Raw genomic sequence first — 48,538 nt, 5'->3', positions numbered from 1 at the left:
CCGCTTTTGTCTATATTTATTAACGTTGGCCGGCAATTATTATTTATTGCTTTAATTAGGAATGACTGCGCACTCATTCTTTGTCTTCTTTTGGTCAGAAGAAAATCCACCGTATTACCCAACTTATCAACAGCTCGATATAAGTAACACCAGATACCTTTTACCTTTCTATAAGTTTCATCCATTCGCCAGCTGGCTCCTACTCTATTCTTTCGCTTTTTGATTTGTGATTCAATCAAAGGTGCAAATTTAAACACCCAACGCTGAATCGTAGCATTATCAACTGCTATTCCAAGCATTTTCATTATGTACTCAACTTCCCTATAACTTAATGTAGATCTCAATTTGAATTAAACGGCCTGAAGAATAACAGCTTTGGGATAACAATGACCTTTGGTTTTCATTTAATATATTTTGAACCTCTAAAGATAATAGTTATTAAACAGACGCGACAGAACCGAAGTGTTTTACTGTAGCATATTTTGCTACAATGTAATATTATTTATTACTTTTGTTCACAAATAATACTCGTTCACGTTTTCGTGAACGTAAAAAAAAAGTGAACAATGAATAAGCAAGAGATAATTCATAACGCATTAAATAATATCCTGACTACAGCAAATATTAAAGGTACATGGAAGGACATGGATGACAAAAATCAGATTGATGGTCAACTACAATTAAAAATAGAGAACCAGACAATTGATCTTTTTGCGGAAATAAGAACCGAAATAAGAACGATCCATCTTCAAAAAATACAAGATCAAGCCAAAGAATATAATCCATTCATTATAATGGCACAAAGAATATTTCCTAAAATAAAAGAGGAACTCCGTAACAGAAACATTGCGTATTTAGAAGCTAACGGAAATATATTCTTGAAAGAAAAGGGCGTTTTTGTATGGATCGATACCAACAAACTTGTTGAAATTAAAAATAGAACAACAAATCGAGCATTTACAAAAACGGGATTAAAAGTATTATATCAATTTCTAATAAATGAGCAGTGGATAAACTATACCTACAGACAAATTGCAGAACAAACCAATACTGGAATTGGAAATTTAAATAACATCTTTACAGGTTTAAAACAAGAAGGATACCTATTACAGATAAACAAGCAGCAATATAAAATTGAGAATAAAAAAAAGTTACTGGAAACATGGATAATGGAATATGAAAAACGCCTAAAGCCAACATTAACAATCGGAACATTTCGCTTTTTAAAAGAAGATGATTTCTATAATTGGAAAAATCTAAAGCTACAAAAGGGTAAAACATGTTGGGGTGGCGAACCAGCAGGAGATATATTTACAAATTATTTACGTCCTGAAGAATTGACCATATACACAACGGAAACAAGAGGAGACTTAATGAAAAATTATCGCTTGGTTCCTGATATAAATGGAAATATATTAATTTTAAAAAAATTCTGGGAGTATGATGAGATAAATGATAATGTGGTTCACCCATTATTAGCTTATGCCGATTTGATAAATAAAGGAGACAGAAGATGTACAGAAACAACACAAAAAATATACGATGAGTACTTACAAGATAAATTTTAAACAGTTACGCCAAGAACCTCATATTTCATAAATATTATATGCATTAGAACGAGGATTAAACAAATACAATATCGATTTCTATTTGGTTGGGGCTGTAGCTCGTGATGTGTGGATGAGTGCTATAAATGGTATTCCTCCTACTAGAATTACAGGAGATATCGATTTTGCTATTTTTATTGACGACAAAGGCACCTATGAAAAATTAAGAAACTATCTTATAAATACCGAAGGATTCTCACCATATTCAACTAATAATTTTGTGCTAATTTGGAAAAAAGTAATACAGGTTGATTTGCTCCCATTTGGCGCTATCGAAGATAAAAATACAAAAGTATCAATTGGAGATGTCGGATTAACCAGTTTGAATATGCCTGGCTTCAAAGAAATTTATGATGAAGGATTACCCGAATTAGAACTAGAAGAACAACATCGTTTCAAATTTTGTACGTTACCTGGAATAGTAATTTTGAAATTAATTGCTTGGCAAGACAGACCTGAAATAAGGCGAGATGATATTAAAGATATTAGTAAGGTCCTAGAGCATTTTTTTGAAATGTATGCGGACGAAATCTATGAAAACCACAATGATCTTTTTGGTGATGACAAACTCGACCTAAATCTTATTGCCGCAAGAGTAATGGGTAGAGAAATGAATAAAATTGCTCGTCGGAATGTATCCCTCTTTGATAGATTAAAAGAATTACTCGAAGTCAATACAAATAACAGTGATAGTGCAATGGCTAAAATTATGATTGAATTTTACGGAAATACCATTGAAAATAATTTAGCAGTAATAGAGCAAATTAAAATAGGATATTTAGAATAACATTTCATACTACAAAATATTTAAGCTAATACAATTTTCAGTTATTTTATTTTACTATATTTATCAAACAATAAACCAAAACTTTGGAAGTGACCCTATGGGTGTCCCTGTTCTTAAATAGTATATCGTAAACCCTTATAATTACTGGGGAAAATATAAAGGCATCGGAACCTCTTTCTCCGCGGATAAGTTTTCAAAATGAAGTAAAACCCTTTAAACTCAACGTTTAAAGGGTTTTTTCTTTTTAACAATCATTCATTTTATTCATTATTTCTCAAAAAATAGGTGCACAATCGGTGCACAGGGACACTGAGAAAAACTGGTGCACCGATTTTCTTCTTAATCCCAATAGATAAAGGGGTTCAAAGAATGAACATCTTGACTTGTATTGACAATTAAAGTAAATTAATTATCAATTAAAGGCTACCATCATGAAAACAAAAATCACCGTACTGTATTATTTGAGAAAATCAAAAGTCAATGCACAAGCACAAATGCCAATTTATCAACGCATAACTATCAACGGCCAACGCTTTGATTGTAGCTCCGGTCATTATGTAGATGAAGCCAAGTGGTCTTCAGAAGCATCGAAAATGAAAGGCAATACCGAGGAAGCTCGTATGATAAATGGTCAACTTGATCTGATGAGAGCAACCGTTTATGAAACTGAGAAAAAACTTTTCATGAACCAAGTTCAAATTACTTTCGAAAGTTTCAAAAATGAATACCAAGGCAAGAAAGAACGTGAGCGAATGCTAATCCCTATTTTCGTGGAGCACAACCGAAAAATAAAAGAACTGGTGGGACTTGAATACGCCCCCGGCACTTTAGAACGTTACCAGACTTCCCTAAAACACACCAAGAACTTCCTATTCTGGAAATACAACCTTACCGACATTAATATCGATAAGATTGATCACGCCTTTATTATGGAATATGAGTTTTATTTACGCAGCGTTAGAAAATGCAATAACAATACTGCTGTCAAATACGTAAAAAACTTCCATAAAATCATAAACCAATGTTTAGCCAACGGATGGCTTAACAAAGACCCTTTTGTGAATTATAAAGCAAAAGTAAAAGAAGTGATTAGGGAATTCCTTTCAGAAGCGGATATTGAAAGTATGATCAATAAGAAATTTGTGTCAGAGCGATTGGAATTAGTTCGCGACATATTCGTTTTTAGCTGTTTTACGGGTTTAGCATACATCGATGTGAAGCAACTCACAAAAACCCATATTAGCCTTGGTATTGATGGCGATAAATGGATTTTTACCACCAGACAAAAAACAGATACCGCCTCCAAAATTCCATTACTGCCCATCGCACAGCAGATCGTCGACAAATATGAAAACCATCCCGTATGTCTAAATGAGAACCGCCTCTTGCCTATTTTGAGTAATCAAAAAATGAATGCCTATTTAAAAGAAATTGCCGATGTCTGTGGAATTAACAAAGACCTTACTTTTCACATCGCCCGACATACTTTTGCCACAACGGTTACTCTTTCTAATGGCGTTCCAATTGAAACGGTGAGTAAAATGCTCGGACATACCAATTTGAAAACGACTCAACATTACGCAAAGATTCTGGATCATAAAATCAGCAATGACATGATGATTTTAAAGAAAAAATTTCACAATACAAAAAACGAATTATCTAACAAGTCAGGGCAAATGAAGGCGTAAACTAACATATAGCAATAAATTATAAAAAATTTAACTTCCATATCAGATTTACCGTAATAAAAAAAGCATAGTTTAGATTAATATTTGACACCTAATTTATTACTATATGCAGGGATGTTGTACTGATTTCTTTTATGAATTTGAATTGGAAGTTGAACATATTAAAAAAACAAACGCAAACCCTATCACTCAGGCAAAATTGGCTCTAGAGTATATCGAAATAAAACTCAAAGAACTTTTCCTGTGGTTAGAAAAATTTATATTCAATTCGAAAGAAGATGAAATTCACTTTTTTAAGGAACTGAAATTTAAAATAACTTCTAAGTATATTTTCTTTAACCGAATCTTGGATATCGAATCCAATTCTCCATCCAATAGCAAAAAACTTAAAATTAGGCATTACGAAAAAGCGCTAAACAATTGTTTTCAATTTTCAAAACAGGACAAAGAATTTTATAAATACTACCGCTCCGGTAGCAGTCACAATGATCATTTTTATTTCGTCAGAAACTCTGAAAAACAGACACCCAATCTGGATATCAGTTTAATAAATTTCGATAAAAAACTATGTACTTCACATGATGTGAAGGTTGCCAACATTATTGCAAATGATATATTGGAAATATACTTGGAGGAAAAGATTGAAGAAATAAACAATAGTTGCAATTCAAATCATCATAATGTAAAATCAAACCTCAACTGGACGGGTTCCAAGATTGAAATGGTGGAACTTATTTATGGTCTACACAACCTAAAAATGTTCAATGGTGGAAATACAGACATCAAGGAAATTGCAAATCACTTTAGCAAAACGTTCAATATTGTTTTAGACGACAGCATATACCGCAGCTTCCAAGATATTAAAAACAGAAAAACGATAAAAACAAAATTCTTGCATTCCTTGTCCGAGAACTTCAACAACAAAATAATAGAAGAAGAACAAAACTAAATCCAGGTCTTCAACTTGGATTTAGCGACCTACAATCACCCACCTTGGGCGCACCTTGGGCTAGCATTCTTTTACAGACCATTTAGGTTAAAAACTTATCAAAAAACCAATTCCTAAAAAACGCGTTTTGGAATACCTCCATAAAATCCAGCTCAATAAACAAAGGGGAATCTATTAATTTACCCTAAAATAACACCCACCTTGGGAACACCTTGGGCAAAGAAACCAATCAATTTAAAGTAATTTGTCTTATAACAATTTAAAACAAATTACGATGAACTTACATCCTAAAAAACTATTCCCTGAAGTAGAAAATTTAGAACTACTAAACCACCAACCCATTACAAAAAGAGACTTGCTAAACTTTAGCAACATCATCCTTTCTGAAATTAAAGAAATAGTGGGACTAAAAGAGCAGCCAACCCAATGGCTAAAATCCTCCGAAGTTAGAAAACTACTCAAGATCTCACCAGGTACACTGCAAAACCTACGCGTCAACGGAACACTAAATTACAACCGCATCGGAGGCATCCTATACTACAAATACGACGACATAGCCAAAATGCTTAATCAATAAAACTCTAACTCCTAACCTCTAATTTCGAATGAACTACATCAAACACCTCACTGGTTTTTTCAAAAAAACAGCGGCAATAGAAAACATCAATCCTTCTCACATAAGTCTGTATTTAGCACTCTTTCAGTGCTGGAACATCAATCGGTTCAAAAATCCCATCACCATCAACCGAGAAGAAATTATGATTTCGTCCAAAATAAAATCAAAAGCCACCTACCACAAATGCATGAAAGAGTTACAAGCTTTAGGTTTTATAAAATACACCCCATCATTCAACCCCTATTTGGGTTCCGTAGTAGAAATTCACAACCTGAGCGAAACAGCAAATACAAGTTCAAAAAATGAATCTACCTACTCAAAAAATGAACAGCCTATTGGTCAGGCAACTGAACAGGTTAATGGTCAGCTCTATATAGAGAATAAAAAAACATATAAAAACAATATAAACAATATAGAGAGAACACCCGAGTTTGAAATTTTAGATGATAATTTAATTTTAGAAAATCCAGAAAAAAATAAGAGAAATGAAATGCCTTTCGCATTCGCTGACTCCAAAAAAAATAAAACAGAAAATGGTCGGCAAAAAAGTTCCGCCAAAAAAGAAAAAGACAAAGCTGTCAACTCGAACGAAGCGCAGAACCCAACATTGGAATTAACCAAAGAGTATTTCAAGTTTCAAGAATATTCCGAGTTTGAAGCAGAGCGATTTTTTAATTATTACTCCAGCAACGGATGGCTCATTGGTGGGAAAACAAAAATGAAAGATTGGAAAGCAGCTGCACGAAATTGGATGATGAACACTAATAAATTCAATGCAAAAACGCCACAAAACATCCCAGTAAAAGAGCAAACGAGAGCCTATAATCTCCATATAGAAACCGACAAAAACTACGGAGAACCACTTTAACCTGAACTTGTTTCAGGTTCTCTAAGATTCGAAAGACATCTCTCACTTCCAATCTCTAACCTCTCACCCCCCACTATGACATCAAAATACAATTATCCAGAAATTATTGCTTGGTTAGAAAAAAAAGGCAAAAAGGATTTTGGAGACAAATTTCAATTCCTAGAACAAGACACGACCAACATCACAAAACTGATTTGCTATTTTCTGGATGATGAATGTACTGCAGCTAACTTTGAAATCGACCTCAGCAAAGGAATTCTGCTTTCTGGACCAGTAGGCTGCGGTAAAACTTCTTTGATGGCTTTGATGCGCTACGTACCTCAACCTGGAAAAAAGTTCTTACTAAAAACCTGCCGCGACATTAGTTTTGAGTTCATCAAAGACGGTTACGAAGTGATTCGTAGATACAGCCATGGACATAACACGCATGCAGAACATAAAAACTACTGTTTCGATGATTTAGGCACCGAAAAGAACCTAAAATACTTCGGAAACGAATGCAATGTCATGGCAGAGATTATTCTTTCCAGGTACGACATTTTTATATCTAAGAAAATCTACACCCATATCACCACAAACCTCTCCGCATCCGAAATAGAAACCGCTTATGGAAATCGAGTCAGATCTCGTATGAGAAACATGCTGAACCTAATCGCTTTTGACAAAACGACCAAAGACAAACGGTAATAGCATCCATAGCTTATCCTGCCCGGAGCTTTTGTCGATCTGTCGCAAGATTACAACCAAAGTGGCTGTTAATTGTGAGGTTTAAATGTCCTTAGCTTCCGCAGTCGAGCGTCAAATGTTTGAAGAATACGAAAAAAGAAAAGCTGTTTGAGCGCAGCGAGTTCTTTTCTTTTAGTATTCGAAAACAAATTTGACCGACGAGGGAGAGCAGACTTGATTTTTTTGTTTCTTTTTTGATCAAGCAAAAAAGAAAAAACATTCATGAAAAAACAAATAAACTTATAAGAATCGTGAGCTTCCGCAGTCGCTTGTAAAACGCTTGAAAAATGCGTAAAGAGAAAATCTGTTCGAGCGCAATCACGAGAAGAGACAAACGTCACCATTCATTATTCACCATTCACTACAAAACATATGAAAAAAATCAACACCTTCTGGAACTGGTTCCAAGACAACCACCACACCATCAAAACCATAGTAAATCAAACTCCGGAAAACCAAAAACACATCACTTTTTGGATCAACAAAAACCTAAACTACTACTGCAGGGAATTAGATTTTATAATTGTCTTCCCGAAGAACTTAACACCTAAATTCGAATTCATTATTACAGCCAATGGAAACAAAAACTATTTCCACGAGCTAATTACTTTAGTCGATAACGCTCCCCTACTAAAAAGCTGGAAATTCACCGCCTTTATTCAACCAACAACTGAAATAGACAAAATGATGAAGGGCTTAGACGAGCCTTACATTTTTCACGACATTACTTTAAAAATTAGTGAACTCAAATTCAAACCAATTCTGTACGATGAAAACATTGAAAAAATGGACATTATGATCTTTCTCAAAAACTACAACCTCCTTTGTGATACCAAAACATTGAAACAAGCTATCTACATTATTTTGCAAGAGTTACTTGGTGAAGAAAGATTATATCAAAAAATTAGCTTAGTCCAGTTAGCACAAACGACAAATAAGGAAAAGGATTTAATTCAGTTGTATGAACTACAATGGTATTTAGACGCTCTTTAAAAATAAGAAATAGCATTAAAAGTGGGTATTGCTATTTCATAATAATCAGCGTCTATTTACAATTCACCAACCAAAAGACTAGATGTCGTTTCTATGGAAATTAGCGACGCTACTACTATTATTAAAGATTTTAAAATTATAAAGAACCAATCTTACCTTTTTACTGTTAGACATGATTCATTAAGTACTTTGTTAGATCTTAATGCGATATCCCCTTATCAATTGTTGTTTTTTGACGAGTGTCAATTGTTTATAGGAGCAATTTGTAGTCTAGGTGCGCTGGAACAACTGTTTCTAAGTCAAACAGTAGCAAAATTCATCTTGTTGATCACCCATAAACAGCTGGACAAACTAGAGTATGTTGTAAGCTACGACCTGTATTAATATATCATCTAAAATAAAAAACTATGTTAGTATCGCAATTACAGTATTTACCAAAAGAAAAACAGTTCGAGATTTACTATAAAAGAGCAATAGAAAATTATGCTTATATAAATGAAGACGGAAAGAAAATTACGTTCAACTCTTCTTACGAAACAATCAAAAATGAGTTTAATCGATTAGATATAAATTGCATAGGTAAGACCATTGATGAACTATACGAAAATTTAAGAACTGTAGGCACTGCTCAACTATCTATAGGGGCTAACATAGACATTTTAAGAGGTAGATTTGGTTTACTATTCAAACATCTTGAGTACATTGAATTTTATCAATATGACTATGATTATGCAAAAATGCCGAGCGATGTACAGTATAAATTTGAGGTCATTAAGGATTTTAGTAACCTTATGAAAATTCATAATATTGAATCTTAATTAATTTGTAACCATACTAAAAACCCATAGTATTTATTATGTCTATTAAAGGCTTTGACTTGAGAAAAACATTTAATTAAAAAGGCTGAATAAGTAGGTAGGTGGAGAGACAAATAAATGCAGTAAAGTCCTAAATAAATTGAAATTACAGATCTTTTAGATTAATATTTCACATTCATTTTATTGAGCCCCCAAAGTAGCATTTCTTTAAAGTTTGGATAAATTATAATCAGGTAAAGTACACTAATAATCGCGCTAAATAATCCTATCTTTTTTGTCAGCTTTTTTGGAAGTGTTAAAGGAATTAGTAATAAATAAATAAGACCGACAGCAACCACACAAATGTACACGGACATATCTATATAGTTTGAATTAAATATTTTAGCAGTCCAGTTTAGAAAGTCAACACTTTTTTGAAATGCATAGTCAGAGTTTGCTCTTAAGCCTGGAAGAAGTAAAAAGAATAATAACGAGATTAAGGATAGAACATTAATCCAAATGCTTGTTTTTCTACTAATCAAATATATCCACGAGGCAGGTATCAGTATGTAGTAGACCAAAATATTAATTACATTATACGTAGTGCCGAATAGTGCAGCCATGCCAACAAGACCTCCCATCACAATCATGAAAATTTGATGAAATAGTGAGTCTGCGTGGTCAATCCAAAATTGTATGTCCATTACTGTTTTTTGTTATTTATGTTGCTAATTGGTTCAGACCTTTATTCGGGTCATTTTAGGAGCCCAAGGCTCCAAGGTCACATCTCAGTCCGCCTGATGTAAATCTGTTGTCACCACACGTTTTCATGTCGGTTTATTTATTTTTTCAATTGTCTTTTTAGGTCTTGTAAATAATGTAAACAATCCCAGAATTAGATTTCCACAAAACCAAGTCAAGAACATAAACACTAATACAAATGATATTCCAATCGCAGCTGATTCAAGTGTTCCTTGGCTAATAGGTGATTGAAGCCTGATCAATAGTCTAACAATCATATAGAATCCCCATATAAGATAGAAAATATTGAATCCGATAAATGAATAATTTTAGCTATGCCTACTTCTGGTTTAAGTCGTTTTTCGGCATGTTCCGCCTTTGCTTTAATAGCCGTCAATTATCGTAGACAATAAACAAAAATTCATAACACATCAATTTATCTATGTGTTTGTCCCAAAAACTATCTGTAAAATGTTGCCCAAAACAAGATTCGCAATTTAAATACTTACTAATAAGTATTTCATACAAATTATTAATAACTCTTAATATAGTAAAGAACGTGCTATTCATCGTAGTATACAATCCCCGCTTTTAGTGATATTTAACTTACAGATTTTTAAATACATAAACTCGCCATTATTGTGTTGTGAGCTAAATTATTACAATAATACAATAAATTATCATAATTGTTTTACGGGATCCCGCATCTGATTCTTTTTTACGTAGGTAGAATTTTACATAAGCAGATATCGAAGGAAAAATAATATGTTAAGCTTTTGAAATCTACGTTATTCAGAAGAAGTATATTAATTTAATACAATGGTATGAATTACAATGGTATTTAGACGCTCTTTAAAAATAACAAATATCACTAAAAGTGGGTATTGTGCAATCATTCCAAAAACCCCTTATTTTACAACCAAAGGACTATGATGCGATGCAAAACAAATTAAAATGGACACCTAATTAAATATTTATTTTCTCAAAATGAGGAAAACCGTAAAGTTGTAAAATTTATTGAGACTAAGTTTACAACGATTTTATAATTAAACACGATTTGTTTACTATTATTCTGAAATAAGTTGCTCTTTTAACATACCACAAAACGGTATCACATATGAAAAGATAAGCCAATTTTTCATAATATCTAATTAAAAATAATTTTACAAAAAAAATCGATTGATGAAAAGAATTTCACTTATTTCTAATTCCAGCATTCAGTATCATAAGTTTGAATCTGAAATCAATTTAGATTTTGCAAAGACTAATAAACTATATTTCCACCAACCATTTGACACAAACATATTAGATTTTACTCTAGATCCATTATTTAAAGTAACTATTGATGGTGATGAAAAATACTATCGAAAACAGGAATTACAAGACAAAGATTATATTGTAAATAATAAATTAAAAGAGGAAGTTGACTTAAACACTTGTAAGGAGATTGTTGATGTTTATGAAGCTAGTAATCTAAAAAAAGCGATAAAAAACTTCAAAAAAAAATGGATTCCGCTTCCATATTTCAAAGATAATTCTATCAATAAAGATGTGATGTACCCAACTGATTGGGCACGACTGTACTTTGATTGTGACGATGATTATAAAAAGGTGAAAATAGTTTTGGCAATAGACACCACACTAGCAAAAAACGAATCCGATAAAACAGGACCTCAATTAAGCTTAAATCCAGAAGAAAATATATTTAAAATTCATACTAATGAAATCAACATTAGTAATTTTTTATTCAGTACCAATGCATCAACATCATGGATTGAGGGCTATTTAGCCGACATGTTTTATGGTAAAAATGATGAATTGCGCTATGAGCAACCTATCAAACAATACATCTCCCATTATATACTTTTAGTAAAATGGATTGCGAGTTTAAAGGAAACACCCGAATTACAATTATTCACGGATGACACTAAAAAAATACCTGTTGATCTAGTTATAGATATTGGCAATTCCGCAACATGTGCTCTACTCTTTGAAAATCAGAATGATGATAATTTTACTTTTGAAAAAGTAAAAAAAATAATTATTCAAGATTATTCTAATCCACAGCAAGAATACAACCAGCCATTTCCCATGAATTTGGTGTTTAGTGAATCACATTTTGGAACCATCAACAAAGATAAATATCATAATAATAAATTTATAGTCCCAAGTTTTGTCAGAATTGGTTTTGAAGCAGAAAACTTAATTAACAATGCAAGTTTAAATCTAAATCTTGGGTACGAATTAAAAACGCACAATTCAAGTCCAAAACGCTATTTATGGGATACAAATCCAGCAGAAAAAGAATGGGAATTTTACCCTACTGATTTCAACAAAATCAAAAAGGTCTATCTAAGTGGTATTTCAGAGCAACTAAAAATTGATGGCGCATTAACTAATGGTGAAGTGTTTGGGTCAAAATCGTTGTTCTCACGAAATTCATTAATGAAGTTTGTCTTTTTGGAACTTTTAATTCATGCTTATGTTCAAATAAACTCCTATAAGTTTAGAGAAGAACATGGAAATTTAACTATTCCCAGAACTTTAAAAAGAATCACCATCTCTTGTCCTACAGGAATGATTCAATACGAACAAATTGCATTGAGAGAAGCAGCAGAGGACGCTTGTAAATTGCTGAACAATTATGTTAAATATTATTTTGATTCTAAGGAAAATAAATTTTGGTTTGAATTACCAGAGATTATTCCATCCATAAAAGATATTGCCAAAAAGTTACCCGATTTAGAAGAAAGAAAAGACTGGATTTATGACGAAGCAACAAGTTGTCAATTAGTATTTATTTACAGCTTATTGTCAAAAAAATTACAAGGAAACAATTATGTAATTGATAATTATTTATTCAAAAACAAAGATAAAATCACCATAGGTTCGATCGATATTGGCGCTGGAACGACTGATGTAATGATTAATAATTATTCTTTGAACAGCGCCAATAAAACGATAAACATTAAACCTGATCCCTTATACTGGGACAGTTTTAAATTGGCTGGTGATGATTTACTAAAAGAAATTATTCAACAAATAGTAATTGAAGGAGCTGCTCACTCTGAAGCTGAAAATGGATGCACAGGTGTGATCGAAAATCATGCAAAAGCAAAAGGAATCGAAGACGTATCCGAAAAATTGAATGGTTTTTTTGGTCAAGATTCTAATAATATGAGGTATGTTTCAAAAATGATGCGTAAAGCTTTTATTCATCAAGTAGCTATTCCTATTGCTCTATACTACTTAAATAATGCTAACAAAAACGAAGATCTTTCGGTTACATTTGAACAAATAATAGCTAAAGAATTTAAAAACAAAGAGCTCATCAGCTATTTCGAAAAACATTTTGGGTTTAATTTTTTGGAAATCAAATGGAAGATTAGTGCTCAAAAAGTAAATTCAATTGCTAGCGCTGTATTTGATAGTTTAATAAAACAGCTTTGCTTGGTACTTAATCAATACCAATGCGACTATATAGTCCTTTCAGGCAAGCCTAGTTCTCTAAACAGTATTGAGGAAGTGTTTTTAAAATACTTAGCCCTATCTCCCAACAATCTCATCAATTTGAACAACTACTGGATCGGTAAATGGTTTCCTTTCTCAGACAAACGAGGTTTTGTAGAAGATCCAAAAACGATGGTAAGTGTGGGCGCAATTATAGCACTCATGGCTGGTAAGCTCAAAAAAATCAATGATTTACAAATTGATACCGACCTGATAAAACAAAAATTAATTTCAACCGCAGACTACATTGTCAAGAGTAATTACAACATTAAAGAAGTGATTCTAACACCTAAAAAAAGCGAAAGTACGGTTCTGATCAACTCTTTTCCTTATCAATTTGGTTATGCTAAATACGTATCTAAAAATTATCCTGTATCAGATCTTTACAGCATTAATATTGATAATAAGGAAATTAGCAAAACCATAAAGACAAGGTATCCAAATAAAGACAATGTTTTTTATGACGAACAAATTAATGTTGAAAAAAATAAAATTTTCCAAAATTTACCATTGAAAATCACATTATCAAGAGACATTGATGAATCAAAAGAACAATTAAAAATCGAAAGTGTGGAAGACAACGAGGGTAATGATAAACCGAATAAATTTTTCAAACTAAACTATCAAACATTAGATAATGAAAACGGGTACTGGTTAGATACTTGCGAATTTATATTAAACGCTAGATAATTATAATATGAAACATTACTCAGAACAAGATATAGCCGTTTTAAAAGAAAACATTAGTTCAAATACAATTAAGTTGACTGAATCCATCAAATGGGTGGAAGACAATTTAAAATATGAAGAAAAAAATGCCCTTTTACTAAAACTTAAAAACGGATTAAATACGTTTAAAAAAGTATCTAACAATATAGATTCAAAACCTGTTATTGCTGTTTTTGGCGGTAGTCAAGTGGGTAAATCATATTTGATTAAAAATTTATTAAGTCTAGAAGGGCAGCCATTTGTTATTAGAAATAATAATAAAGAATATGATTTTCTGAAAGATATAAATCCTCCTGGTGTTGGTGCAGAAAGTACTGGTGTTGTTACTAGGTTCACGATAAATAACGAGCTTAAATTTGAAGATTTCCCAATAAAAGTGAAACTACTTTCTCCAAAAGACATTTTGATTATCATTTTGGATTCCTTCTTTCTTGATCTTAAAAAGATTACAGATTTTAAAAAAGCTAAAGATCTAGATTTACATATTAAACAATACGAATCAAACTATTCTAAACCTAAGCAAAATTGTCTTTCTGAATTTGATGTTCTGGAAATTAAAGAATATTTTGAGAATCATTTGAGTAAACATACGATCCTATTTGAAGGACTAAACGAATCTCATTTTTTTGAACGTATCGGTAAAATTATTGATGGTTATGATTATTCGGAATGGAAAGGCATTTTTGAAATTTTATGGAATAAGAACGAACATTTTTCGGCACTCTTTACCAAATTAATTTTAGACTTAAAGACTATCAGTTTTGACGCTGTAGCTTATTTATCTTTTAAAGAAGTACTTCGAGGCGAGGGGGAAATACTGGATGTAACACGATTAAAAGAATTATATTCTAGCAACAAATCAACAACTATTAAAAGAGCGAATGGAGATGCTATCAGAATCAATTTATCCTCCATTACTGCCCTTACTGCCGAACTTGTTTTTGCAATCCCAAACGAACTTACAAATAATAAAGAATTTCTAAAAAATTCTGATTTATTAGATTTTCCAGGTGCCAGAAGTAGGTTGGCAATTGAAATTGAAGATATTGATACCGAAATTATTCCTGATATGTTACTGAGAGGAAAAGTATCTTATTTATTTAATAAATACTCTGACGATTTCAATATAAATAATCTTTTGTTTTGTACCAATGATAAACAACTAGATGTAAATGAAATCCCATCCCTATTATTTAATTGGATATCAAAAAACATTGGTGGAAACGCTTATGATAGAAATAACGCACTTAAAAATGCCAATGTACCTCCCCTATTTGTCATATTTACTTTTTTCAACAATCAGTTAAAATTTGATACCACTAATGATTATGGTCATGTAAACACTGCCAATACATTAGATTATAAATGGGACACGCGATTCAATCGCTTTTTTGAAAACGAAATTGTAACGCAAACAAAAGACTGGCATATTGATTGGACGAAAGACCAACAAAACTTCAAAAACTTTTACTTATTAAGAGATTTTAAATATTCAACAGATTCATTTGATGGTTTTGAAGAAGTAGGCTATGAAGTAAAAATAAGACCCGAAAGAAATATATTTTTAGACAAACTAAAAGAGTCTTTTACAAACTTCAAATTTGTTAAAAATCATTTTGATTCCCCAGAAAAAAGCTGGGATATAGCGGCAAATTTAAACAATGACGGTTCGAAGTTAATAATTGATAATTTAACCAAAGTTTCCAATAATCTAACCAAAACCAATCATTACATAAATAAATTAAATAAGCTAGTTATAGATGTAAAAAATGACCTAAGCAAACACTTGCATACCGATGATCTAACTGTTCTAAGAGGGAATAGTATGAAGAGTGTAAATGAAATTCAATTTTCGTTTAATTCTATTCTTGCTAAAGATATAAATGCTTTCAATAAATTAGTTCAAAAACTTTCTTTGCAACCTGTTGAAATTTATAATTTACTGAATGAGAACATTGTAGTAGACATTAATGAAGCAAACTTAGAAAATTTTGATCAAGGCAACATCTTATTATCGCAATACCCTGAATTGAAAAATGTACATTCTTATGACGAAGCTATCGGAATTTTGAAACAAAATTTATGGCTGTCCTCAAACGAAGAAGTAGAAACTTTTCTGGCTGAAAAAGGGATTAAAAAAGAACAGCTATTCGCTAAAAAAGAAACCAAGTCAAAGGCGCAGTACTACACTGAACTACTATTGGAATATTGGAAAACAAAAATCACTAATCCAACTAACTTAGAATACTTCGTCCTTAATGGCTTAGGACAAAGCAGCATTTATTTTCTCGCTGATCATTTATCAAAAATTATTCAAAATAGAGACTTAAAAGCTAAACTAGAACGTATAGCAAATGATGTCGTTTCTGAAACAACAACAAATCGCGGTGTTGAAGAATTTTTGGCAGAAACGTTTTCATTATTAATTAATGAAATTGTCATCAACTTCGACAGCAACTATTTTACAGCAGAAGAATTAATCGAAATTGAAAATTTGAAAGCCAATAACAATTTTAAATTTTATAATAACACCATACCTACAGACCCAATAACCATTCAAGAATTATTTGAAAATAGTAATGACGAACGCTCTAGTGTGAACAAAATTGTTTTAGACAAATACAATAAATGGATTGAATACTTCCGAATTTCATTATTGGTGAATTGTGGATTTGTAAGTTATAATGAACAAGCAAACGACCAATTAAAAGAATTGATTATCAATTTTAATGAATTCAAATTAACTTAATTTCATGCATAAATTTCACCAAATACCCACAGATACATTTGTTCCTATTTCGCATGACAATAGTTATTTGTTTACTCATTATGAAAGAGTAGCCAACTTTCTAGCTTTTAATCTGGATAAAAATTACAAAAACATATTGGCAAAACCTGTACAAAATGGATTTGTATTTGACTGGTTTTCTAGTTATGAAAATTTGCGGAATAACAATGAAAAAAGCAAAGAGGAATCAGAAATTCAATTAGTCAAATATTGGGCATTTATAGATGTAATTAATTCCAAAATAGATCAATTGGCAAATTCAAGTGATGAAAACAATAAAAACTGGGCAAATCTTTTAACTAAAGTATTCAATCATAAAGACAATTTTATTTTCTCGAATGGAAATGATATTTGCATTGTTTGGGGTTGGAAATTTGATAATAATAAAAATTACAAGCCAAATTTTGTTTCAAAACCGACTGCAGCTACACCACCTCCGCTATATGATAAACAGGCCTTTTCTGAAACGCCTACAAACGATGCTGTTTTGAGTGAAGAAAATGAGGAAGAGCTAACCGAAGAAAATGCTTTAGAGGATGAAGTCGTTGAGGAAATACCAAGTGAGGAACTGCAAGAAGATCTTCCCGTTGAGCATTCTAGTTTTTTGAATTTTCTGAAATGGTTTGCTTCCCAATATTGGTGGCTACTCGTGGTTCTAGCGTCTCTAATAATTCTCGTTTTCTTATATAAAACAATACAATATAATGCTATTTAATAATGAAAGACTTTTTTTATAAATATTGGTATCTTTTTTACATTTTATTCTTCCTGTTATTGGGTGTTTTAATTTACGCCTTATTATGGCAACCCAATTTCTCGAGTTATACTACTCAAATCAATGATTTAAACCAACGTTTGATTGAATGTGAAAATAGGCCTGTAATTGATACAACTACCACTAATAGAACAATCATCGAATGTGATCAAACAGTAAAATCTGGTGGTCAAGGCATGACTGAGAATAGCCATGATTTAGGCAATAAACCCGGTAAGGTTGTTTTAGAATTTGATATGAACCAAATTCCCGATGAATTATTCGTATATCTTGATGGTTTAAAAGTTGCATCAACCAATGGTTTGGTTAGTGGACCTGGCTCCCTAGCATTTGATTTTGACCCAAATAAAAATAAATCTTGTACCGTCATAATAAAAGCTCCACAAGAAAATACAGAATGGAAATACTTAGTTAACTGCCCTAAATAATTAGCTATGAACTCGAATCCAAAATTTCCGCTTTCCTACTATCTTGTATTGTTTTTTGGTTTTATACTAATGATCTTATTTTGGATTATAGTATTAAAAAATACAGATAACATCATTCCTTATTCCATTCCTGTTGCTACTAATTTAACAGAAGTTGAATACTGGCGTCAAGATTATTTACCGGAACAACCTGCGCAAATTATTCCAATTGATACGACAAAAATTATAAATGATACTTTAAGTAAAAGAAGAATTGTTTCTAATCTAGTTAATATAGCCATAAAAAACTCAACAAATTCTATTGCGAAATTTGCTAACGAACTAAAACAAAAATATCCTTCAGACGAATACAATATTGTCTATATAGATAGCGTCGTAAACAGATTGCAGGTAGAACTGCCCGATAAAGAAAGAGTTCTTTTTAAAGCTGATGTTAAAGCAAAAATGAATCAATACAAACTATTAGTGTGGGATGAAACATTGTTTGATTACGTTAAAACTTTTAACGACCCAAAGCTAAAAGACAACAATGCCAGTTGGTATTTGAAAGCGATTAATATAAACAAAGCATGGGAGCAAACAACAGGAGACAAAAAGATTGTAATTGCAGTTATTGATAATGGCTTTGATTTGAATCATCCTGAATTGAAAGGTAAAGCGATAAAACCGTATAATGTAATTGATAAAACTGCTAATGTAAGTCCTAATAGAGAAAATCATGGAACCCATGTTGCCTCTACAATTGTGGCTATTGGAAACAACAACCAAGGATTAGTTGGCATTTGTCCAGATTGTTCCTTTATGCCTATCAAAGTAGAAGACCAAAACGGTATGATGTCTAATACTTACATCATTGATGCAATTCTCTACGCCATAAAAAATAAGGCTGATGTCATTAATTTATCACTTGGAATGCAAATCCCCATAGGTTTAAATATTCCGCTGCAAGAGCAAAAAGACTATATAAATTCAAATGCTAAAGATGAAGAAGAATTTTGGGATGATTTATTTAAGTACGCAAGTGATAAAAATGTAAGCTGTGTTTTAGCGGCTGGAAACAGTAATATAATGACTGGTTTTGACCCTTTTCAAAGGGCTAAATCAACTATTAAGGTAGGTGCAGTAGATCAAAATGGAACAAAAGCTGATTTTTCAAACTTTGGTAGTAACACCACCATTTATGCTCCAGGAACAAATATTTATGGCGCAAAACCTGGTAACAATTATGAAGTATTAGAAGGAACCAGTATGGCTGCTCCCATTGTTTCAGGATTCGTTGGTTTGATAAAATCAAAGAACAATAATATTTCAAATCAGGATATTCTAAAAATTTTAAACGCAAATACCATCAATAAAAATAACCTTAAAATTCTAGATGTTGTAAGTAACATCAATTAACTTTTTAGAACTTAAAAATAAACAAATCAATTAATAATTTAATGAAACAGCAAAATTTTTTATTCGTAGACTTAATATCCTCTATCTTTCTGTTAGTGCTTCTAATAGGTAATTTTATGGGATTATTGTACATCACAGATGGTAGTCTTGTCATCAGTATCCTTGGAAGTTTGTTCCTTGTAGTGTGTTATTTCTTTGTCGTACAGCTATTAAAGAAAAACAAAGAAGTTATGTTTAGGAACAAATTTCTACATGGCTCTTTATTGTTTTGGGCTTTCTTTTTATTCTTGGGTTTTATTAGTTTTAATCTAATGTCACATTTTATTAATATTGAATACAATTGTAAAGAAAAAATTAAAACTGAAGCTACTACAAAAATAAGATTGGTTGAAAACATGGCAGCTGTTTATAAAAAAAGAGCTAAAGATGATGTCCTTGATTATGAAGCTAAATTAAAAACCAAATTAACACAATATAAGGCTACTAAGAATAATGCTTTAAGAAATGAACTAGCAGTAGAACCTTATAAAGTTGATGCTAGAGTTCTAAATGACCCGGCTTATATAGATGTGAACCAAGTGGCTAATGCTAAAGTTGCACCATATCAGCTAAAAATAGAAAATAACATAACCAATATTGAAAAAACTATAAGTCTAAATAGCAAGAAATACCAAAGCGTATTTGATAATTGGAAAAGATTAAGTCTAGTCGCTACCTATTCTAAATTAAACGAATACGTAGAGGCAAATATTAAATTGATTAATTCAAAAATTGAAGAACTACCGCTTGATAAAACTTTACTTAACGTATCCTATAATAAAAAACAATTACCTCTTAATAGTCCAAGTAAGTTGAATAAACTTTTCCCTCCAGATCTTGCACTTCCTTTAGCTATCATAATAGTAATTCATATCTTTATTTTGATACCTTTTTTATCGCATAAAGTTAGAGGCTACAGAAATAGCGCTTCTAGAAGCAGCGGACCAATAAGCAATGGTGGCAATCAACTAAGAGGTGGACATATAGAATTATAATAAATACAACCATGGATATACATAGAAAAAACATATTACTACAAAATTGTAATACTTTAGAAACAGGCCAGATCATTGAAATCGTACAGACTGGCGAAATAAGTATTGATGAGTTCAGAACAGCTGGATTAAATCAAGAGAAAATTAATCAAATCATAAATGCTCTTACTAGTAAAGAACAAGCACAAAATAATGCAAATAAGAAACAAGAATATCTAGATAAAGCTATTAAAGGTAGAGTTAGTGCCGATCAAATTAAAGCAAATATCAATAATGGAAATTATTCATTTGACGATTTATTAGATGCTGGTATTAATACTAGAGTTGTAAATTCTTTAAAACATTATTGTAATTCAAGTAGAATTACAATGTTTAAAAACATCAATCAACTTCCTCCCATGGAAGAAGGCAGAACTGATGTTTACTTTGTGGGGGTTCCGGGATCTGGAAAGTCAACTATGCTATCCGGTTTGTTAAACATAGCCAATAAAGATGGTGTTTTAATGCCTGACACCTACAATAACGATGGAAGCATATATCAAACTCAATTAATCTCTGATTTAAACAGAGGAGTTTTACCTAATGCTACAGCATCCGGCTCCTACAATTACGTTGCATTATCAATTAAAGATGAATCGGGTGCAAAACATCCTTTTAACATAGTGGAAGTACCTGGGGAAAACTATGTAAATATGTTCAACAATGGCGATGTTGGGGAATTTCTAAATTACATTTCGAATAAAAACAAAAAAATATTAATTTTTGTTATTGATTCTCTGGCACATGATACAGGTTATAATGATTCAACCAGCCAACTCGATCAGAATTTAGTCTATGTAAACATTTTAAACATGTTTAAATCTAATGGAATATTAGAACAAACAGATGCAATTTATCTTGTTGCAAATAAGTTTGACGCAATCAAGGAAGGCAGGTACGCAACAAATAATTCAAGTGACGATGATTTAGCACTAGATTTTCTTCAGGATGAATTCAAAAACTTGATAGAAAATTGCAAAGATGCACGAGAAAGTTCCAGAAATAAATTCAAAATAAGAGTACTGCCATTTTCTATTGGTAACGTTTCCTATACTTCTATAATCGAAAATTTCAATAAAGAACACGCCAAAGTTGTAATCGACAGACTAGTTGATGATTCTTTTGTGGTGAGGGGTTCAAAGTTCAAACTCTTCGGATAATATAGTCTTATACGTACTTAATAAAAAGTAAATCATGAAACAATTTGGATTAATCATACAAGAAACAACCGCCGGTTCTAATCAGCAATTTGTTTCTTCGTATCTAGATATTAACAGTCCTGAAATAAAGGAAACAATTACTGACGAAAGGACATTAGCTTCTCAATTAGCTAATTTATCAGATGTATATTCCGTACAAATAACCCAGAACTACAAAGTATATTCATTGATAGTAACAAACCTGACTGACTTCTTAGGTCGTTCGGGTTATTATGCGATACGATTGTATGGGCCAAAAGAGGTTAATCTTACCAATTTTGAAAATATTCTGGCGAGTATAAAGGAAAAATACAATACATACACAAAATCAAATACTTTAAACGATCAGAATTACGATACTATTTTATCCAGTATCTTGATTGTAGAAAACGATAAAAAAGCGTTACTTTCTTTGAAAAGTGATGCCAATTGCTTCTATTATTTTGATGAAACAAATTCTGCGTTAAGTACTGTTTTTAATACCAGGGGAATCCACTTAGTTCATAAAGTATATGCTTTTAACAAAAACAGAGCCGTCCCTGAAGCTATTGCATTAAGTTCAGGTCTTAAGGCTTTTAGCCAAATTAATACCTCCCAAAAAGAAATTAATGTAATTAATAATCACAGTCTATTAAAAGAGTTAAAAATCAATGATAAAAATGTAGATTTTAATCCTCACCTCTCCGAGTATAATATACTCTGTCAGGCTAATGATATCGTAACCTACAATACAACTGAAGACAAAAATTTCAAGATACTTAACGGCACATTCTTGTCAATTGAAAAAAAATATGTACAAAGAAAGACTCCCATAGGACGGCCTAAGCAACCTAGTTTTATTGATGAATATGGCACCTATTTGATAATTGTTTTAATGATAATATGTTTAGGAAGTGGGAGCTGGTATTTCTTTTTAAGAGATAATAATATAAGTACTCCCTATCGACCACAAAACCCGATTTCCAACCAAGAGGCGAATCAAAATAACTCCACAACAGCATCGGAGATAACTTTTAATTTTGAAGGCCCTGAAAAAGATTCCGTTTTTAAAACAAACTATCCGAAGTTAGATCAATACCGTTTTAAATTCGATAATAAAAAATGGTCTTATAAAAACAAAGACGGGAAAGACATTTACACTGATTTTTATATTGAAACTATTGAAGAAATAAATAAAAGCAAACCTTTAAATTTTAATGACAAGCAAAAACTACAATTTTTAAATAGTCTAAAGGAGAAGTCAGATCAAGAAATTTTGAAAAAGGAAACCTCAGAAAAAGTAGCGCCAACAATAAAGGAACCAATTAAAAAACCAGCTCAGACAGTTAACAATAAAAAAACTGATGAAAAGGCAAAAGCAGTTGCACCTAAAAGCGAAACCGAGTCCAACAAAAGGTCTCTAGAATCTAAAATCTAATTTCATGATAAAAATAACAGAAAAAAACAGAAGCATCGTCTTTTTAGCAGGAACCATATTGATTGGAATTTTGCTAATTGGAGCGGTAATGTATATCGAATATGATGACGTTGAAGATATTGAAATAGTGAACGAACCACCATCAACTACTTTTCCAATTCTTGAGAAAAAGATAGCTAACTTAAAGCAACAAAATTTTAATCCTACCAGCTATAGCACACTCGCTACAGAAATTGATGCTTCCTATCAACAAGGATTAATTAATAGTTCGGCTAAAACGAATTTAATTACCAATCTAACCTCTGTTTATAGTGGTTTAGTTTACAATCAATGTGGATTTTTCTTAGCAGGTACTAACGCGAATTCAAGTACTGATGTTTTAAACTGGTTAGCTCAGCTAGAAAGAATCAGTGCAAAAAATGTAAAAATTGACAATTATAGAAATCAAATTAAATGGTATCAATATTATTCTTTATCGTTGCCCACAAAAGTAAATAATTTCATAAGACCAGGGATTACTAATTACGATGAGGCTACCTATAAGGTTCTCAAAACTGAAGTGCAACAAATGCCAAATCTAAAACCTGAATATAAAAATAAGGCAAAATTCAGCAAAATAAGAACCGAGTTAACTGCTAAATTGGAACGCTTTAATACTCAATTTTATACTTCTGAATAATTTTTCGAAACGTATAATAGTTGAATGAATAGAAGAGAAGATGAAGATTTTATGATTTCGAAATAAAACCAAAAAAGTAAGATAATTAAATACATCCACAATAAACGATACTTAAAATATGGAAACAGTAGAAGGTTTAAACCAGTTGATTCATAGAAGGCTTATAGAGAAAAATGGAAATGTCAAGTTAACCGAAAACAATGATATTGTAGAATATGGTAAAGCTTTAGGCATCCCAGAAAGTCAGTTAATATTTAAAATTATTGACGTAACAGAAACGATAGATTGGGCCGAGGTAGAAAAAAAGAAACAACAGGAAAAGACATCTAGGGAAGAAATTTTAAATTCAACAGCTACTAGCGCAAATACCAAACCAACAACTAACATTGTGTATTGTACTAACTGTAATGCTGCAAATGAAAAAGGAGTAGCGAATTTTTGTGAAGAATGTGGTTCAGAATTAAAACCAGAACCACAATCACAACCCGTATATGTGCCAGAGCCGGTATACGAACAAAATAGATATGTTGAAACGGAACCGGAAGCATCCAGTAGATCTAAAGCCCCTATTTTCATTGGGATTTTTAGCGTAATTGCTGTGCTAGTTTTAGGATATTTCTTTTGGGGTAAAGATTATTTAAGAGATAAAAATGCGACACGCATGTATAGTTTTGCCAACTCATTAGCACTGCGCTCCAGCCCTGCTGGAGGTGGAGATTATAATATGATTGGTAACATTCCTTATGGTTCAGAAGTGCTTGTTTATGATAACGGTGTAGATTGGGTAAATTGTAAATTAGATGGACAAGAAGGATATGCTTCTCCAAAATATCTTTTAAATAAAATGGACTTTCAAGAGTTAAACGCCATTTTAGCTGATGTAGATACTCGAACTGCTGTAAGCCAGACACGTTTTAAGAAAGCATTATTAAACTACTTCAGGGATAATAATTTGATCGGAAAAATGGATGTAGAAATGCAGAAAGAAGTATATGGTACCGTAACCACAAGAGAAGTTTGGCAATTGTTTGCAAAAGCAGAAACAAATAATTCGAATACCGTTTATTTTTCTAAAAAATCAAAACAAAGCTCAAAGTTTAATGATTTTGCTTGTATCATTAAAAATAACACAACAAACGAACGAAAAATACTAATATTTAGCTTCGATGATAATGAAAGCCCAAAACTTGAAGCAGAAGATGCTGCACCAGCAAATGGTTATATCGCTAATGTTCAATATGATTATGATAGCTATGGAAATATATCCTTAACCCCTATGTATACATCATGGTAAAAAAGTTAAATAAACTATTAATTGTTTTCCCTTTGATATTGTTGATAGGAGTATCCTTTTGGTATTACAAAGAATTAAAAACGGTTAAAAATGCAAGCTTTATTATCATCAATAAAGCAGATATGACACTCTCTCAATATAATTACAAAGGAGAACTACTTCATAAATTTAGTGTTGCAACCGGCAAAAATTTTGGGGATAAAACCAAAGTTGGGGATTGTAAAACACCCGAGGGAGTTTTTACTATTGTAGAAGTAGTTGATGCTTCAACTTGGACGCACGATTTTAAAGATGATGAATTAGGAACAATAACTGGAGCTTATGGTCCTTATTTTATAAGATTACTAGTTCCAGGTCAAAAAGGAATTGGTATACATGGGACTCACGATAACACCTCTTTAGGAAAAAGAGCTTCAGAAGGTTGCATTAGATTAAACAATAAAGATTTAACTCAATTAGTAGAAAACATCAACACGAACGCTGTTGTTGTAATAACTCCCGGAATAGATGATGTTAGTATAAATAGCAATCCTAATTTATCTAACAACACAGACAAAGAAATAAAAAAAGAAAAAACAGTAGTTATAAAGGATAACACCTTAGTAGCTGGTAATAAATTAGTGCTAAAAAAATAACCCCAAAAAAGAGACGTATATGAATAATCAGTGTCCAAATTGTTCAAGTAGTTTTACGGAAAAAACAAAATTTTGTAAAATATGTGGTTCCAATCTTCAAAAAGAAGTAATTGAAAACCCAACATGCCCTTTATGCAATGAGGTGTTCAGCTCCGATATAAAATTTTGTATTCAAGATGGAACTCTGCTTGTACATCCAGATAAACTAATCCCTAAATGTGTAGTTTGTAAAAAAGCATATACAAATGGAACGAAATTTTGTCCAAATGATGGTGGGAAAATTGAGTTAGAAAATAAATTAGCACCACTTAAAACCACTCCTCAAATTCCCATAATTGAGCCTGTGAAACAGATATTCCAAGAGCAACCCGTCTACAAAAATAAACCTAGCAACAGTTATAACAAAGCTCCAACAGGAAAACGATTTTTGGCGTATATATTGGATATATTTTTTGCATTCCTATTGTTTTTACCTTCACTATTCTTCCTTTTTGGTTCTATAGCTTCTTATGTAAATAATGATTATTATGATGTAAATGCAAGAAACTTAAATTTTGGACTACTCTTACTCTTACTGCCCTTTTGGTATGCACTGGTTAAAGACGGAATGGGACAAGGGCAAAGTTGGGGGAAAAGTGCTCTTGACCTAATGGTAATTAATATCAATACTAATGAACCTTGTACAAAATGGAATTCAACAGGAAGAAATATACTTTTTAGCATTATTTGTGGAATTCCATACTTGGGCTATCTAATAGAAATCATTATGGTTTTTGCAAATCCAGAAGGACGAAAACTTAGTGACTTAGGTGCTGGAACACAAGTTATTGAAGTTAAAGAATATAAAAATAATTAAACTACACTATACAAAAATGAAGAAATTAATCCTTTTACTATTGATATCCCTTTCAAGTTTTGCTCAAAATGATGACTATTCTAAATTAAACAAAGAAGATCTAATAACTAAAATTAATTCTAAAAATAAAGAAATACTTCAACTTAAGACAATCATAAAAGAAACTAATGAAACATTTCTCAGGGAGCTCTTTAAAAATAAATATGTTTTAGATACAAATTATTTTAAAGATACTGAATTAGCAAATGACGATAATACTAAAAAATTTGAAAATTCAACTATTCTTTTAAACAGCATATTAGCAGATGAATCTACTAGTGAAGAAGACAAAAAATTAGGGCGAAAAGCACTAGATTTTAATGTAAATTATCTAACACTTTTTCAAATTAAAAAGACCCTTTTTTACCAAAAACATGATGAAATAAAGGTAACTGAAGCAATTAAAAATATAGATAATTTACCCCTTTTAGAAGAGGATAGTAAACTTCATAAAGAAAAAACTAACATTAAGGCTTTTTTAAGTAACTACAAGGGTAATTCTTGCGCCTTAAAAAAGCAGCTAGATCAGTATAGAACAAATCCTGACCAAAGTACTACCTTCAAACAAGTGTATACTAAATTAGAAAGCAATCCTCATTACAAAGATTACCCTTATTTAATTGAAATTATTAAGAAGATAAAATCTAATGTTAATTTATATACGGCTGATGATTTAGGCCCATGCGAAGTAGAAACAGCGGCAGTGCCAATAAATACTTCTACAACAGAAAATAGTAAAACAGTTGAAAAAGAGGTAAATAAAACTGATGTTATAAAAGTGGAAAAGTCCAAACCAGAAGAAAACAAAACCGCCAAAAAACAGTAAAAAATAACTAGAAGAATATGGATGGATGGATAGAAATTTAGGTGCTAGCCGAGCCGCTATTGCAGTAGATGCCTATGAAGCCTATGGAGGTTTATAGCAATGGGGACGCCGCAATGACGGTCATGCAAGTATCGATTGGAGCTCAAGAGAGTATGGCGCTCCTATCGAAGATAGTACTTCTAAAATTTCAATAACTGATACTCCAGAACATGGATTATTTATTCAAGGAACCAACTGGAGAAGTACTAGAAACAACAATTTATGGCAAGGTGAAAACGGAACTAACAATCCATGTCCAGCTGGCTATCGCGTTCCTTCCAATTCAGAATTTGAGGCTGAAATTATTGCCTATCATATTACAGATGCCGTCACTGCTTATAATTCTGTACATAAATTTGTTATGGCAGGTAACCGTTACTATAGTGACGCTTCTATCTATAATCAAGGAGTAAGTATTAACCTGTGGACGAGTTCACTAGATGGTTCTACACCTATTAGTCGTTACTTATCGAGTGCTAATTCGGGAGCTGGTACAACTGAAAGTTCAAATGGTTTGTGTGTGCGTTGCATAAAAGATTAGTCAAGTGATACATCATAAAAAAATAGAGAATCAATTTAGAAAGGCCTTTTTAAAAAATAATTAGTGAGGTAAAATTTAATGAAAAATGAATATAGAAATAGTCGCACCTAATACTACTAAAAGATTTGATAATCAAGTAAATATTAAAGAATACTACAACCAAACCTGAAAATAAAAATACAGCAATTGCTGCCTTAAGCAATTTAAAAAAAATTCAAATTTAAAAAGATGAAAAAAGTAATACAAATCACTTTATTGTTTCTCCTAGTCTACCAGGTATCCTTTGCGCAAAAAAATGATGAAATAAAGTATAATGAAGCTTTAGAAGCATATAGACAAGAGAATTATGAAGTGGCTGTTTCAAAAATACTAGAAGCAAAACCCCTATATCGAACTGTCCCTCCTAAAGTATTATATATAGAAATAATGGCGAAGGCAGAAATCATCAAAATAAATCCTTTTAGTGACTTTGCTCTATTAGATGGGACACGAAAACTGGCAGCAAAATACTTAATAGATAATAGCACCCGTAAAAATGAATATTATAATGATATTCAAAATGTAAAAAACGAACTATATACTTTCCCTAAAGATAAAGTTACTTTTAATGCTCTAAAAGAATCGGAAGAAAGAGAACGGGCTAAGATAAAATTAGAGAAGGAAAAACAAGAGCAGGAACGCAAAATAAAAGCCGAAGCGGAAAGAATAAAACTCGAAACGGCAAATGCTGAAGCTGAAAAAAACAGAAAAGCGGTAGCAGTTATTGAAGCCGAAAAAGCGAGACTAGCCAAAATAAATGCAGAAACCAATAGAGTTAATCTAGAAAAAGAACAAAAAATACAAAATGAAAATGAAAGAAAGTATTATGATAGTCTTGAGAAAAAATCAAAAAGAAAAAGACCATTTTCCAGTTTGGGATTTCAAAGTGGTGAAATAGCTAAATATGGTTTGTTATATGAAGGCGGAGGAAGAAAATTTATGGGTTTTCATATTGCACTAAGAACAAGCTTAACTCCAGATGAAGAAATATTAAATGGAGTAAATACAGCCAACAAAACCGAAATAGATTTAGGACCTAATTTTAAAATTTCGAGACATATATATTTTAATCTTGGAGCAGGATACGGTATGTATAGTTTTGTTGATCGTAATGATTATTCTGGACGCTCAGAGGTAAATAAGGCAGGCTATCTTGTTACTTCTGCGGGTTTAATGATACGATTGAGCAAAATTATCAACATTAATGGTGGTGCCTCTTTTATGGATATAGACAAAGGTTTTTATAAACCGGAAATCATTTTCGGTTTATCGTTCAATCTAAAAGGAAAATAATAAAGCGCATTAATAATAAAAACCATTTTAATAATGAAAATTAAAAAATATTTTAAGACAATTATAGCAATAGTTATTAGTACATGTGCTTTTAATAGTTGTACCGATGAATTTGAATACGGCAAAACACAAAACGCAGTTAAAACGCTGGAATCTTCCAATATATTACAAACTACAGCTCTAGTTTCTGGTACCGTAATAACTGATAATGGTTCTAACTTATCTGCGAGAGGTATTTGTTATGGTACTAGTAAAAATCCAAATACATCAGGATTAAAAAAAACAGACGTCACCGCAACTTTAGGTACTTTTACATGCGCTCTAAATAATTTATCTCCTAGCACCACCTATTACGCAAGAGCCTATGCATCGAATAACTTAGGAACCGCTTATGGTAATGAAATTGCATTTACCACTCAAGCAGCAACTGTGCCTATTTTATCTTCAACTACCGATGCAAATCAAGTTACGGCTACTTCGGGAAATACAGGAGGAACTATAACAAATAGTGGCGCATCTAATGTAATAAGCAGAGGAGTTTGTTATAGTAGTACGGTAACGAGTCCAACAACTCTAGACCCTAAAACAAATAATGGAACAGGCATAGGTTCTTTCACAAGTTCACTAATAGGATTAACTCCTAATACTACCTATTATATTAGAGCCTACGCAACTAATAGTATTGGAACTGCTTATGCTGATGTAAAATCATTTCGCACTACTACAGCTACAGTACCTATTGGAGTTAAAACAACGGCTTTATCTTTTACTACCCAAACAACAACTATAGGAGGAGGGAATATTTATAATGACGGAGGAGCTACTATTTCTTCACGTGGCGTTTGCTGGAGTAATACAACTACATCCCCAACAATTACTAGTCCAAAAACAATCGATGGAACAGGTATTGGTGCATTCACTAGTTCAATTACAAGTTTAACGCCTCGAACTACCTATTATGTTAGAGCCTATGCAACTAATAGTGCCGGTACAGCCTACGGAGATACATTCTCTTTTACAACTGTTTCAGCTACAGTTCCGACTGGTATAACTACAAATTCCGTGTCTTCAATTACCCAAACAACAGCTATTGGTGGTGGGAATATAAATGCTGATGGTGGAGCTACAATTACATCTCGTGGAGTGTGTTGGAGTAATACAACTTCAAGCCCTACAATTTCAAATAGTAGCACAAATAATGGTTCAGGAACCGGTTCTTTTTCAAGTTCATTAACTGGTTTAACCCCAAGTACAACCTATTATGTAAGAGCTTATGCTACGAATAGTGTCGGAACGGCTTATAGTAGCACTACCTCTTTTACTACCTCATCGGCTACAGTTCCGACTGGTATAACTACAAATCCCGTGTCTTCAATTACCCAAACAACAGCTATTGGTGGTGGGAATATAAATGCTGATGGTGGAGCTACAATTATATCTCGTGGAGTGTGTTGGAGTAATACAACTTCAAGCCCTACAATTTCAAATAGTAGCACAAATAATGGTTCAGGAACCGGTTCTTTTTCAAGTTCATTAACTAGTTTACCCCCAAGTACAACCTATTATGTAAGAGCTTATGCTACGAATAGTGTCGGAACGGCTTATAGTAGCACTACCTCTTTTACTACCTCATCGGCTACAGTTCCTACAGGTATAACTACAAATTCCGTGTCTTCTATTACTCAAACAACAGCTATTGGTGGCGGCGGTTTTACGCTTACTGTTGGAGAAACTATTACAGAATATGGTGTTTGTTGGAGCAATACAACTTCAAGCCCAACAGTCTTGAACAGTAAAAAAATTGGATTAGCCCCGCCCGGCATTGGCTTCAATACATTTTCAAGTACATTAACTGGTTTAACAGCAAATACAACCTACTATGTTAGAGCTTATGCTACGAATAGTGCTGGAACTGCTTACGGAACAACAGTAACATTCACAACACCACAAAATTTAGTTGTAGGTCAAAGTTACCAGGGTGGTATCATTGCCTATATTTTTGCAGCAGGAGATTCGGGTTATGTTTCAGGACAAACACATGGTCTTATTGTAACAACTTCAAACCAAAGTACGGGCGCTCAATGGGGCTGTTCAGGCACTAATATATCTGGAACAAGTTCTTCTATTGGAACTGGTTTAGCAAATACTACCGCTATTGTAAGTGGATGTACCACATCGGGGATTGCAGCTCGCATTTGTAGTGATCTGGTTTCTGGTGGATATAGTGATTGGTATTTGCCAAGTTATTATGAACTGCAAAAATTATATTTAAATAGGTCAATCATAGGTGGGTTTACAAGTACTTCATATTGGTCCTCATATCAGTATTCTTCCACAATGGCTTATGGTATAAGTTTTGTAAATGGTGGTGCCGTAAGTAACACTAAAACAACTCCGCTTTACGTGAGAGCGATTAGAAAATTTTAATAAAATAAATGTGTTCATTTCAATTGCTAGATGTATAAAATTAAGCTAATCGACACACTTACGAGTGTGTCGATTAAAATTAAAATTTCAATAATTATCTAATCAAACAAACTAATACCCACTTTTCCGGTAAGCCTTCCAAATAATAAATAGGCTCCCCATACCTGTCTTTAACACGAAGGATTTGTCCATCTACAAAATACAATGCCTTCCCGTATTGATCCTTTTGGCGTATAGTTAATCCATCAAAATAATAGATTGCAACACCGTATCGATCTTTTATTCTGACCGTGTTACCATCCATAAAATAGAGTTTATCTCCGTATCTATCTTTATTTTTAATGGTTTGGCCATCATAAAAATAGAGGGGTTTACCATAGTTATTTTTTGATTTCAAAGTCAAACCATCTACATAAACAATGGAGTTTCCATACCTATCTTTTTGCTTGACACTTTGTCCAATAGTAACACTTGTGAATAGTAGAATAATCAGAATAATAAATAGCTTTTTCATAAATTTAAACATTAATTTTAATCCATAATCCCTTCTTCTAAGACTTTGTCCCAACAAATTACAGCAACTTTTAGGAATATCAGACAAGAAGTTAATTTATTTTCAACAATGATAAATACAACTAATGCCATTAAGGTTATTCTAACGTTTTTACTCCTCCTCTGTCTTCTCAATATGCCCTACAGTTTTTACCAATTGGTGCGTTTTACAGCAATGGTAGGATTTGCCTATTTAGGGTATGCCGCAAATGAAAAGAATAAGAAAAACGAACTATTTATCTACATAGCCTTAGCGCTTCTATTTCAACCCTTTTTCAAAATAGCATTGGGAAGAACTGTTTGGAATATAGTGGATGTAATTGTAAGTATTGGGTTGGTGATTTCGGTAATCAAAGATTCAAAAATAAGATTGAAGAGATAATCTAAGCACAATAGTAAAGTAATGAAAGCAAATATTGTCTCATCCTGAAATAGCGATCAATAAATAACATCCGGATAAAACTGATGGCCTACACAGCAAAACGAATTTAAAAATGCTTTAAACTGTATCAAATTAAGGGAAACCGTAAAGTAAATCAATTATGGAATCCTATTTTTGATTTTATTCAAACTGCTGATATAAATAGTGATACATTATTTATTAATAGTACTGTAAGCTGTTCAAGATTTGGATAGGTTATTTCTTTATAAAAGTATAAATTTACATGTTGACGTTTCTAGTTTTTTAAATCTAAAAACACCACTATTTTAAAAAATTAAGCATAACATTACAACCCTAAATTTCAATGAATCAATCCGTACACAATAAATTAGTTTCTTTCATTTGGTCTATTGCAGACGACTGCCTTCGTGATGTTTACGTACGAGGAAAATACCGAGATGTCATTTTACCCATGGTCGTATTACGTCGATTAGACGCTTTACTCGAACCAACCAAAGAGTCCGTAATGCAAGAATTAGCCTTCCAGAGAGACGAAGCAGGTTTTACGGAATGGGACGAAAACGGATTGCGTGCCGCTTCGGGATATGTTTTTTATAATACAAGCGACTGGACTTTACAGCGCTTACACGATACGGCAACCAACAGCCAACAATTGTTACAAGCCAATTTTGAAGATTATCTAAATGGTTTTAGTTCGAATGTAAAAGAAATTATCGAAAAATTCAAACTCAAAAGTCAGGTGCGTCACATGGCATCCAAAGATGTTTTGTTAGATGTTTTAGAAAAATTCACTTCGCCAGATATCAACGTAACCCCTTTTGAAAAAAATGATTCTAATGGTCGGAAATTATCCGCCTTGACCAACCTTGGAATGGGTTATGTTTTTGAAGAATTAATAAGAAAATTCAACGAAGAAAATAACGAAGAAGCAGGAGAGCATTTTACGCCTCGTGAAGTAATCGATTTAATGACGCATATTATTTTCGACCCTATAAAATACAACTTACCGCCCGTAATGACCATTTATGATCCGGCTTGTGGAAGTGGTGGAATGTTGACCGAAGCCCAAAACTTTATCAAAGACGAAGAGGGCGAAATTCGTGCTGTAGATTCAGATGTGTATTTGTACGGAAAAGAAATCAACGACGAGACCTATGCCATTTGCAAAAGTGACATGATGATTAAGGGGAACAACCCCGAGAATATTCGTGTGGGTTCTACCCTATCTACAGATGAATTTGCAGGAACAACTTTTGATTTTATGTTGTCTAATCCGCCTTATGGGAAATCTTGGGCAAGTGAGCAAAAATATATTAAAGACGGAAAAGAAGTTATTGACAGCCGTTTCAAAATTCGTTTAAAAAACTATTGGGGAATCGAAGAAGATACCGATGCGATTCCGCGTTCTTCAGACGGACAATTGTTGTTCTTGATGGAAATGGTCAACAAAATGAAACCGCTTTCGCAAAGTCCTTCAGGAACACGCATTGCCTCTGTACACAACGGGAGTAGCTTGTTTACTGGTGATGCAGGAGGAGGTGAAAGTAATATTCGTAGGTACATTATCGAAAATGACTGGCTCGAAGCGATTGTGCAACTACCCAACAATTTATTTTACAACACAGGAATTACCACCTACATTTGGATTCTTAGCAACAATAAAACAACCAACCGAAAGGGAAAAGTGCAGTTGATTGATGCAGGACAATTGTATCGAAAGCTCCGAAAAAACCTCGGAAACAAAAACTGTGAGTTTGCTCCAGAACACATCACCGAAATTGTAAAAACCTATACCGATTTACAAGCCATAGAAAGAACCGCTGACGAAGCTATAGCCGCCAAAGTATTTGACAACAGCGATTTTGGTTATCACAAAGTGACCATCGAAAGACCCAAACGTTTGAAAGCGCAATTTACAGCAGAGCGCATTGCCGAATTGCGTTTTGACAAAAGCTTACGCGAACCGATGCAATGGGTGTACGAAACCTACGGCGAAGCTATTTATACAGATATTAAAAAGCACGAAAAAACCATAAGCGATTGGTGTGAGAAGCAAGAGCTAAACCTCAATGCCAAACAATTAAAAACCTTGACCACCGAAGCAATTTGGAAAAAGCAATTGGATCTAATGACTTTGGGACAAACGCTAATGACAGCCGTAGGAACAGATGAATACAATGATTTCAATCTTTTTAAAGACAAAGTAGCTGCAGTTGTAAAAGCCAACAAACTAAAGGTAAGCGCATCAGAATTGAACGCTATTTACAACGCCATTTCTTGGTACGATGCCGATGCCGAAAAAGTGATTAAAAACACCACCAAATTAGCAGGTGACAAACTCGAAAAGTTGTTAGCCTACTTGGATTGCAAAACAGACCGATTAGCAGATTATGGTTATTTCCCAACAGCTAAAAAAGGGGAATATACAGTTTATGAAACCGAAAGTGATTTGCGAGACACCGAAAACATTCCTTTAAAAGAAAACATACACGATTATTTTGTTCGTGAAGTGCAACTGCATGTTGCCGAAGGTTGGATAAATTTGGACGCAACCAAAATTGGCTACGAAATCAGTTTTAATAAATATTTCTACCAACACAAACCATTACGTGCTATTGAAGAGGTAACTGCGGATATTTTAGCATTAGAACAACAAAGCGATGGACTAATAGCTGAAATTTTAAACTTGGTATAAGAATGGAATCAGAAATTATATTATATCAAACCGAAGACGGCCAAACAAAAATACAGACGCGTCTTGAGAACGAAACCGTTTGGTTAACGCAAGAGCAAATGAGTGCGCTTTTTACAAGAGATAGAACTGTAATTACAAAACACATTGGTAATATTTTTAAAGAAGGAGAACTAGAAGAAAAAAGCAATGTGCAAATTTTGCACATTAGTGGTTCAGATCGCCCTGTGAAGTATTATAATCTTGATGTTATTATCTCAGTAGGCTATCGTGTAAAGAGCTTACAAGGTACAAAGTTTAGACAATGGGCCACTTCCCGCTTGCGAGAATACATTGTAAAAGGCTTTACCATGAACGATGATTTGCTCAAAGAAGCAGCTGGCGGACCTTATTTTGAAGAATTATTAGCACGTATTCGCGACATACGCTCTTCCGAAAAGGTGTTTTGGCGCAAAGTATTAGATATCTACGCTACTAGTGTAGACTATGACCCTAATGCCACAACTTCACAGCAATTTTTCAAAACCATACAAAACAAAATGCATTGGGCAGCACACGGTCAAACTGCTGCCGAAGTTATTTACAATCGTATCGATACTGCAAAACCACACTTGGGACTTACCCATTTTAAAGGGGAACAACCCACAAAAAAAGAGGTTGGCGTAGCCAAAAACTACCTGAACGAGCAAGAACTAAACGTATTGAATCGTATGGTAACAGCTTATTTAGAAATTGCCGAATTACAAGCCTTGAACCGCAAACCAATGTACATGAATGATTGGTTGCAACGTGCAGATGATTTCTTGCAAATGACAGGAAACAATATTTTGACACATGCAGGCACAGTAAGCCATGAACAAGCTTTAGAAAAAGCTAATCATAAGTACCACGCCTACAAAGACCAACTGAAAAATGAACTTTCAAAGGTGGAAAAAGACTTTATAAATCAAATAGAGAGTACACAAAAACAGCTAAAAAATAAAAAATAACATGGAAACAGCTGTACAAAACACAACAAAGCAGTACGAAAACTACAAACCTTCAGGTGTGGAATGGTTGGGCGATATTCCTGAGCATTGGGAGGTATCTAGATTAGGAGTATTGTTAAATCCAATTTCTATAAATAATAGAACTGATTTATCATTATTATCGATAACCAGAGAAAAGGGAGTTATTTTAAGAGATTTAGAAGATGAAGGAACAAATCATAATTTCATTCCAGATGATTTATCAAATTATAAAGTTCTGTTGAAAGGACAATTTGGAATGAATAAAATGAAAGCTTGGCAGGGTTCTTATGGAATTTCTGATTATGATGGAATTGTTAGTCCTGCTTATTTTATTTTTGATTTGGATAAAAAAATTACACCTGAATATTTTCATTTATCTATTAGAAGTAAATTATATGTTTCTTTTTTTGGTTCTGCTTCTGATGGCGTAAGGATTGGCCAATGGGACTTATCAAAAGAGCGAATGAAACAAATTCCTTTTCTAATTCCATCTTTAAAAGAACAAACCGCTATTGCTGAATTTCTTGACGACAAAACCACCAAGATAGACCAAGCCATTGCCATCAAGCAACAGCAAATAGACCTACTCAAAGAACGCCATCAAATACTCATTCACAAAGCTGTTACAAAAGGGATTAATCCTAATGTAAAACTAAAAGACAGCGGTGTAGAATGGATTGGAGAGATTCCTGAGGGTTGGGAGGTGAAGAGGTTAAAATTCAACTTAAAAAAGTCTTTTAGTGGAGGAACTCCTTCCACCGATAAACTTATATATTGGGATGGTGGGATTCCTTGGGTTTCTTCGGTAGATGTAAAAGTAGATTATTTAAACAAAACAGTAAGAGAAATTTCATTAATGGGATTACAAAATTCTTCATCCAATCTTGCACCAAAAGGTGCATTAATTTTCGTAACAAGGTCGGGGATTTTACAACATACCTTTGCAATTTCAATTTTGAATAGAGAAATGGCAATTAATCAGGATATAAAATGTATCATTTTTAATGACAAAATTCAATCTGAATATTTTTTAAACCTTATAAAAGGAAATAATTCTGAAATTTTAGTAGAAGTGAGACAACAGGCAGCTACAGTTGAGAGTATAAATATGTCCTCTTTCTATAATTTACTTATGCCGGTTCCCCCGATTGAAGAACAAAAAGAAATCTCAGCTTATATTGAAAATATTACTGATAAAATCGCCACCGCTATTGCAATAAAAAAGCAGGAGATTGAGAAATTAAAGGAATACAAGAGTAGTTTAATTGATGGGGTTGTAACGGGTAAGGTTAGGGTTTTTTAAAAAGAAAAAAAATGAATTTCGTAGATATAGCTACTTTAAACATATCAACAGAGCTTGATGCATTAAAACGAGACACGCAACGTAATAGCTTTTACCTTTATCAACATAAAGGTGTCTTTTTCGCGGACAATACACGCATAGGGAATAATAACCAAAATGAAGCAAGAACAAAATTTGTTAATGTTTTAACTAAAGCAAAAGATGAAAATATTTCTTTAGTATTATCTCCAGAGTATTCTTGTCCAAAGTCTGTGATAGAAGAAATTATCGCAAACAATCAACTTCAACCTTTGCAAAATAAACTATGGGTTTTAGGAGGTGAATCTTTAAATAAAGAGGAGCTAAATTATTTAAAGAATATGGATAATGAAAATGTACATTTTCATTTTGAGGATTGCTATTCTGCTTCTGATAAAAATTATGTAGATCCACTATATTATATTTTCAGGGGTGAATATGATGGAGTTGAAAAATTAATTATTTTAATTCAGTTTAAAACTAGACATATGGGAGGTTTACGTTCTAATCAATTGGAAGCGGAAAATCTTATAGAAGGTGAAAATGTTTATGTAATCAAGAATAATCAAAATTCAATTAGGTTAATATCTTTTATTTGTTCCCAAGCAATAAATTTTAATGATTCTTATGATGAAGTACTTTCAAATAATCATAGCTGGACGGATTCACCCTTCCTGATACTAAGTTTGCAATACAACCCTAATCCTTCTCACAATGATTTTATCGCTTTCAAAAAATTTGCTTTAAAAAAAGAAAAAAGAGAGTTAATTACACTGAATTGGGGTATCGAAACAACGTTTTTAAATGGTAGAAGTTTATATCATGACACAAATTCTCCCAGAAGCGCAATTTATTTTAGAACTACTGATGAAGATTTAGATTATAGTCCAACGACAATAGTCAACAATCATAAAAAGGGGCTGTACTTTTTGCAAATTCTTAGAACCAAGCGGGTGTATGTTCTAAATGGTATGGTGGAACTATTTAAAATCCATAATAAACCAGTTAGTATTGATAATGGACAAGAAGTGCAACAACGCAGAGAAGGTCCATCTGTTGGTAATATATATAAATTTGATGTAGATTTAAATTTAAAAGAGATTGATGAAATAGATGATAATCATATAACTTTTTTAACAAGTAGAGGTATCAAAAATACTTATTTACTTAATAATGATGAGACTATTGTTGACAAGGAACGATTAGTAAATATTTCAACAGGTAAAGTAAAAGGCAAGGAAAAAAATAAATGGTCGGATGTAATTCATTTAAATAGCTTTACCTTGAGTGAATCAGACGAATGTAATCATAGGGTTACCTATACAGAGGATACATATGAAATAAGTGAAATAATCAGAGGCTTAAACTGCTCAAATATCTTTGAATTGGATCAAAATATTTTACCAAACAAATCATTTTATCCTAATAGTATAAAACACCTTAAGGTCAAAAATATTTCATTAGCTTATGCTAAAGATGCTAACAAATTTAGTTATAATTACAACGTATTGAATGATAATGGTGTTCTAGAAAAAGCTACAATATGTTACATTGGTTCAGCGGTTAGCTCTCTAGTAGTTAATAAGACTTATGATGAACTTCAAAAAATTTTTGATGAAGAATCTCCAGGTAAATATACGGTTGTAGTATTCTACAAACAAGGAAATACTATTTTGTATAAATCAAATCCTGACGCAGGAAGTATTACTGAAATTCCCAATGATAATATTTCAATCACATAAATATCTATGAATACTCAACAATTAATAGAACAATCTCAAAAATTATTTACTGATTTTAAACCCGTAAATAATGAATTATATAAAGGACAGTTAAATATTAATAATAAGGCTTCTGGTATTTATTATTTGAATTTTAACCAGGAAATTTCAGAAGATGTTTTTGAAGAATTACAAGATAAATATCTAGCAGAAGAATTTTATAACCAAACTGAGGTACTTCAATGGAATATTTATTTGCTATTTATTAATAGTAATATTTCCGAAGATTTAAAATTAAAAATCCTTAGAAATGACAAATACGCTCGGAAATTAATTTTTAATGGTAATGAATTTCTAGATTATTTTAAATTAGAAGAATCCAGTAGTTCCGAACTACCAGACATTATTTCAGTTTGGAAAGAAGAATTAAACAAAGTTGGATTACAAGAATTACACAGTTCTGCTTCTAATGATGGAATAGTTAGAAATTTTTTAAATGATAAATCTCCCGCAATTGTAAATAGAGCAGAAAAAAATTTAGAACATATTCCAATTATAGAAAAAATCAATTCAATAAACTTAAATCAAGATTTCAGACGATTTCCTCAAATTCGAAACTTTAATTTTGGTTCGGTGAATTTATTCACAGGCTCTAATGGTGTGGGCAAAACAAGTTTATTAGAATCGATTGAATTAGTTCTTACTGGAAAAACGCAAAGAAACAAGGACAAATACGAAGCTCCAAATTCTATTACTGCCGTTTTAAATCAAGATTTCGTTGACACTTATTCTCATAATAACAGAATTTACAAAGAAAGAGGAACTAAATGGTACAAAAGACGATTAACTGAACAAGGAAATCGTACTTATGAATCATTTAACCAGTTTAACTTTTTTAATACGGATGCTGCCCATCAGTTTTCAAATGCCGAAGATGCTGGTGCAATTAATGAATCTTTAAAGCAAATTATTTTAGGAGAGGAATTCACAATTTTAAAAGATAAGATTGAAAAAATTAGACCAAGACTTCGAACGGAATTAAATAAAGCTTCCAAAGAAATTAGTCAAAAATTGGATAATCTTAAAAAAAATAAAGATCGCATCAGTGAATTAAAAAATGATGAAAATTTTAATGAACTAAAAGGAAATATTAAAGGGAACATGCTTAGCCTCAGATATAAAGCTATTTATGACGAATCCAATTATTCAGTTTCTGGTTTATTTGTCAACGAAATTAAAAATGAATTAGATTTTATATTATCTAAAAAGGTAACAAATTTTAGTAAGTTTAAAGAAGTTAGTGGTATTGTTGAAACACGTAAAAATTTAGTTTCCGAAAACAAGGAAGCCTTTAATTTGAATATTGTAAAGTCAAATGAAAGTATTCTTGATAGACAAAAAAATAAAGATATTCTTTCAAAAATTAATACCTTTTATAAATATATTGAAATTGATAATTGTTCCAAGATTGAAGATTTAGCAATTAAGTATAAAAAAATTGAGACGCAACTTTTGACAATAAAAACGTTAAAAGATTTAAACAATTTACAGCTAGATATAGTGAAATTATCAGAAGAACGTAAATCACTTGCCGACTTAATATCATCTAAAAAATCTGTACTCGTAGATAAAACTATATCACAAGGCGATTTAAAAGGTGAAATATCTCTTTTACAAAAAGGGTTTTCACTTAATGAAGGGCTTATTATTGAACTAAAAACTATTGGAATAAAAATTCTAAACGACAAGTTTCATTCGAATCAATGCTGTCCGTTGTGTGATCAGGAAATTTCAAAAACAGAACTTTTATTAAGGCTAGATAATGATTTTAAAAATGATGATTTTAAAAATCTTATTAAAAGTAAGAATGATTTATTAGAAGTATTAAATAAGGAAATTGACCAACTAGAATTAGAATTAAAACACTTAAGGAGATATGAAATGGTAGTCTTTGAATATTTAAAAGATTACGAAGGTTTAAATCTTTCTCAAATAAATAATGCCATTAAAGAAAGGATTGCCAAGGAAAATGAAATTTTATCTGAAAAAGAATTGTATGATAAAATATTTTTCCAATTAAATAATATTGAGGGATCCATATCTGAGTTTTCTATTTTGAAATTGGCTGTACAAATAATATACCCAAATGTTGATATTTTAAGAAAACAAGTGTTAACTGAGATTATTGATAATCTTAAAATGCAAATAAATAAAAGTAGTACTGAAGTCGATAATTTTAAAGTAAGTAATGATAAAATAATAAATGATTTAAATGTTGCACTAAAATTATCGTCCTATGCTGATAGTTTTGATAAAATCGAGGAAATTATTAAATCAAATGATAATTTAATCGATTCATTAAATTTCAGCTTTCAAAATTTAAATCGTTATTTAGATATTCCAACAGATAAAAGTATTATTGATTTATCAAAAGATTTAGCGCTTTTAAATAAAAATTTGGACACATTCAGACTAATTGAAAATAGTCAGAACGAAATAAAAAAACTTTTGACTTCAAATGAAGAAATTGAAAAGTCTTTTCCTAATCTAAAAACTTTAAATGGTAGATTGAATAGAGCTGTTGAAGTTTTAGATAAACTTAGTGATAATAGTGAAGATATTATATTAGAGGATTTCTTCAAAGCTAATTTGATTGAAATAAAAGATATCTTTACTACAATACATTCGCCAAAAGAGTTTGATAATATTGCATATGTATCTAGTAAATTAGTTTTAATAAAGGGGGGTGAATCATATGAAATCTCACAAATAAGTACAGGTCAAAGAGCAGCTTTAGTTTTATCGATTTTTATAAGTTTAAATAGAAAATTAGAAAACGGCCCAAATATTTTAATTTTTGATGACCCAGTCACTTTTATAGACGATTTCAATGCATTATCTTTTTTAGATTTTTTAAGATATTTTATTGTAAAAGAAAAAAAGCAAATATTTTTTGCTACCGCAAATAAAAAATTTTCATCATTATTTAAAAAGAAGTTTGAATTTTTAGGAGATGAATTTAAAGAATTTAAATTAGAAAGATAAAAATATGCATAGCCAAACCAACGAACAAGCTCAAATAAAAATAGCTTATCTATGAAGCAAAAAATATTTCTTTCCAGTGTACAAAAGGAATTTGCCCTAGAGCGAGAGGCACTGCATCGTCATATCTTGACCGATCCTGTGCTGCAACTGTTTTTTGAGCCTATTTTATTCGAAAACTTGCCAGCCAATGGTGCGCAACCTATAGAAGTATATTTGAAAGAAGTAACCCAAGCCGAAGTGTATTTGATTTTGATAGGAAAAGAATATGGTTTTGAAACGCCATCAGGTATTTCTCCTACGGAACTCGAATACAATCTGGCGCAAGAAGAAAATGTCTTTTCGTTGGCATTTATAAAGAACGAGACTGAGGCAGAACGAGACCCAAAAGAACAAGCTTTGTTTCGTAAAATTCAAAATTCGTTGTCCTACAAACGTTTTAGCACTACAAACGAATTACTGTCTGAAGTAACTAAAGCCTTGGTGGTGATTTTGCAACAAAAAGGCATTTTACGTTCCATTGATTTTGATTCCGAAGTAAACAGTAAAGCTAAACTTGACGCCATTGATGAAGACAAAGTAAACAATTTTATCAGTTTAGCGAGATACAAAAGAGGCTTTCCATTACGCGAAGGAACAGCATTGCCGAAAGTTCTTTCGCATTTGAATTTCATTTCTGAAACACAACTAACCAATAGTGGGATTCTTGCCTTTGGACAAAATCCACAACAATTTTTCCCAACAGCCGTAGTTAAATGTGCCCATTTTCATGGATTGCATGTCGCTAAACCCATTCCAGATCACCGTGTAATCAAGGGTGATGTGTTTACACAAGTAGATGAAGCAGTTGATTTTATTTTGTCTAAAATTGCCCTTTCTGTAGGTTTGCGTTCACAGACTAATCAAGCGCCGCTACAATATGAAATTCCAAGAGCGGTAATTGCCGAAGCTATAGTCAATGCCGTTGCTCATAGAGATTATCAAAGTAAAGGAAGTGTGCAATTAATGCTTTTTGCAGATAGAGTGGAGATTAGTAATCCTGGAGGACTCCCACCAGAACTGACTTTGGATAAACTAAGAATAGACCACGCCTCCTATCCTAGAAACCCACATTTGGCAGAAGCATTGTACCAAGCGGGATATATAGAACGTTTTGGAACAGGTACAGGAGAAATACTTCGTTTGTGCAAAGAACATGGATTATTAGAACCAATATTCAACTTAGAAGAAGGATTTAAAGTTACTCTATGGCGACCAACGACAATTAGTGGACAAGTTACTGGACAAGCTACCGACCAAGTCACCGACCAAGCTACCGACCACGTTAGTGGACAAGTTAGTGGACAAGCTACTGGACAAGTTAAAGAAGGTATAAGAAGAGTTCTTTATGTCATAAATGAAGAGTTAAAAACGAGCGAAATAATGGATATACTTGATTTAAAACATAGAGAGTATTTTAGAGACAACTATTTATTACCAGCAATAGAGGAAGGATATTTAGAACTAACTATTCCTGATAAACCAAGTAGTCCAAACCAAAAATACCGCCTAACTGAAAAAGGGCAACTATTAAAAAACAAATTAGAACAAGATGCATAGCCAAACCAACGAACAAGCTCTCGAATCTGCCATAGAAAAAAAACTAACTGGTAGTTGTCTCGAAGAATTGAAAATTGCAGCAACTACAGTCGATAGCGTGAATGAGCGTGCCGAGTTGTACCGTTCGGGCAATGGCTATTTCATAGGTTCAGCCAATGATTTCAATGCTAAATTTGCTATTGATGAGGTTCGATTTTGGCATTTTCTAGAAACTACCCAAGCAGAAGAATTGGCAAAAATCCAAAAGCAAAGCGATTGGAAACTCAAAATTCTAGAGCGTTTGGATCGTTTGGTAAAAAAATACGGCATTTTACGTATCCTCAGAAAAGGACTTGAAGTAGATGATGCCCATTTTACGTTACTCTATGTGTTGCCTTTAGCGAGCAGCAGTGCAGCTGCAAAGGTAAATTTTGAAAGCAATGAATTTAGCGTTAGTCGCCAAATACGGTATTCGATTACCAATCCAAGAGAAGAGATTGACATGGTTATTTTTGTTAATGGTTTGCCTATTGCTACCATGGAACTCAAAAACCACTGGACAGGTCAAAACGCTAAAGTTCACGGACAAAATCAATACAAATTCAAAAGAGACATTACACAACCTTTGTTGAACTTTGGGCGTTGTATTGTGCATTTCGCAGTTGATACAGATGAAGTTTATATGACAACCAAATTAGATGGAGCAGGAACTTTTTTCCTCCCTTTTAATCTAGGACATAATTACGGTAAAGGCAATCCACCGAATCCTTTTGGCCATAAAACCGCCTATTTATGGGATGAGGTTTTAACGCGTGAAAGTTTGGCTAATATCATTCAGCATTTTGTGCGCTTTGACGGAAAAGAGAAAGATCCTTTAAGTAAAAAAACTTTGTTTTTTCCTCGTTACCACCAGATGAACGTGGTACGTAAACTAATAGCCGATGCAAGTAAAAACGGAGTAGGTCAAACCTATTTAATTCAACACTCCGCTGGTTCCGGTAAATCTAATTCTATTACTTGGGCAGCCTATCAATTAATAGAAACCTATCCTGAGAGCGAAACCACTCCAGGAAGTCGTGGCGTTACCAATCCGTTATTTGATTCGGTAATTGTAGTCACTGACCGTCGTTTATTAGACAAACAATTAAGAGAAAACATCAAAGAATTCTCGGAAGTTAAAAATATTGTCGCTCCTGCTTATTCGTCCAAGGAACTAAAAGAAAGTTTAGAAAGTGGCAAGCGAATCATCATTACCACCATTCAAAAATTCCCTTTCATCGTTGATGGAATAGCCGATTTAAGCGACAAACGTTTTGCGGTCATCATAGACGAGGCACACAGTAGCCAAAGTGGCTCAGCTGCTGATAATATGAACCGTGCCATGGGTAGCAACAACGTGGAGGAAGAAGAAGATGCCCAAGATAAGATTTTGGAAATCATGCGTTCTCGTAAAATGAGTACAAATGCGTCTTACCTAGCCTTTACAGCGACCCCAAAAAGCAATACTCTAGAGAAGTTTGGCGAACTACAAGAAGATGGAAAGTACAAACCATTCCATTTGTATTCGATGAAACAAGCTATTGAAGAAGGCTTTATCTTAGACGTGCTAGCTAATTATACTACATATAAAAGTTACTATGAGATTGAAAAATCTATAGAAGACAATCCGTTATTTGATACCAACAAAGCGCAGAAAAAATTAAGAGCCTTTGTAGAGCAACACAAGCAAACCATCGCTATAAAAGCGGATATTATTATAGATCATTTTTCTTCTAAAATTGTCAGTACCAAAAAACTAAAAGGGAAAGCCAAAGCCATGGTCGTTACGCAGAGTATCGAATCGGCGATTCGATATTATCTAGCTATTCAATCTATTTTGAAAGAGAAAAAGCAGCCTTTCAAAGTGGTTGTTGCTTTCTCAGGCAAGAAAACCGTGGATGGCATTGAATATTCGGAAGACAGTCTCAATGGTTTTGCCGAAAAAGATACGCGTGATAATTTTGATAGTGATGATTACAAAATATTAGTTGTGGCCAACAAATACCTAACAGGATTTGACCAACCCAAACTAACCGCCATGTATGTCGATAAGAAGCTTCAAGGCGTTTTAGCCGTGCAAGCATTATCAAGATTAAACCGTGCAGCTAATAAATTAGGAAAGAAAACAGAAGATTTATTTGTGTTAGATTTCTTTAATTCGACCGAGGAAATTCAAGACGCTTTCGATCCTTTTTACACTGCAACTTCATTGAATAAAGCCACCGATGTCAATGTTTTGCACGAAATTAAAGCAACTCTCGACGAAACAGGGGTTTATGAATGGGCAGAAGTAGAAGACTTTGTAGATAAATATTTCAACAAAGTAGACGCACAACTGTTAAGTCCTATTATCGATTTGGCAGCAGACCGATTTAATAGTCAATTAGAATTGGAAGACAGCGATAAAGCCGATTTTAAAATTAAAGCCAAACAGTTCGTCAAAATATACGGTCAGATGGCTTCTATCCTCCCTTATGAAGTGGTGAACTGGGAAAAACTTTTCTGGTTTTTGAAGTTCTTAATTCCAAAACTAATCATCATTGATCCTACTAGCGATGCCTTGGATGAATTATTAAATTCAGTTGATTTATCTACCTACGGACTAGAAAGAGTGAAACTGAATGCAGGAATTGGGCTAGACGATGCCGAAACCGAATTAGACCCTCAAAATCCAAATCCTCGTGGTGCTCATGGAACGGATAAAGAAGAAGATCCGTTGGATTTCATTATCAATAGTTTTAATGAACGATGGTACCAAGGTTGGGATGCAACACCAGAAGACCAAAGAGTAAAGTTTGTAAGTCTAGCCAAAAACATGCAAACCCATCCCGACTTCAAAAACAAGTATGCAGAAAACACAGATAGCCAAAATAGAGAAATTGCATTCGTAAAAATATTCAATGACGTAATCGCCAATCATCGAAAAACAGAACTTGATTTATATAAAAAGCTGACTCAAGATGATGCCTTTAGAATTGCTATGCAAGATACATTGAAGAGGATATTGAGTGCTTAATATTATATTAAATAAATTATTTTAGAAATAAAAAACAAGCAATTTTAAGCAATGCTTTTGATTATGTGCGATACAAAGAGAGCATTCAACCTCTAATCACAATTGCCCACAACAATGGTTTTTCTTTTATGAAGGATTAGTTCAACAACACATCTAGACAGGCTGATTTAGCAATCACTGCTTTATTTTTAATTAGAACAACAACATCAAAATATAATATGAAGAGTATAATCATTAAAACATTTACAGCCACGGCAACAATAGGATTATATAAGGCATACTCCAATGAACTTATTTCTATAATTGACTTTAAAAAAATATTGTATAAAGCACAGGAACAAATTAAAAAGGAATTTGATGTTGCGTTGAGCACTAAACTTACCCTTTGCGAAATTGTTTTCCTAGGTCAGGAAGAGCCATCGGTATCGCTGGATTTTATCCAATATCCTAAATTCCCTACTGAAGAAGTACTGCTGAAAAAAGCAATTATCCAGTTAGTAAAATTGTTAATGGAAAACCTGGATCAAAATCGAACCGTAATTGTGTTCCAGGAGGAAACTATTTGTTTAGAAAAATCAGAAAGAATAGATCCTAAAATTCAATTTTAAGAAATAAGCTAATGAAAAAGTTAATCTTAATTGAAACCCTATTTAATCCGACACATCTAATTTGTAATTAGTTAATACTATAGTAGTGCTAAAATAAAACAGACTAATCTTCTATTTAAATTATGAAATTATGAACCAAGCAAGTTTTAGTATTAGAAAATCGAAGCTAGAAGCAGAATTAAAGAAAAAGTCTAGAATACTTGGTAAAATATCTGAATGGAACAAAAATACAGTGATTGAATTAACTATTACTGACGGTTTATTGACATTGGTTATTCCAGGTTCAAGAATTGAATTACCATGCCTAACAAAAAGCACTGCCAAAGCAACAATAAGCTTCTTTTACTTCAAAAAAATTATACAAACATGGAATGATTTAAAAATAGAATGCATTATAATGGATAGTACCATTAAAATTGGAGTAACTTCATTCAAAGCACAATCTACATTTTTTGAATCAGACCGCATTTTAAGAAGTATTAATTTACCCATGAATTATTCAGGGTATCATTTATTACAATTAGAAAACCGTGGTTTTACCGCAGAAGAAATTGACTTTAACGGTCTAGAATTTGAGCTATATCAAGCAAAAAAAAGCTTAAAAGCTTCGATCAGAAAAACAACTGAGCTACTTCAAATATATGGCGTTACTGCTGTTGAAATAGAAGAATTGCTAAACAATAAAATAAGAATGTAATTACTAGTGGATATCTCGGTTCGATTTGTGCCACTGATTTCGGTTAGACCGTGCCACCCATTTCGGTCAATTTGTGCCACTATTCCGGTTCGATTTGTGCCA

At 32.5% G+C, this 48,538-nt stretch carries 39 protein-coding genes; 36 read left to right on the top strand and 3 right to left on the bottom strand.

Annotated elements, in window-relative coordinates; all coding sequences use genetic code 11:
• Positions 1-299 (bottom strand): DDE-type integrase/transposase/recombinase (locus BLV35_RS18875; RefSeq protein ID WP_245712112.1); only part of this gene is annotated, 299 nt, incomplete at its 3' end.
• A 267-nt stretch (positions 300-566) separates the two neighbouring features.
• Here BLV35_RS18875 and BLV35_RS18870 point away from each other — a divergent pair.
• The 10 genes from BLV35_RS18870 (at position 567) to BLV35_RS18820 (ending at position 9,052) form a co-directional block, all read left to right on the top strand.
• On the top strand, positions 567-1,568 hold the full coding sequence (locus tag BLV35_RS18870; protein ID WP_091093904.1) for a type IV toxin-antitoxin system AbiEi family antitoxin: 1,002 nt from the start codon (positions 567-569) through the stop codon (positions 1,566-1,568).
• Positions 1,569-1,650: 82 nt separating this feature from the next.
• Positions 1,651-2,394 (top strand): hypothetical protein, encoded by a 744-nt coding sequence (locus tag BLV35_RS18865; RefSeq protein ID WP_218133019.1) that lies wholly within the window; start codon positions 1,651-1,653, stop codon positions 2,392-2,394.
• 431 nt (positions 2,395-2,825) lie between these two features.
• Positions 2,826-4,082, top strand: coding sequence for a site-specific integrase (locus tag BLV35_RS18860; RefSeq protein ID WP_091093901.1), 1,257 nt, complete (start codon positions 2,826-2,828; stop codon positions 4,080-4,082).
• A 106-nt stretch (positions 4,083-4,188) separates the two neighbouring features.
• Positions 4,189-5,031 (top strand): RteC domain-containing protein, encoded by an 843-nt coding sequence (locus tag BLV35_RS18855; protein ID WP_091093899.1) that lies wholly within the window; start codon positions 4,189-4,191, stop codon positions 5,029-5,031.
• A 274-nt stretch (positions 5,032-5,305) separates the two neighbouring features.
• Positions 5,306-5,608 carry a helix-turn-helix domain-containing protein gene (locus BLV35_RS18850; protein ID WP_016989858.1) on the top strand — a complete coding sequence of 101 codons (303 nt, stop codon included), beginning with the start codon at positions 5,306-5,308 and terminating at the stop codon, positions 5,606-5,608.
• Positions 5,609-5,636: 28 nt separating this feature from the next.
• Complete coding sequence (locus BLV35_RS18845) at positions 5,637-6,515, top strand: hypothetical protein (RefSeq protein WP_091093897.1); 879 nt, start codon at positions 5,637-5,639, stop codon at positions 6,513-6,515.
• A 75-nt stretch (positions 6,516-6,590) separates the two neighbouring features.
• The gene (locus tag BLV35_RS18840) at positions 6,591-7,202 is read left to right on the top strand and encodes a P-loop NTPase family protein (RefSeq protein ID WP_091093894.1); all 612 of its coding nucleotides are present in this window, start codon (positions 6,591-6,593) and stop codon (positions 7,200-7,202) included.
• Between the two features lie 411 nt (positions 7,203-7,613).
• Positions 7,614-8,234, top strand: coding sequence for a hypothetical protein (locus BLV35_RS18830; RefSeq protein ID WP_091093889.1), 621 nt, complete (start codon positions 7,614-7,616; stop codon positions 8,232-8,234).
• Between the two features lie 93 nt (positions 8,235-8,327).
• Positions 8,328-8,618 carry a hypothetical protein gene (locus BLV35_RS18825; protein ID WP_091093885.1) on the top strand — a complete coding sequence of 97 codons (291 nt, stop codon included), beginning with the start codon at positions 8,328-8,330 and terminating at the stop codon, positions 8,616-8,618.
• 23 nt (positions 8,619-8,641) lie between these two features.
• A complete protein-coding gene (locus tag BLV35_RS18820) occupies positions 8,642-9,052 on the top strand; it encodes a hypothetical protein (protein ID WP_091093884.1) in 411 nt (136 codons plus the stop codon).
• A 161-nt stretch (positions 9,053-9,213) separates the two neighbouring features.
• On the opposite strand, the gene BLV35_RS18815 is transcribed toward BLV35_RS18820, so the two are convergent.
• A complete protein-coding gene (locus BLV35_RS18815) occupies positions 9,214-9,735 on the bottom strand; it encodes a hypothetical protein (RefSeq protein ID WP_091093882.1) in 522 nt (173 codons plus the stop codon).
• Positions 9,736-10,954: 1,219 nt separating this feature from the next.
• Here BLV35_RS18815 and BLV35_RS18805 point away from each other — a divergent pair.
• The 16 genes from BLV35_RS18805 to BLV35_RS18730 all read left to right on the top strand — a co-directional run bounded on the left by BLV35_RS18805 (position 10,955) and on the right by BLV35_RS18730 (position 31,757).
• Positions 10,955-13,972 (top strand): virulence factor SrfB, encoded by a 3,018-nt coding sequence (locus BLV35_RS18805; protein ID WP_091093880.1) that lies wholly within the window; start codon positions 10,955-10,957, stop codon positions 13,970-13,972.
• Positions 13,973-13,979: 7 nt separating this feature from the next.
• Positions 13,980-16,760, top strand: coding sequence for a virulence factor SrfC family protein (locus BLV35_RS18800; RefSeq protein WP_091093879.1), 2,781 nt, complete (start codon positions 13,980-13,982; stop codon positions 16,758-16,760).
• 4 nt (positions 16,761-16,764) lie between these two features.
• A complete protein-coding gene (locus BLV35_RS18795) occupies positions 16,765-17,514 on the top strand; it encodes a hypothetical protein (protein WP_091093878.1) in 750 nt (249 codons plus the stop codon).
• Positions 17,515-17,516: 2 nt separating this feature from the next.
• Complete coding sequence (locus tag BLV35_RS18790) at positions 17,517-18,002, top strand: hypothetical protein (RefSeq protein ID WP_091093877.1); 486 nt, start codon at positions 17,517-17,519, stop codon at positions 18,000-18,002.
• A 6-nt stretch (positions 18,003-18,008) separates the two neighbouring features.
• Positions 18,009-19,400, top strand: coding sequence for a S8 family peptidase (locus BLV35_RS18785; RefSeq protein ID WP_091093876.1), 1,392 nt, complete (start codon positions 18,009-18,011; stop codon positions 19,398-19,400).
• Between the two features lie 41 nt (positions 19,401-19,441).
• Positions 19,442-20,434: a hypothetical protein gene (locus BLV35_RS18780; RefSeq protein WP_091093875.1), complete on the top strand. Its 993-nt coding sequence runs from the start codon at positions 19,442-19,444 to the stop codon at positions 20,432-20,434.
• A gap of 11 nt (positions 20,435-20,445) precedes the next feature.
• On the top strand, positions 20,446-21,633 hold the full coding sequence (locus BLV35_RS18775) for a TRAFAC clade GTPase domain-containing protein (protein ID WP_091093874.1): 1,188 nt from the start codon (positions 20,446-20,448) through the stop codon (positions 21,631-21,633).
• Between the two features lie 34 nt (positions 21,634-21,667).
• On the top strand, positions 21,668-23,089 hold the full coding sequence (locus BLV35_RS18770) for a hypothetical protein (RefSeq protein WP_091093873.1): 1,422 nt from the start codon (positions 21,668-21,670) through the stop codon (positions 23,087-23,089).
• Between the two features lie 4 nt (positions 23,090-23,093).
• A complete protein-coding gene (locus BLV35_RS18765; RefSeq protein WP_091093871.1) occupies positions 23,094-23,768 on the top strand; it encodes a hypothetical protein in 675 nt (224 codons plus the stop codon).
• A gap of 118 nt (positions 23,769-23,886) precedes the next feature.
• The gene (locus tag BLV35_RS18760) at positions 23,887-25,062 is read left to right on the top strand and encodes an SH3 domain-containing protein (protein ID WP_091093868.1); all 1,176 of its coding nucleotides are present in this window, start codon (positions 23,887-23,889) and stop codon (positions 25,060-25,062) included.
• Positions 25,056-25,697 (top strand): L,D-transpeptidase, encoded by a 642-nt coding sequence (locus BLV35_RS18755; RefSeq protein ID WP_091093866.1) that lies wholly within the window; start codon positions 25,056-25,058, stop codon positions 25,695-25,697. Before BLV35_RS18760 ends, BLV35_RS18755 begins: the two co-directional genes overlap by 7 nt.
• A 19-nt stretch (positions 25,698-25,716) precedes the next feature.
• Positions 25,717-26,553 (top strand): RDD family protein, encoded by an 837-nt coding sequence (locus BLV35_RS18750; protein ID WP_091093864.1) that lies wholly within the window; start codon positions 25,717-25,719, stop codon positions 26,551-26,553.
• A gap of 16 nt (positions 26,554-26,569) precedes the next feature.
• The gene (locus tag BLV35_RS18745; RefSeq protein WP_143031889.1) at positions 26,570-27,418 is read left to right on the top strand and encodes a hypothetical protein; all 849 of its coding nucleotides are present in this window, start codon (positions 26,570-26,572) and stop codon (positions 27,416-27,418) included.
• Between the two features lie 400 nt (positions 27,419-27,818).
• Positions 27,819-27,998, top strand: a complete 180-nt coding sequence (locus BLV35_RS18740; RefSeq protein ID WP_091093858.1) for a hypothetical protein — start codon at positions 27,819-27,821, stop codon at positions 27,996-27,998.
• A 228-nt stretch (positions 27,999-28,226) separates the two neighbouring features.
• Positions 28,227-29,330, top strand: a complete 1,104-nt coding sequence (locus BLV35_RS18735) for a cell envelope integrity TolA family protein (RefSeq protein ID WP_091093856.1) — start codon at positions 28,227-28,229, stop codon at positions 29,328-29,330.
• Between the two features lie 33 nt (positions 29,331-29,363).
• Positions 29,364-31,757 (top strand): DUF1566 domain-containing protein, encoded by a 2,394-nt coding sequence (locus BLV35_RS18730; RefSeq protein ID WP_091093852.1) that lies wholly within the window; start codon positions 29,364-29,366, stop codon positions 31,755-31,757.
• A 94-nt stretch (positions 31,758-31,851) separates the two neighbouring features.
• Here the strand turns inward: BLV35_RS18730 and BLV35_RS18725 are convergent, their stop codons facing one another.
• Positions 31,852-32,271 carry a hypothetical protein gene (locus tag BLV35_RS18725; protein WP_143031888.1) on the bottom strand — a complete coding sequence of 140 codons (420 nt, stop codon included), beginning with the start codon at positions 32,269-32,271 and terminating at the stop codon, positions 31,852-31,854.
• Positions 32,272-32,379: 108 nt separating this feature from the next.
• Between BLV35_RS18725 and BLV35_RS18720 the strand changes: the two genes are divergently transcribed.
• The 10 genes from BLV35_RS18720 to BLV35_RS18675 all read left to right on the top strand — a co-directional run bounded on the left by BLV35_RS18720 (position 32,380) and on the right by BLV35_RS18675 (position 48,436).
• Positions 32,380-32,691, top strand: a complete 312-nt coding sequence (locus BLV35_RS18720) for a DUF6804 family protein (RefSeq protein ID WP_091093846.1) — start codon at positions 32,380-32,382, stop codon at positions 32,689-32,691.
• 364 nt (positions 32,692-33,055) lie between these two features.
• The gene (locus BLV35_RS18715) at positions 33,056-35,407 is read left to right on the top strand and encodes a type I restriction-modification system subunit M (RefSeq protein ID WP_091093843.1); all 2,352 of its coding nucleotides are present in this window, start codon (positions 33,056-33,058) and stop codon (positions 35,405-35,407) included.
• A gap of 2 nt (positions 35,408-35,409) precedes the next feature.
• Positions 35,410-36,393 (top strand): virulence RhuM family protein, encoded by a 984-nt coding sequence (gene rhuM, locus BLV35_RS18710; RefSeq protein WP_091093840.1) that lies wholly within the window; start codon positions 35,410-35,412, stop codon positions 36,391-36,393.
• Position 36,394: 1 nt separating this feature from the next.
• Complete coding sequence (locus BLV35_RS18705) at positions 36,395-37,717, top strand: restriction endonuclease subunit S (protein WP_091093837.1); 1,323 nt, start codon at positions 36,395-36,397, stop codon at positions 37,715-37,717.
• A gap of 11 nt (positions 37,718-37,728) precedes the next feature.
• Positions 37,729-39,477 carry a hypothetical protein gene (locus tag BLV35_RS18700; RefSeq protein ID WP_091093834.1) on the top strand — a complete coding sequence of 583 codons (1,749 nt, stop codon included), beginning with the start codon at positions 37,729-37,731 and terminating at the stop codon, positions 39,475-39,477.
• Positions 39,478-39,483: 6 nt separating this feature from the next.
• Complete coding sequence (locus tag BLV35_RS18695) at positions 39,484-42,501, top strand: AAA family ATPase (protein WP_091093831.1); 3,018 nt, start codon at positions 39,484-39,486, stop codon at positions 42,499-42,501.
• A gap of 51 nt (positions 42,502-42,552) precedes the next feature.
• Positions 42,553-44,097, top strand: a complete 1,545-nt coding sequence (locus BLV35_RS18690; RefSeq protein WP_091093828.1) for a Fic family protein — start codon at positions 42,553-42,555, stop codon at positions 44,095-44,097.
• The gene (locus BLV35_RS18685) at positions 44,090-47,131 is read left to right on the top strand and encodes a type I restriction endonuclease subunit R (RefSeq protein ID WP_091093826.1); all 3,042 of its coding nucleotides are present in this window, start codon (positions 44,090-44,092) and stop codon (positions 47,129-47,131) included. Before BLV35_RS18690 ends, BLV35_RS18685 begins: the two co-directional genes overlap by 8 nt.
• 218 nt (positions 47,132-47,349) lie before the next feature.
• Complete coding sequence (locus BLV35_RS18680) at positions 47,350-47,739, top strand: hypothetical protein (protein ID WP_091093823.1); 390 nt, start codon at positions 47,350-47,352, stop codon at positions 47,737-47,739.
• A gap of 130 nt (positions 47,740-47,869) precedes the next feature.
• Positions 47,870-48,436, top strand: a complete 567-nt coding sequence (locus tag BLV35_RS18675) for a hypothetical protein (RefSeq protein WP_091093820.1) — start codon at positions 47,870-47,872, stop codon at positions 48,434-48,436.
• Positions 48,437-48,538: the final 102 nt, after the last annotated feature.

The sequence above is a fragment of the Flavobacterium gillisiae genome (assembly GCF_900107635.1).
Lineage (GTDB): Bacteria > Bacteroidota > Bacteroidia > Flavobacteriales > Flavobacteriaceae > Flavobacterium > Flavobacterium gillisiae.
Note: the sequence above shows the minus strand (reverse complement) of the source record. Positions and strands in the feature narration are given on the sequence as shown.

Coding starts and splice junctions, on each gene's coding strand:
- BLV35_RS18790 (WP_091093877.1), top strand. CDS start 17,517: ATGAAAGACTTTTTTTATAAATATTGGTATCTTTTTTACATTTTATTC.
- BLV35_RS18705 (WP_091093837.1), top strand. CDS start 36,395: ATGGAAACAGCTGTACAAAACACAACAAAGCAGTACGAAAACTACAAA.
- BLV35_RS18870 (WP_091093904.1), top strand. CDS start 567: ATGAATAAGCAAGAGATAATTCATAACGCATTAAATAATATCCTGACT.
- BLV35_RS18860 (WP_091093901.1), top strand. CDS start 2,826: ATGAAAACAAAAATCACCGTACTGTATTATTTGAGAAAATCAAAAGTC.
- BLV35_RS18735 (WP_091093856.1), top strand. CDS start 28,227: ATGAAAAAAGTAATACAAATCACTTTATTGTTTCTCCTAGTCTACCAG.
- BLV35_RS18840 (WP_091093894.1), top strand. CDS start 6,591: ATGACATCAAAATACAATTATCCAGAAATTATTGCTTGGTTAGAAAAA.
- BLV35_RS18780 (WP_091093875.1), top strand. CDS start 19,442: ATGAAACAGCAAAATTTTTTATTCGTAGACTTAATATCCTCTATCTTT.
- BLV35_RS18695 (WP_091093831.1), top strand. CDS start 39,484: ATGAATACTCAACAATTAATAGAACAATCTCAAAAATTATTTACTGAT.
- BLV35_RS18740 (WP_091093858.1), top strand. CDS start 27,819: ATGGCAGGTAACCGTTACTATAGTGACGCTTCTATCTATAATCAAGGA.
- BLV35_RS18680 (WP_091093823.1), top strand. CDS start 47,350: ATGAAGAGTATAATCATTAAAACATTTACAGCCACGGCAACAATAGGA.
- BLV35_RS18820 (WP_091093884.1), top strand. CDS start 8,642: ATGTTAGTATCGCAATTACAGTATTTACCAAAAGAAAAACAGTTCGAG.
- BLV35_RS18690 (WP_091093828.1), top strand. CDS start 42,553: ATGAAGCAAAAAATATTTCTTTCCAGTGTACAAAAGGAATTTGCCCTA.
- BLV35_RS18850 (WP_016989858.1), top strand. CDS start 5,306: ATGAACTTACATCCTAAAAAACTATTCCCTGAAGTAGAAAATTTAGAA.
- BLV35_RS18775 (WP_091093874.1), top strand. CDS start 20,446: ATGGATATACATAGAAAAAACATATTACTACAAAATTGTAATACTTTA.
- BLV35_RS18675 (WP_091093820.1), top strand. CDS start 47,870: ATGAACCAAGCAAGTTTTAGTATTAGAAAATCGAAGCTAGAAGCAGAA.
- BLV35_RS18760 (WP_091093868.1), top strand. CDS start 23,887: ATGGAAACAGTAGAAGGTTTAAACCAGTTGATTCATAGAAGGCTTATA.
- BLV35_RS18745 (WP_143031889.1), top strand. CDS start 26,570: ATGAAGAAATTAATCCTTTTACTATTGATATCCCTTTCAAGTTTTGCT.
- BLV35_RS18845 (WP_091093897.1), top strand. CDS start 5,637: ATGAACTACATCAAACACCTCACTGGTTTTTTCAAAAAAACAGCGGCA.
- BLV35_RS18685 (WP_091093826.1), top strand. CDS start 44,090: ATGCATAGCCAAACCAACGAACAAGCTCTCGAATCTGCCATAGAAAAA.
- BLV35_RS18720 (WP_091093846.1), top strand. CDS start 32,380: ATGATAAATACAACTAATGCCATTAAGGTTATTCTAACGTTTTTACTC.
- BLV35_RS18700 (WP_091093834.1), top strand. CDS start 37,729: ATGAATTTCGTAGATATAGCTACTTTAAACATATCAACAGAGCTTGAT.
- BLV35_RS18730 (WP_091093852.1), top strand. CDS start 29,364: ATGAAAATTAAAAAATATTTTAAGACAATTATAGCAATAGTTATTAGT.
- BLV35_RS18785 (WP_091093876.1), top strand. CDS start 18,009: ATGAACTCGAATCCAAAATTTCCGCTTTCCTACTATCTTGTATTGTTT.
- BLV35_RS18755 (WP_091093866.1), top strand. CDS start 25,056: ATGGTAAAAAAGTTAAATAAACTATTAATTGTTTTCCCTTTGATATTG.
- rhuM (WP_091093840.1), top strand. CDS start 35,410: ATGGAATCAGAAATTATATTATATCAAACCGAAGACGGCCAAACAAAA.
- BLV35_RS18830 (WP_091093889.1), top strand. CDS start 7,614: ATGAAAAAAATCAACACCTTCTGGAACTGGTTCCAAGACAACCACCAC.
- BLV35_RS18715 (WP_091093843.1), top strand. CDS start 33,056: ATGAATCAATCCGTACACAATAAATTAGTTTCTTTCATTTGGTCTATT.
- BLV35_RS18825 (WP_091093885.1), top strand. CDS start 8,328: ATGGAAATTAGCGACGCTACTACTATTATTAAAGATTTTAAAATTATA.
- BLV35_RS18765 (WP_091093871.1), top strand. CDS start 23,094: ATGATAAAAATAACAGAAAAAAACAGAAGCATCGTCTTTTTAGCAGGA.
- BLV35_RS18800 (WP_091093879.1), top strand. CDS start 13,980: ATGAAACATTACTCAGAACAAGATATAGCCGTTTTAAAAGAAAACATT.
- BLV35_RS18750 (WP_091093864.1), top strand. CDS start 25,717: ATGAATAATCAGTGTCCAAATTGTTCAAGTAGTTTTACGGAAAAAACA.
- BLV35_RS18815 (WP_091093882.1), bottom strand. CDS start 9,735: ATGGACATACAATTTTGGATTGACCACGCAGACTCACTATTTCATCAA.
- BLV35_RS18805 (WP_091093880.1), top strand. CDS start 10,955: ATGAAAAGAATTTCACTTATTTCTAATTCCAGCATTCAGTATCATAAG.
- BLV35_RS18770 (WP_091093873.1), top strand. CDS start 21,668: ATGAAACAATTTGGATTAATCATACAAGAAACAACCGCCGGTTCTAAT.
- BLV35_RS18795 (WP_091093878.1), top strand. CDS start 16,765: ATGCATAAATTTCACCAAATACCCACAGATACATTTGTTCCTATTTCG.
- BLV35_RS18725 (WP_143031888.1), bottom strand. CDS start 32,271: ATGAAAAAGCTATTTATTATTCTGATTATTCTACTATTCACAAGTGTT.
- BLV35_RS18855 (WP_091093899.1), top strand. CDS start 4,189: ATGCAGGGATGTTGTACTGATTTCTTTTATGAATTTGAATTGGAAGTT.